At 41.7% G+C, this 57,671-nt stretch carries 38 protein-coding genes; 14 read left to right on the forward strand and 24 right to left on the reverse strand.

What is annotated here, in order from left to right:
• A partial coding sequence (locus DBR43_RS31260) for a type I polyketide synthase (RefSeq protein WP_158622647.1) occupies window positions 1–5,485 on the reverse strand: 5,485 nt, incomplete at its 3' end.
• A 290-nt stretch (window positions 5,486–5,775) separates the two neighbouring features.
• Here DBR43_RS31260 and DBR43_RS31265 point away from each other — a divergent pair.
• The 3 genes from DBR43_RS31265 (at window position 5,776) to DBR43_RS31275 (ending at window position 9,479) form a co-directional block, all read left to right on the forward strand.
• Window positions 5,776–6,564 (forward strand): 1-acyl-sn-glycerol-3-phosphate acyltransferase, encoded by a 789-nt coding sequence (locus tag DBR43_RS31265; protein WP_124587289.1) that lies wholly within the window; start codon window positions 5,776–5,778, stop codon window positions 6,562–6,564.
• Between the two features lie 19 nt (window positions 6,565–6,583).
• On the forward strand, window positions 6,584–7,486 hold the full coding sequence (locus DBR43_RS31270; protein WP_124587290.1) for a class I SAM-dependent methyltransferase: 903 nt from the start codon (window positions 6,584–6,586) through the stop codon (window positions 7,484–7,486).
• Between the two features lie 112 nt (window positions 7,487–7,598).
• Window positions 7,599–9,479 carry a patatin-like phospholipase family protein gene (locus DBR43_RS31275; RefSeq protein ID WP_124587291.1) on the forward strand — a complete coding sequence of 627 codons (1,881 nt, stop codon included), beginning with the start codon at window positions 7,599–7,601 and terminating at the stop codon, window positions 9,477–9,479.
• A gap of 66 nt (window positions 9,480–9,545) precedes the next feature.
• On the opposite strand, the gene DBR43_RS31280 is transcribed toward DBR43_RS31275, so the two are convergent.
• The 3 genes from DBR43_RS31280 to DBR43_RS31290 are packed head-to-tail and all read right to left on the reverse strand — an operon-like array spanning window position 9,546 to window position 14,969.
• Complete coding sequence (locus DBR43_RS31280) at window positions 9,546–12,893, reverse strand: ATP-binding protein (protein ID WP_199757183.1); 3,348 nt, start codon at window positions 12,891–12,893, stop codon at window positions 9,546–9,548.
• A 46-nt stretch (window positions 12,894–12,939) separates the two neighbouring features.
• A complete protein-coding gene (locus tag DBR43_RS31285; RefSeq protein WP_124587293.1) occupies window positions 12,940–13,512 on the reverse strand; it encodes a DUF4194 domain-containing protein in 573 nt (190 codons plus the stop codon).
• Window positions 13,509–14,969: a DUF3375 domain-containing protein gene (locus DBR43_RS31290; RefSeq protein WP_124587294.1), complete on the reverse strand. Its 1,461-nt coding sequence runs from the start codon at window positions 14,967–14,969 to the stop codon at window positions 13,509–13,511. Before DBR43_RS31290 ends, DBR43_RS31285 begins: the two co-directional genes overlap by 4 nt.
• Window positions 14,970–15,681: 712 nt before the next feature.
• On the opposite strand from DBR43_RS31290, the gene DBR43_RS31295 reads away from it, so the two are divergent.
• The gene (locus DBR43_RS31295) at window positions 15,682–16,377 is read left to right on the forward strand and encodes a hypothetical protein (protein ID WP_124587295.1); all 696 of its coding nucleotides are present in this window, start codon (window positions 15,682–15,684) and stop codon (window positions 16,375–16,377) included.
• Window positions 16,378–16,451: 74 nt separating this feature from the next.
• On the opposite strand, the gene DBR43_RS31300 is transcribed toward DBR43_RS31295, so the two are convergent.
• Both DBR43_RS31300 and DBR43_RS31305 read right to left on the reverse strand, forming a co-directional pair.
• The gene (locus tag DBR43_RS31300; RefSeq protein ID WP_158622648.1) at window positions 16,452–17,921 is read right to left on the reverse strand and encodes a serine hydrolase domain-containing protein; all 1,470 of its coding nucleotides are present in this window, start codon (window positions 17,919–17,921) and stop codon (window positions 16,452–16,454) included.
• A gap of 137 nt (window positions 17,922–18,058) precedes the next feature.
• Window positions 18,059–19,213: a helix-turn-helix domain-containing protein gene (locus DBR43_RS31305; RefSeq protein WP_124587297.1), complete on the reverse strand. Its 1,155-nt coding sequence runs from the start codon at window positions 19,211–19,213 to the stop codon at window positions 18,059–18,061.
• Window positions 19,214–19,515: 302 nt separating this feature from the next.
• Between DBR43_RS31305 and DBR43_RS31310 the strand changes: the two genes are divergently transcribed.
• The gene (locus DBR43_RS31310) at window positions 19,516–21,312 is read left to right on the forward strand and encodes a serine hydrolase domain-containing protein (RefSeq protein ID WP_124587298.1); all 1,797 of its coding nucleotides are present in this window, start codon (window positions 19,516–19,518) and stop codon (window positions 21,310–21,312) included.
• A 136-nt stretch (window positions 21,313–21,448) separates the two neighbouring features.
• Here the strand turns inward: DBR43_RS31310 and DBR43_RS31315 are convergent, their stop codons facing one another.
• The gene (locus DBR43_RS31315; RefSeq protein WP_124587299.1) at window positions 21,449–23,182 is read right to left on the reverse strand and encodes a DUF4091 domain-containing protein; all 1,734 of its coding nucleotides are present in this window, start codon (window positions 23,180–23,182) and stop codon (window positions 21,449–21,451) included.
• 266 nt (window positions 23,183–23,448) lie between these two features.
• Between DBR43_RS31315 and DBR43_RS31320 the strand changes: the two genes are divergently transcribed.
• The 3 genes from DBR43_RS31320 to DBR43_RS31330 all read left to right on the forward strand — a co-directional run bounded on the left by DBR43_RS31320 (window position 23,449) and on the right by DBR43_RS31330 (window position 27,810).
• Window positions 23,449–24,147: a DUF1826 domain-containing protein gene (locus tag DBR43_RS31320; RefSeq protein ID WP_124587300.1), complete on the forward strand. Its 699-nt coding sequence runs from the start codon at window positions 23,449–23,451 to the stop codon at window positions 24,145–24,147.
• Window positions 24,148–24,257: 110 nt separating this feature from the next.
• Complete coding sequence (locus DBR43_RS31325; RefSeq protein ID WP_124587301.1) at window positions 24,258–24,848, forward strand: hypothetical protein; 591 nt, start codon at window positions 24,258–24,260, stop codon at window positions 24,846–24,848.
• Window positions 24,849–25,044: 196 nt separating this feature from the next.
• Window positions 25,045–27,810, forward strand: a complete 2,766-nt coding sequence (locus DBR43_RS31330) for an AAA domain-containing protein (protein ID WP_124587302.1) — start codon at window positions 25,045–25,047, stop codon at window positions 27,808–27,810.
• A 205-nt stretch (window positions 27,811–28,015) separates the two neighbouring features.
• Here DBR43_RS31330 and DBR43_RS31335 read toward each other — a convergent pair whose 3' ends face one another.
• Entirely contained in the window at window positions 28,016–29,875 is a 1,860-nt protein-coding gene (locus tag DBR43_RS31335; RefSeq protein WP_124587303.1) for a tetratricopeptide repeat-containing sensor histidine kinase, read from the reverse strand.
• Window positions 29,876–30,063: 188 nt separating this feature from the next.
• Here DBR43_RS31335 and DBR43_RS31340 point away from each other — a divergent pair, with 188 nt between their 5' ends.
• Complete coding sequence (locus DBR43_RS31340) at window positions 30,064–31,035, forward strand: aldo/keto reductase (RefSeq protein ID WP_124587304.1); 972 nt, start codon at window positions 30,064–30,066, stop codon at window positions 31,033–31,035.
• Window positions 31,036–31,842 carry a helix-turn-helix domain-containing protein gene (locus DBR43_RS31345; protein WP_124587305.1) on the forward strand — a complete coding sequence of 269 codons (807 nt, stop codon included), beginning with the start codon at window positions 31,036–31,038 and terminating at the stop codon, window positions 31,840–31,842. It begins immediately after the preceding gene.
• 26 nt (window positions 31,843–31,868) lie between these two features.
• On the opposite strand, the gene DBR43_RS31350 is transcribed toward DBR43_RS31345, so the two are convergent.
• From DBR43_RS31350 to DBR43_RS33110, 13 genes are all read right to left on the reverse strand, one after another.
• Window positions 31,869–32,126, reverse strand: coding sequence for a hypothetical protein (locus DBR43_RS31350; protein ID WP_124587306.1), 258 nt, complete (start codon window positions 32,124–32,126; stop codon window positions 31,869–31,871).
• Window positions 32,127–32,189: 63 nt separating this feature from the next.
• Window positions 32,190–32,513: a hypothetical protein gene (locus tag DBR43_RS31355; RefSeq protein WP_124587307.1), complete on the reverse strand. Its 324-nt coding sequence runs from the start codon at window positions 32,511–32,513 to the stop codon at window positions 32,190–32,192.
• Between the two features lie 24 nt (window positions 32,514–32,537).
• On the reverse strand, window positions 32,538–34,709 hold the full coding sequence (locus DBR43_RS31360) for an IPT/TIG domain-containing protein (RefSeq protein WP_124587308.1): 2,172 nt from the start codon (window positions 34,707–34,709) through the stop codon (window positions 32,538–32,540).
• A 9-nt stretch (window positions 34,710–34,718) separates the two neighbouring features.
• Window positions 34,719–37,961, reverse strand: coding sequence for a carboxypeptidase regulatory-like domain-containing protein (locus DBR43_RS31365; RefSeq protein WP_124587309.1), 3,243 nt, complete (start codon window positions 37,959–37,961; stop codon window positions 34,719–34,721).
• 21 nt (window positions 37,962–37,982) lie between these two features.
• Window positions 37,983–38,993, reverse strand: coding sequence for a fasciclin domain-containing protein (locus DBR43_RS31370; RefSeq protein ID WP_124587310.1), 1,011 nt, complete (start codon window positions 38,991–38,993; stop codon window positions 37,983–37,985).
• A 32-nt stretch (window positions 38,994–39,025) separates the two neighbouring features.
• Window positions 39,026–40,291 carry a fasciclin domain-containing protein gene (locus tag DBR43_RS31375; RefSeq protein WP_124587311.1) on the reverse strand — a complete coding sequence of 422 codons (1,266 nt, stop codon included), beginning with the start codon at window positions 40,289–40,291 and terminating at the stop codon, window positions 39,026–39,028.
• 26 nt (window positions 40,292–40,317) lie between these two features.
• The gene (locus DBR43_RS31380; RefSeq protein ID WP_233603297.1) at window positions 40,318–41,394 is read right to left on the reverse strand and encodes a fasciclin domain-containing protein; all 1,077 of its coding nucleotides are present in this window, start codon (window positions 41,392–41,394) and stop codon (window positions 40,318–40,320) included.
• A 20-nt stretch (window positions 41,395–41,414) separates the two neighbouring features.
• The gene (locus tag DBR43_RS31385; protein WP_124587313.1) at window positions 41,415–42,620 is read right to left on the reverse strand and encodes a hypothetical protein; all 1,206 of its coding nucleotides are present in this window, start codon (window positions 42,618–42,620) and stop codon (window positions 41,415–41,417) included.
• 7 nt (window positions 42,621–42,627) lie between these two features.
• Window positions 42,628–44,316 carry a DUF4397 domain-containing protein gene (locus DBR43_RS31390; protein ID WP_124587314.1) on the reverse strand — a complete coding sequence of 563 codons (1,689 nt, stop codon included), beginning with the start codon at window positions 44,314–44,316 and terminating at the stop codon, window positions 42,628–42,630.
• 2 nt (window positions 44,317–44,318) lie between these two features.
• A complete protein-coding gene (locus tag DBR43_RS31395) occupies window positions 44,319–47,732 on the reverse strand; it encodes a TonB-dependent receptor domain-containing protein (protein ID WP_158622649.1) in 3,414 nt (1,137 codons plus the stop codon).
• Window positions 47,733–47,893: 161 nt separating this feature from the next.
• Entirely contained in the window at window positions 47,894–49,183 is a 1,290-nt protein-coding gene (locus DBR43_RS31400; RefSeq protein WP_124587315.1) for a FecR family protein, read from the reverse strand.
• 171 nt (window positions 49,184–49,354) lie between these two features.
• Complete coding sequence (locus DBR43_RS31405) at window positions 49,355–49,945, reverse strand: RNA polymerase sigma factor (RefSeq protein WP_124587316.1); 591 nt, start codon at window positions 49,943–49,945, stop codon at window positions 49,355–49,357.
• 236 nt (window positions 49,946–50,181) lie between these two features.
• A complete protein-coding gene (locus DBR43_RS33110) occupies window positions 50,182–50,334 on the reverse strand; it encodes a hypothetical protein (protein ID WP_158622650.1) in 153 nt (50 codons plus the stop codon).
• 341 nt (window positions 50,335–50,675) lie between these two features.
• Here DBR43_RS33110 and DBR43_RS31410 point away from each other — a divergent pair, with 341 nt between their 5' ends.
• The 4 genes from DBR43_RS31410 (at window position 50,676) to DBR43_RS31425 (ending at window position 55,187) form a co-directional block, all read left to right on the forward strand.
• The gene (locus DBR43_RS31410) at window positions 50,676–50,888 is read left to right on the forward strand and encodes a TIGR04139 family peptide modification target (RefSeq protein ID WP_124587317.1); all 213 of its coding nucleotides are present in this window, start codon (window positions 50,676–50,678) and stop codon (window positions 50,886–50,888) included.
• Window positions 50,889–51,919: 1,031 nt separating this feature from the next.
• Window positions 51,920–53,632 carry a hypothetical protein gene (locus DBR43_RS31415; RefSeq protein WP_124587318.1) on the forward strand — a complete coding sequence of 571 codons (1,713 nt, stop codon included), beginning with the start codon at window positions 51,920–51,922 and terminating at the stop codon, window positions 53,630–53,632.
• 116 nt (window positions 53,633–53,748) lie between these two features.
• Entirely contained in the window at window positions 53,749–54,405 is a 657-nt protein-coding gene (locus tag DBR43_RS31420) for a hypothetical protein (RefSeq protein ID WP_124587319.1), read from the forward strand.
• Window positions 54,402–55,187, forward strand: a complete 786-nt coding sequence (locus tag DBR43_RS31425) for a hypothetical protein (RefSeq protein WP_124587320.1) — start codon at window positions 54,402–54,404, stop codon at window positions 55,185–55,187. Before DBR43_RS31420 ends, DBR43_RS31425 begins: the two co-directional genes overlap by 4 nt.
• A 7-nt stretch (window positions 55,188–55,194) precedes the next feature.
• Here the strand turns inward: DBR43_RS31425 and DBR43_RS31430 are convergent, their stop codons facing one another.
• The 3 genes from DBR43_RS31430 to DBR43_RS31440 are packed head-to-tail and all read right to left on the reverse strand — an operon-like array spanning window position 55,195 to window position 57,363.
• On the reverse strand, window positions 55,195–55,842 hold the full coding sequence (locus tag DBR43_RS31430) for a hypothetical protein (protein ID WP_124587321.1): 648 nt from the start codon (window positions 55,840–55,842) through the stop codon (window positions 55,195–55,197).
• Complete coding sequence (locus tag DBR43_RS31435) at window positions 55,842–56,513, reverse strand: hypothetical protein (RefSeq protein WP_124587322.1); 672 nt, start codon at window positions 56,511–56,513, stop codon at window positions 55,842–55,844. Before DBR43_RS31435 ends, DBR43_RS31430 begins: the two co-directional genes overlap by 1 nt.
• Window positions 56,506–57,363: a hypothetical protein gene (locus tag DBR43_RS31440; RefSeq protein WP_124587323.1), complete on the reverse strand. Its 858-nt coding sequence runs from the start codon at window positions 57,361–57,363 to the stop codon at window positions 56,506–56,508. Before DBR43_RS31440 ends, DBR43_RS31435 begins: the two co-directional genes overlap by 8 nt.
• Window positions 57,364–57,671 lie beyond the last annotated feature (308 nt).

Raw genomic sequence — 57,671 nt, forward strand, 5'->3', positions numbered from 1 at the left:
CAGTCAGCCATTCATTAAGAACAGCCAGCGGAACCAGGCCTGAAACATCCGCCCCTACCTTGCCCTTTTTATCGGCTCCGCTTTCTTTACCGTCCGTATTTTCCCTTACCTGAATGTTGTGCTTCTGTGGTATAAGAAACAGCTGCCCGGCATCAAAGCTCTTTGCATCACATAACCCCGCGAAAAACTCAGGAGCCTTTATAGCGCCACTCAATACTGCATCCAGTACTTTCAGCCCCTGCAGGTCAGTCAGCGATAAAAAGCCAAGCGAACCATATACCCCTCCGCTGATCTCGCCCATCCCGCTTTCTTTCCAGCTTCCCCACTGGATACTTGTATAATTCCGGCCCTGCAAACGCTGATAAGCAGCAAAGCTGTCCATATAACTGTTTGCCATCGCATAATCACTCTGGCCAGCGCCAAGCACCGGCACAAATGCAGATACCGAGGAAAACAACACCCTAAAATCAGGGGCATGATCTTCCAGCAGCTCATGAAGGTGCTGCAATCCAATCGTTTTCGGTACCTGAAGCTGCGCGATCGCGGCGATATCTTTTCTGATAAATGCAGGATTTTCATCATCCGCATAACCTGCACAATGCAGTAACCCTTTTACAGGGCCCCAGCTTGTTCTGACTTCTTCCAATGCGGAGAACAATCCTGCTTTATCGCTCAGTGGCGTATTCAGCAGGATCAGCGATGCCCCAAGACTTTCCAGATACAGAATGTCCCGGATCTTTTTTCCCCTTGCCGTGGACGCTGTCCTTTCCTGTTCCCAAAGCGCTCTTTCCGGCAAGGCCTCACGTCCCAGCAGGATCAGCTGTCTGATCCCATGATGTTCAACCAGATGCCGGGCACAGGTCATTCCCAGACCACGCATCCCGCCGGTAATCAGGACAGGGCCATGCAACCTCCCTGTTTCAGGTTCTTCTACCTCGATTTCTTCTGCCACCGGTTGCTCCCAGTTCCCCTGATGATAACGTAAGCGGCTGTGCCTGCTTTTAGCCCGGTAGGCTTCGGCGATGACGCGGATGCGTTCCGTTTCATCCAATAAAGGATCTATTTCAACATGCAGACTTTCCACATGGCGGTACTCTGCCTGCAGCATCCGGTACAAGCCAAAACGCTCAGCACCATAAATATTGACACCGTCACCTGAACCATCGCTAACGATCATTAATTTTAACCTGCCACCGGAATGACCGGCGATCAGCTGCTGCAATAATGCCAGCCAGTCTTCATACGCCGGAGCTGATGCAGTCCATCCACTCAGGTCAATCAGTCCGGAAATTTCTTCCCCGGATCCGGCTAACACTTTTCCTTCCGCTAGGTCACAGGTCACAGCTTTACCAATCTGCTGCGCTAAACCGGATGCCGTTTCATTGAATTCTGCGTCGGACAGCAACAATGTATTTCCAGGTAACGTGTCACCATCAGTCAATACTACTGGTTCCCAGCGCCGGCAAAGCAGCATCAACTTTTCTTTCCTTACCAGCATTTCCACACCTGCCGGCGCTTCCGGTCCGGTAATCCAGTAACGCTCCTTTGCAAAAGGGTAAGCAGGTAAATTAAGTCTAACCGGACGTTGTTCCCCATACAAGGCCTCCCAATCAACCTCGACACCTGAAACCCATAAACCTGCAATCCCATTCTTAGACAACACGCTCAGATCAGACCGGCTAAAGGTCAACTGCTGCTGAAAATCATTTATTTTATCTAACCTGACCGTTCCCCTGTAAACAGCTGCAGATCTTCCTATCAGGTATTCATTTAGTTGAAAAACAAGCTCGGAAATCTCCTTAAAAACCACACAAATCCTTTCCTTCATCGCTTCCCGGCATTCCAGGAGCGTATAACAAAGGCTGGCCGGATCTACATCCGCGTTCTTTCCGAGATAGCCCAGTATCTTTTCGACATAAGCATTTAAGCGCCCGGCATCCATCGCCGACAATACAAAAAGAAAAGGACCGTCAATATTGCCTGCCGGACGTTGTTGCTCCCTGAACGATTCCAGGATAACATGCCCATTGGCACCACCAATTCCAAAGCTGCTGATTCCCGCACGAAGTCTTTCTTCAGCTTCAACGCCCCAGGAACGCAGTTCATGATGGATATAAAACGGTGTATTTTCTAATTCTATTTTTTGGTTCAGTTTTTTAAAATTTATAGTTGCGGGCAATTGACGATGCTGCATCGATACCAGCACTTTCAACATACCTGCTATTCCGGCTGCTGCCTCCAGATGTCCTACATTTGTTTTTATAGAACCCAGACCACACCAGGGAGTTATCTGAGCGGCAAGTTCCGGTTCCTTTTGGAGCATGGAATTAAATGCCCTGATCAGTCCCGATACCTCTATCGGATCACCCAGACCCGTTCCCGTGCCATGGGCTTCAATATAACTGATCGTTCTGGCAGAGACCCCGGATCGTCTGCAAGCATCTTCAAGAAGTTTGGCTTGTTTTTCAGGATTTGGAACGGTCAGACCACCCGACTGTCCTCCATGGTTCACCGCAGTCCCCTTAATCAGACCTGCGATATGGTCCCCATCAATCAGGGCTTTCGACAAGGGTTTTAACATCATTACAACCGCTCCTTCTGCTCTGACATAGCCATTCGCCCTGTCGTCAAAAGTATGACAGATGCCATCTTTACTCAACATATTTGCCTGCTGATAAGACAAACTTCTGGAAGGGTGACAAATCAAATGAATCCCGCCTACTATTGCCTGATCACATCTGCCGGACTTAATGGAATTAACCGCTTCATCTACCGCAACAAGAGAAGACGAACATGCAGTATCTATGGTCATACTTGGCCCTTCAAATCCATAAAAATAGGATAGCCTGTTTGCCAGCATAGCTGTTGAAGTTCCTGTGCCGGTTAAAGCGCTTTGAACATTTTGCTCCCGCAGCAGCAATTCATAATCGCTTCCACTTGCTCCAATGAACACACCGGTATTACTTCCTTTGAATGTCGCAGCTTTATATCCTGCATTTTCCAGCAACTCCCAGGTCAGCTCCAGAAGAAACCGCTGCTGAGGATCAATCAATTCGGCTTCTTTCGGGGAAATTCTGAAAAACAAAGTATCAAATTCTTCGATATTTTCCAGATAGCCACCTTTATCCATTCCTTTATGGGCAGCATTTAAATCCACCCAGGAAGGCCATTTCAGCCTGCCTTCCGGCGTGCTGCTAATGGCAGATGATCCGGTCGACAGCATTTCCCAAAGCGCTTCAACCGTATCTGCCCCCGGAAGCCTGAAACTGAATCCAACTATAGCAATATCTTCAGTTTCTTCTGTCTGCAGCTGTTCCTGCCCGGCTTGTCCCCACACCTGTTCTTTATTTTCAACTGCTGTTTCCTGTAAAAAAGATTCTTCTCCGGTTTCCGCTCTTTCATTTAAACGAAGGCCTAATTCTTCAGCCACCTTTTCCAGCACCAGCGTTAGTGTATTTTGCTCAAAAAAGAAGGAGCTCGGCAGCTTTAAAAGATATTTATCTTTTAAAAACAAGCCAAAGCCCATCAGGTCACCGGAATCAAGTCCCATTTCCATTAATGGACGGTTTGCATCGATCTGCTCCTCCTCCGGTATCAATTTTTGAACGAAGGCACTCAGCGAACCTGCAAGTTCAGCAAAGCTGATGTTCAATCTTGCCTCAGCAGCTGAAACACCAGCCGACCCTTTAAAAGGGGTTCTGGTTTTCAGGTCATATGCTACCAAAATCCCGTTTCCTAAATTTTCAGTATCTCCACTGCGATACCCCTTCACCAGGGCTATAATCTTTGCACCATGTACCTGATGAAAGCGCAGCACTGCATCTGTATAATAGCCGAACTGATCGGTTTGCTTTATATAATCCGCATAACTTTCAGCAGTATTTCCTGCGAAGTCTCTTGTTCTTGTAATTGCATAGACCTTTTCTATGTCGGTCATGAGTGTTGCACGCTGCAGCATAAACTCCAGCAACTGATCTCCCAGGGACCGGCTTTGTTCTTTCGGGAATATGTTAATGGAAAGCAGCTGTACAAATTTTCCTTTTGCCTGGTGTAGTTCGCCAACCTGATCAACAGTAATTTCCAGCAGTGCTTTCTCATCTCCGGTACGCTGGGAGTATATGACACCCTTTACCCCTTCCTGATCTGCGATCACAAACTGTCCTTCAGGAAAAACAGTTAACCTTCTTTTGATCTCCTTTTTGGTTAAACACATTTTTTTTGCCCAGCATGCCTTTTCCAGTTGCATTAAAACCGCGATATCCGTTATTGCCGCATGACGGATCTGATAATCCCTTACCTGATAATGCAGGGCAGTAACTTCATTCATAAATGCATGTTTTTCACCTTGTTTCGGAGCCGAAACCGGAAACAAGCTTGATTTTGCTGCATTAAACATAAATGATGCCGCATCCAGAGGATAAAATCCTGCAATTTTGTACATCAGTTCCAGTGCTGCTGAATTCTTATCCTGTATGAACTTCCGGTCAGCATCCGGTTGACTCAACTGGTTCTCCGAAAGGATTAAACCATGCGGGCCAATGATCTTTACCCATTGTTCGAAATGAGGAGAAAAATCGCGATGAATTCCGGTATACAAACCTTGTCTTTCAAATTGCACCTGATGTTGAGATAGTCTGATATGGAGAATTCCCGATACATCGACCGCCTTTTTCTCCAGAATCTGCAACAAATCGTCCTGCGGACCGAGATTGATCAGCAGATGAGGAAAATCCCCCAGCGTTTGTGCAGCCGTGTCTGTTTCCCCCTGGCTCCCTGTTATTCCAATGAGTTGTAAGGGGTAACGCTCCAGCTCAGCTCCTCTTTTGGTTTTGGCAAGGATCAGCTGAAAAATATGCTTCAACGCTTTACCATCCCCCGCATCCCATACTGCAACGGAACGGGGTTGATCTTTCAACACCTCTGTATTAAACAGCTCTGTAATCAGGTCATCAATTTGGAGAAGTTCCTCTTTTTGATAAAAACCTTTCGCATTTTCGCTGAACAGACATTCTTTTTCATTTTCTCTGATCCAGCCAAGTTGCAGGAGTAGTCCTGTTAACGGTTCCCGTAGCTGCGGATGAAACCATTCCGGCTCAAAGCCTATAGCCGCGCCGCTTTTATGCTGCATTGAAGCCATGCGTTGCATTACCGGAAATAAAATAATTCCTTCAAACAAGACCCTGCAAAGCAGGTCTCCGGCATCCCAGCCCGATTTAAGTGCGTTAAAACTTGTTATGAACAACCCAATTCTGGCCGGATCAGCGTCAGGACTTACAAAATCAGGCAAAACCAGGTCTTTGGCAGCACAGGGAATTGCTCCGTCATTTGTATCGATGGTAAATTGATATTTTCCGTTCCGCTTTTTCAGCAGCCATCCCAAGGTCAGGAGGATATGAATAAAAACATCCGGAGATGCAGTTTTCCGGTTCGTTTTCTGAAGAAGTTCTTCAAACGACCAGTCGTTTTTTTTTCGAGAATTAAACATACCGCAACCTTCTATCTGGAAAAGGAATTGCACCAATATCCGATAGCTAGTGGAGGTATATAACCATTGATTCATGTTTTGAGAGTTACGTTAATCAATAAACAATAAGGGGAAGAAACGTCAGCAACCATCTGGTTACTACTGCAATATAGCCAACTTTTTTCTCAATTAAAATACTTGATAAATTAATAGCAATATGCCGACCTTTACTTTCAACGTTTCATTTTTGTTCAATTTTGAAACGCAGGTATCTTTAATTTTTTATTAGATTAACAGAATAAACGCTCTCTATGCCTGATATTGAAAAAGTATACGACGGATTGACGTCAAAAAACAAATTCCTGAATGCGCTGTACGGAATGGTTAACCGGATCATAAAAGTGAATGAAATGAATGACATTTGCTGGCGTTACCGGGATAAAAAACGGATTGATTTTGTAGACAAAGTCTTTGAAGAACGCGGAATAAAATTGGTTTATGACCAGGACAGGTTAAACCAACTTCAGCTCACAGAACCTTTTGTGATCGTCTCCAATCATCCTCACGGGATTGTGGATGGATTACTACTTGTAAAATTATTTGACCGCAGCAGAAAGCAATTCAAAATTGTCGTCAACAGTTACCTTTCACCGATAAAAACCCTCGCAGAAAATTTCTTACTCGTAGACATTTTTGACGATTCTACAGATTACGCTTTCAAGTTCAGGGCCTGTAAAAGCATACTGGAAAATATCAGTCAGGGAAATACCGTTGCCTTTTTTCCGGCTGCCGACATTTCCAGGTTTTCCTTCAGAAAATTCAGGATTGAAGACACTCCCTGGAGCAGTACCTTCAGCAAAATTATATCCAAACAAAAACCGCCCATATTACCCATATACATTTCCGGAAGAAACAGCTATCTGTTCTACCTTCTGATCAGATTATATCCCCCATTGGGCAAAGCGACCCTTATACGTGAGTTCTTTTTGAAACGTAATTTTAGTGTGCATGTCAAATTCGGAGAACTGATTCCAAAAGAGGAACTCCATCAGAAAGACCTGGGTCAATACCTCAGAAATAAAGTTTATAGTTTACGCTAATCACCATAATCTCCCCATTATGAACCAAAACACCTTAAATTCACTGGCTGCCAAATTAGACAGTCAATACCAGCAAATTCTGGAAACAGAAGATGAAAATCTGAGGATACAGATCGTGCAAAAGATCTACGATGAAGAGTTAAGCCTTGCCGATCAGCATACGGCAAATAACCTCAGCCTCATTAAAGACCAGTTTATGGAAATTAATGATACGGCAACGGCCATTCAATACCTGATTCAATGGGCCAATGCAAAAGAACTGGCACATGAAAATTCAAAAAGAAGAGAAAATGAAGATCAGTTTGATCAGCAATACGGAACGCTGACCAGCACGATTATAGAGCAGTATGAATTACCGGAAAACATCAACCTCGACCGGTTTGTCAATGCTTACCGTTATTCACCAAGTCCGGTAAACATTGTAAAGGCAGCCATGCAGCTTTTGAAGGAACACAACATCGACTACAACAAATACTCCTTTTTCGATATCGGTTCCGGACTTGGCAGAAATCTGCTGATCGCTTCCGAATATCCTTTTCAAACGATCACAGGAATAGAAATATCTTCCTATTTAACAGAAATCGCTAAAGACAACCTGGACAAATACCATTCGACAACCCAAAAATGTAAAGATATCCGGCTGGAATGCACAGATATCCTGGCGTATTCCTTTCCAAAAGAAAACATGATCCTTTATTTATGGGAACCCTTTACTACGGATGTATCCGACCCTTTTATAGAAAACCTATCCCGGTTTATCAGGGAAACCGGGATAACCGTACACCTGATTTTTCTGGGTGCTGTTTTTCCTGCCGTTGAAACATCGGACCTGTTCAAAATTACAGAGGCCAAGAAAACCGCCGATTCTGTGGGCATAGAATGGCCTGTCACCCTCTATTCAACAAACCACAACACGCTGTAAATCAAATTAATCTAATTTTTTATCGATAATTATTTATATTAGTTCAAGTAAACATTTAAACAAAACAAGTTTATTGAATACTGCATTAACGCTTACTCAAACTTCTTAAAAAATGACGAACGACGCGCTCATTACATTAAAGCCTTTCCAAAATATTGGAATGGCTTTCTCAGGTGGCGGCTTCCGTGCCGCAGCTTATGCACTAGGTACATTAAGCTACCTGGATTACCTGAAAACCGACGGTAAACCACTGACAGACAGGATCAGTTTCCTATCTTCAGCCTCCGGAGGAACAATTACCTCCACGCTCTTCGCCGCAGGACTGCATCAGAACCTGCCATTCACCGATTTCTATCGCAAACTGTACCATAACCTGAATGGAGAGGCAGTCGTAGAGCTGGCATTGGCCACCCTCAACGACGAAAGCAAATGGCAGGAAGGTCCTGATGCAAAACAGCGCAACCTGATCAATTCTTTTGCAAAGGCATACGATCAGATCTTTTTCAAACAACAAACCATGGCGGTGTTTTTTGAAAAAACTTACAGAAAAAAGATGGAGGTCTGCTTCAACAGTACCGAGTTTTACCGTGGGCTCAGTTTCCGTTTCCAGACAGATGGCACCGACAACCAGCACCAGGTGATCGGCAATAATTACCTCTGGTTTGACAACAAACAGATGGAAACTTTTAAACAAATCAAACTTGGGGATGTCCTGGCTGCTTCTTCCTGTTTTCCGATGGGATTTGAACCTATTGTTTACCCTTCAGATTTCAGTTATTCGGACTCACCGGAAAAGACTCTTAGCATTGATGCATTAAAAACAGCGCTTTACTACGAAAATTACAATGAAAAAAGCTTTCCACTCTCCTTTGTACCAGAGGGAGGCCTCACAGCAAAAGAGGAGAAGGACAGCCATATCGGCTCCTTCGCACTGATGGATGGGGGAATCACAGACAACCAGGGGCTCTACAGCCTCATGCTGGCAGATAAAAAACGACAACGAAGGGTAAAGCCGGATCCATTTGACATGATGATCGTTACAGATGTAAGTAGCTACTTTATGGATGCATTTGAAAGTCCGCTGGTAGAACAAGGGAAGGGCTGGCGCGAAAACAACCTGAATTACTACTTCACAAAATTTAAAAAAATGGCCAAAGAGGTTAAACGCGCCCCATTGTTGTTTGGACTTGCTTTTGTTGTATTTGCAGCACTGGGATGGATTTTCAGACATTCCGGTTTCAGCACGGCAGCGGTGATTTTAGCCAGCATATCCGCCACATTGGCCGCCCTGACCGGCATTGTGGTCTACTCCTCTGCGGGCAAAAGCCTCCTCAGCGACCTGATTACTTTTGATGTAAAAGAATTCCTCTACATAAAGCTAGGCCTCCGGAATTTTTTCTCGAAGATCATTACAGATAAACTGGCGAATTACCTGCAGTTCACCAGATTGAACATACTCGAACAGATGATCAAAGCAAGGATCAGTTCTGCGATGACGATGGTCTCAGAAGTGAACCTGAAACAGGTGAGACGATTGATTTACCAGATGTTTTATGATGACACTCAATGGGACAACAGACGGGTTCCTAATTTTAGTTATGAACTGAGTACTTATAATATGGCGGCGAGGAACAATCGGTTTAACAACAAAAACCGTTTAAAATGGATTCCCAGCCCTGCCGACAAGCAGCTCCTGCTGGAAGGCCTGGAAAAGATCCATAAAGTGGCCGACGTTACCCGTGCAGCCAATACCACACTCTGGTATGATGCCATTCAGCAAAAAGACGAAGTCCTTAAACAGACGGTGACCACGGGACAGTTCAGCATCTGCGTCAATCTGCTGGAATATGTTATTTCTCTGGAAAGGAAAAATGTTTCCTTCGACCCTACGTATAGCACTGAACTTGCCAGTTTAAAAAACAGGCTGGAACATGATTTTCTACAATTTAAAGAAAATCCTTATTTCCTTTTCGATCAACTTGCAGGGGATTAATACTCCCTGCAAGTTATCTTTAATGACTGGAGTACCTAAGTAACGCTTCTAACCGGCACTTAGGTACTAGTTTGCTTCAAATTGCTCTCGTTCTTCCAAAAACTGTTCTATAGGCATGTCATATAGCCAGGAGCTCCGCTCATTTCGTCGTTCCGTAAAGTGAACATAGGAAATGTCGTTTTCTACGATATGTATATTGTCACTTGGTGTTACCACCAGAAGCTGAAGGTGCAACTGTTTACATAGCGTAATCAGGTACCTTGCTTTATCCTCATCCTGTGCCTTAAATGCCTCGTCAATAGCGATAAAACGGAAAGAATTGGTTTGCAACCCTCCTTTGGTCAAGCCAAACTGATAGGCGATGGCTGATCCCAGAATGGTATAGGTCAATTGCGCTTTTTCACCTCCAGACAGCTGCCCCATATTTTCATAGGTCTTAAACTTGGTTCCCGTTTCCTTATAGAACTCTTCTGCTTTATATGAAAACCAGCCCCTTACATCCATCACCTTTTTACGCCACTCCTCTTTTTCAAGTCTGCGGATCAAAGGCTCAATATGCTGGTCAAAATGCATGCGTTTTCCATCTGCCGCCCCTTCGCCTGCTTTAACATTCGGGATCGCCTTTTGTAAGAGGTTCCTGAACTCTTTAACATCTTCACTCAGTTTTGAGGGGACTACCAGTTGTATATAAGTATTAGGATTGGTCTTAAAGTCGATGCCGCTCAAAGCTTCGTTTAACACATTTATATTTTCTTTAATGGCATCAGACCAGTTTTCAAAAAACATTCTGAAATCTGCAATCTTATTGGTAATTGTTTCCTGTAAATACTCGTCAAATTTTTTCTCATGCCGCGGAAGGTTATCCTCCTGAAGCCGCCTTAAAAAAGTATTGTATTCGGTAATGAACTCCAGGTTTGAAGCATCAGGCAGCATGCTTACATCGGCACGCCAGTCTTTAAATTTCTGTGTAATTTCCTCTGATGGTTGTTTAAAAGCGTTGATTTTGATGACAATGACATGTTCTTTGCTGTTTCTTTCCTTTTCCAGACGACTGGTTTCATTTCTGATATGCTCTCTGAAAGTCGCATTTGCAGTGGTAAAGTTTGCGTAATCAATCTCTTTAAGCTGGGGGTGCGCAGTTTCAAATGTGGCCACATCAATTTGTTTATCGCGAAACATATCCAATGTGGTCTTATGCCCGTCCAATTCAAGTTGTAAGTCTTCCAGCTTATCTTCCTGCTTATACTTTTGTTTGTTTTTAACTTCCAGCCCCTGTGCATTTGCAGCAAGTAATCCCTTCACCACGGTAAGCTGGTCTTTTAAAACACGGTTTTTATCATTCGCCTTCTCCAGGCTTTGTTTCATCTCTGCCTTCTGCTGGATTTCTGTTGCAAACACCGCCCAGTTGATGTCATCAAAAGTCTGATACAAAGACAAAAAGGACGATAATTTCTCTTTCTTTAAATCAATATCAGAAAGCCCATTTGCTAGTTTTTTGATCAGTTCCAGATTCTTTTGCTGCTGCGCCTGAAGTAGTTCAAGCTCCTTTTTAAGCAATCCGATCTTTTCCTTATTGTCCCATCCCAAAACAAAATTTTCCCGTTTGGATACATGGGCCCTGTCGTCCTTTTCGTGTTTTCCTTTAACACCTTTTATCAAACCTTCCCTGGTCAGCGCTTTTTCTGAAAAATGGTTAAACTCTTCCAGACTTTCCGCACAGGCATAATCAAATTGTCCGGTAACCATCTCTTCCAGCCATTCGGCGTAATTCCCTGAAGTTTTAAATTCCAGCTTATTTACCAGCAGGTTTTCCTCCTGTATCCGATGACGCATGCTGCCGATTGAGGTATGACCTTGAAAACGCTGATAGGTAATGCGTCCACGAAGATTGGTACTATTGACATAGGCATTCACCTGTTTATAATATTTTTCAGGCACCACAATCCGCAATGCAAAATTATGAAGCACCTTTTCGATGGCCAGCTCCCACTGACTGTCCTCATCACGGACCCTGATCAGCTCACCAATAAAAGGCAACTCATCAGCCGTAGCGCCAATATGTGCCAGGATATCCTCACGGATGTCTGCTTCACGCCCCGAAATGTTATTCTTACTCTTCTGAAGCGATTGCACCCTCGCCACCAGTCCTTCAACCTCGGTCTTCAGTTCATCTTCTTCATTGCGGGCGATACGCATCGAATCATCTTCTGCCAGTCGCTGAGTATCGCAATCTTTCTTCTTTTGTTCGGCCAGCAGCCTTGATTCTTCAAAAGCGGAACGGTCAGGATCCCTGGGTAAATCAAGACCCAATGCCAGGCTATTATAACTATCCGCACGAAATTTACTGCGGTCACGGTCGCGCTCTAACCTGGTAATCTCTTCAACAAGTTTTTCAAGTTGTATTTCTACCTCGTCATTTGCAATCGCAATGGCCAGATCCCGTTCCTGAATCTTTAAATCTTCCTCCTTAACTTTCAGTGCAGCAATTTCATCATTCAATACTGCCATCTTTAATTTGAGTGCTTCCAGTTCAATGGCAGTAAGCTCGGCTCCTTTTGCGGTAAACCAATACACTGCAATTTCACGATCAGATTCAAGAACTTTTAATCTTTTACCCGTTTCTTCAAGCTGAACGGCCAGTTCATGAATAGGAATCAACTGAGCAATCTGCTCTTTAGCCTTTTCAATATTTACTTTGGCATCCATCAGGGTCATGAAGTTGTCCTTCAAGTGTAGAAATTCGTATTCGGCATCCAGTTGCTCCAGCATATTTACCCGGATAAAATCGTCCAGATCGTCTAACACCTTAACGCCTACCACCTGGTTAAATAAGCTTGATGCTTTTACAGAGCGCATGCCCAGCAATTGCGCCATGCGTTCACCATACTTAACCGGCCCATCCTGAAACTCAATCCGCTTTTTCTGAATTCCGGTATTGTATAATTTTTCAAGACGTTTTTTCCAATTTCCTTTTCCATCAAAAGGCGTAAAGTTCTTTTCAATTTCAAGTGGCACCCTGGCGATTCCAAAAGAACGTTTCAACTCGTTATTGCTAAACCAGCGCAATTGGAATAGGGTAACGACCTGTCCATCGGTATTTTCAAAGCAAGCGAGCAAAACCGAATATGCAGTATGATCCCGCAATTTCTGGGTGGTGGTACTGTGCTCCCCTTCTCTTTGTATATTGCCATAATGACCATATACATAACTTTCTTCATTCCGGTCGCCCTTCTTTTCTGCTCCTGACGACTGATTGTAAAAGCGGTCATTTTTAACAGGAACAAGCAAAGTCAGCAAAGCATCGATAAAAGTACTTTTTCCGGATGCGTTTGCACCGGTAAGCAGGGAATTGTTTCCTTTCGGTGAAATCCGGAAGATCTGGTCATCAAAAGTCCCCCAGTTGTATACTTCCATATATTGGAGCCTGAACCCTGCTTTGTCAGAACTAGTGCTAAACAAACTATACATACTCCTCCAGCTTCAATTTAAAATCTTTTAATATATCTATGGTCACTTTATCCTTTATTACACGTTGAATCTGATACAGGGGATTCGCTTCCTGTTTTACGACTTTCAGGTATCCAAATTCAGTAAGCTTTTTAATGCTGCTGTCCATTTCCTGCAACAGCTTAACACGGTTGTATTTTTCGGGTAAAAACAATTCAACCTCCTCCAGGATCCCGCTATGGGTGATCAATTTTTCGGTAGTCTGTATCTGGACCGGATTGTTGTCAAACTCTTCCAGCAACTGCCTCAATACCACCAATACGATAGAGGTTTCAAAACCTATTTGCCTGCGACTCACCAGTCCCAGCGTATTTCCTTCCTCGTCTTCAAACTGAGTGACAAAGGCTAATCCCTCGTCTTTTCTCATGATCAGCTCCAGCCCTATTACATTTACATACTCCTGAATTTCTTCCTGGTAGTACAACAACTCTTCCCATACAGATGCACTGCTGTACACTGTACCATGTTTCAGCAATTTCACAACTGCCTTTGAATATGGTTTCAAGTGATTGTTCAAATTACTCATTTCGTTAATATTACTTCTGGTATATGAATGGACTTAAGGCCTTTACGGTCAAAAACGACCCGTTGCACCTTGTCCTTGTTAATGGTATGTTTAAAATCTTTACTCACCGATAAATAGCCAAATAATTGCGGTAAGCCGTCGTCAATTCCACCACTTAGCTCAATCACTTCGGCCAGACTTACCTGTGATTTATCTGCCAGTACCTGCTTTATCCGACTTCTGATTGCCTCCTTGTCCACGCGCTTTTTTCCAAAAAGCCGGACCAGATTTTCGGCCTGAAGAAAATCTGTATCTGCCCTTTTGGGTTTATTTTTATACGTCACTTCCTCTGCCTGATCAAAAGTCAGTTTGCGTTCAAATGGCAGGTTGATCGTTGGTTCTGTCTCCAGCATAAAACCCACATCCGGTTTCTTCCTTTTCTTTCCGATTTCAATCAACATTGTCTTGATCTCGTGAATCAGGTTACGGGTAACATGAACTTTGGAATGTTCGCTTTCCCGGATAATGCGACCCAGCTTTTCAGCCATCTTATCGTTGGCTTTATACACCTTCTGCCCGGAAGAATGCAGAAACTTTTTCATGTCTTTCAGAAAGAAATCCCTTACCGGAATATCTTTATCCTCCATTCTGTTAAACAGCGACTTACTCAGGCTTCCCCATTCTTCCTGTAAATCGGGGTTAAGCAAAAAAGACCAAAAGGCATAAAAGCTTTTCCCTTGCTGACTTTCCTTTAGCTCATCGAGTGCATCGAAGGTAAATTCAAGGATATGGTCTTTGGTGAGGTTTCCTTCGGAATGTTTTAAGTAAATATGGCGGGTAATCTCCCTGAAATTGTCTTCTACCTCCTTAAAGTCGGAAAGCAGTTCTTTTGCAGATTGGGTCAGCTGATTAAAGCGTGGTATAATTTCAAAATTCTCATATACCTTTACACTGTCTCCATTCCGTAGTGCATTGATCTGCTGATCAATTTCCGCTTTCTTTTGTTCGAGCAGTTCCACCCGCTTTTGCAGGTCGTCATCAGTAAATTCGACTAAATCACGTAGCTGGCTAAAAAGGTCCTTAAATCTGGATTCAGCCCCCACAAACTCTTTCTTTTCTAAACTCGTCAGCCAATCGATGGTCTTACTGGCATGGGCAGACATCTCGTAAAACACCTCTCCCTTATCGTCCTGATAATTGGTAAGGAAACCACTATCGGTCCACTTTCTGATGTATTTTTTGGCCTTTACCTCATAGGTATCAAAGGCCTCCAGTTCCAGATCCTCATCCTGTTCGATTTGTTTAAAATCAAGATAGTCCGTCAATTTATTGTGGATCTGATCAGATGACACCACAGTTTGCCCCTTTATAAAAGTTTCAATTAAAAAGACAATGAGCATATCCCTGTTGCGAAGTCTCAGCATATCCACACTGGGTGAGGTATTTAAAACTTCTAATATTTTGTCACTATTTATCATTAACCCCTTACGTTCATAAAAAAATAAATCCCTCTTTTCAGCATTCCCCGAAAACTTCAGAAAAATGCAGTACTATAGCGCTCCGCGCTGAAATATCCTGACCAGGTCAGGCATTCAAGACATTAACTTTTAGTTTCTATGCCTAATGTTAAAATACCACCAAAATGAACCCTAAGGAACGCGAACAGTGTAAGCCACTGTGTCTTTGATTTACAGCGGTTTAATCCCTTTAATCCTCTATACTTTGTGGTAATCTTGTGCGTTTACATTCTGACACAGAATAGCAATACCTGAAAAAACAGTCAGTTACAAGACCTGGAGGCCATATTTTGGCCAAAAGTAACTAAACTCGGATCAACTATCCATAACTAAATTGAAATATTTTTTTACGGAAAATAATGATCGGAAAATGGCTTATTTCCGTCTATTTAACATCGCATGAAATTTGATGGGATTTCAGCTGACAACAAGTGTATACTTACCTTGAAATCAACAGGAATTTTCTATACATGAAATTATTTAAAATATTCATTAGTTTCCCATGCTTACCAACATTCTGATTATCTGACTTTGGGGCTATAAATTCAGGTTCAATAAAAATGTACATTCACCAGGAAAAATTACATAATTTCAGAAGATCTAAGAATCTAATTACATTAAAGCGGGCTAATTAAACCATACGTATCCTATGAATCTCCTTAATCAACAACGGATGAAGAAAACGCTTCAAATTATTCTATTGCTGAACTTCTTCTTTTTTGGACTCTTTGCACAGAACACCAAACTAACAAAGAAAAAAAAGACGCAAAAAACCAACACCCTGGCTTATTGGGAAAGAAATTACAAAGCAGAATTCAGTGACTGTAGTTTCACAAATAAATATACGCCGCAACAGCGACTTGCGATGTATCCTTTTTCAAAAGCGACCAAAGTATGGGCTGTTTCTTATAAATATAGAGGTATAGATACAGACGAGCACAATGATTTAAACAACTTTCCAGGAAGAGGCCTGTATGTCAGGGACGGAGTATTAGACACAACCACTCTGATTGAAATAAAAAAGCTGAAGACTCAGCAAATCGCTGAACTTACCGACTTAATTTTCAATACTGGCTACAAAACCAAGTGGAAGGTTCATATTGAAGAATTCGGAAAATGTTTCGAACCTAGAAATGCTTTGATTTTTCTCAATTCTGAAGACAAAGTGATCGATTATCTGGAAATCTGCTTCGAATGCAAACAAAATCATTCAAAGTCTGAGCTATTTGATATTGGTATCTTATGTAACCAAAAATATGAACTGTTTAGTAGTTACTTTAAAAGTATAGGCGTCAGTTACGGTACTATAGGAAGAAATTATCGCGAGGAGGACAATAAAGAATGGGAGGAACTTAGAAAGTTAAGATAGGTCAGTCATTTGCCCGGCATCTGCAAGCACTGAGAAATGGCATTGCAGACCCTCTGGGCAAGTCTTTTAAGCAGCTATTTTTCTGTATTGGTCAGCGGTATTTCAACATTCAAACGATCTCTTGTTAAGGTAACAGAATTTACTTTTCCATTGTTAAAATCGAATTTCAGTAAGTTGGGATAATCTACAATTTTAAATTGTCCATTTTTCAGATACAGCAGCTCATTGCTGTTCTTTCCTTTAAAATGTTCCAAAAAGGCAGATTCAACATAGAGACGGTTATTCTTTTCTACAATTTTGGTTTCCATTCCCTGCCCATACAAGAAATCGTTATAAGTTCCGATGAGTTGCTTTTTCATACCTGAAGGTATTTCCTGAATGTCGTCTTTAGGCGTATTTTTGTTCCAGTCCATCAATGTCAGCAGCTTGATCCGGGCCTGATTGATCACAGGAATACGATTAGGTTTTTCGCCATTTGCAAGAATGACAAAGCCATTTCCATCTGTCATAGTTGCGAAAATACTTCCTCCAACTCCTGTATTGGAACCACTACACATAAACCAATCATAGTTGTTATAACTAACAGATCTTTGCCATCCAGAACTCCAGCCACCAACCGCATTTTTTAAAGCGGTGACTTCCATTACTTTTTGCGCAACACTTTGAGAAATCACGTTGTTATTTTTATTTCGCAAGGCATTTTGTATTGCAATAGAAAGTTTAGCTAAATCTGTTGGTGTAGACCATACCCCTGATGCTCCGACTTGTGGTGTGATTGGCAAGCCTTTTTTAATCACTTTTCCATCTTTATCATGAACAAGGGCAACATTAGCCGGAAATCCAGTTTCATTAGGCTGTATCATTGTGGTGTTCTTCAAGCCAAGAGGTGAAAAAATATACTCTGCTGCAAGTTCTGCAATAGGTTTATTTAAAGTGTCCTCTAATGCCATTTGGACAATTACATAACCACCACCGCTGTATTCAAAATTAGTCCCTGGTTTGAACAGGAATTCAATTTCCTTATTATATCTCGGAATCTGTCCTAAAAGACTCTGTTTTATTGTTGGAATGGTATCTCCTTCATAGTAGTCTGAAAATCCACCTTGATTGGTACCAGAGGTATGATTAAAAAACTGTCTCCAGGTCGGGCTATTGTTTTCAGTAAACTTACTTTTTGGCAAATGCCAGCGTTTTAAATACTTATCGATGGGATCATCTAAATTAATAAGCCCTTTCTCTTCAAGTATATGGCAAAGAAGTGCGGTGATTGGTTTTGTAATTGATGCGGTAGAAAAAGCAGTATTCTCATCTATTTTTTCTTTAGAATTCATTGATTTTAATCCATCCTGGCCTGAATATATAATCTTATAATTTTCAAAAACAACAATGCTGAATCCCGGAAGCTTATATTTTTCTAATTGTTGCTCAATATTTAAGCTGTCCTTTAGAAAGCTATAATCTCTTTTTGTCAACAAAGCTTTATTGCGTGTCTGACAGCCCGAAATTGTTAGTAGAAGAATTAGTAAATAAAGTGTGCTTCTCATCGTATCGTTTTTTATGTTAAAAATCATTTCGATACAAACATGAAGAAGAAAACAGTGCTATTCGACCGAGTAAAAGTATTCGAACACATTTCTTTCAAAAAACAAGTACGAATAAGTGAAAAGAAAAGTACGAGTAATTACAAAGATCTGGATTGCAAACCCTTGCGATAAGAAGTAGGCGTATTACCGGTGTGTTTTTTAAAAGCCGTATTAAAAGAAGATTTTGAATTAAAACCTACTTCATATAGAATTTCTAAAATAGTGACCTTACTTTTTGTAACATCTTTTAAAATATCCATCGCCCGCTCTATGCGATAGGCATTAACGAAATCATAAAAATGCTGTTCTAATTTATGGTTAATCAAAAGAGATAAGTCCCGAACAGGAACTTTAATATCCTTAGAGACATCCTGAATCGTTAAAGAAGGATTAAGAAATGGCTTTTCTTCAGCCATATATTGCTTTAATTTCAATAATTCCTGATGGTATTCTTTTTCGGTTACAGTTGGCTGCTCTCCATTTTTTTCCTCTAAAACAAGGTCTGAAACAAGCTTTAATTTTGAATCAATATTTCTAAACAAACCAGGATTATTTAATGCTTTATATAAATACCAGCAAATGATAAACAATTCAAACACCAGAATTCCAACTTTTATCCACTCAGAGATATATGGGTAATCAGAAAATTTAAAAACATTTTTTAGAATGACTATCAAATAAAAGACAGCCAGAACGCTTGTAAACTGAAACAACCAATTATAGGAATTGATACTGGTACCTGCATGATTTTCAAGATATAGCCTTTTTGCTTTTCTTAACAGCATAAAAACGGCAGCGAAATAAACAACGATTTGAATATGGACAAGGATATGAATGAGCTGCAATTCAATCATACTATTGCGATTTACAATAAAATCAATTTTAGAAGCGAGGTCTACGGTATAAAAACGAGGTAATAAGATTAGATTGACAATTAGAAATGGAAGCAGATGAAGGATATACTTCGCTTTGAGCCTAAAATCAGCGTAACAAACAGATAAAACATATAGATAAAAAACAGGAACCTGTAAGAAAGCAAATGTATTTTTTAGCATTCCCAGATTTGAGGGACCACTAACTGCCAGATTAAATAGTGGCTCACTAATGTCTATTGCGGTTATTAACAGAAAAAGAGCAAATAGCACATTGCTTATCTTATGTCTTGTTTTAACTGTAAACAGAAAGAATGCAAGAAATAGTGAAATGAATAAGGAGATTATCGTCACAACCACTAATAATTTGATTTTATCCATTCATTAACCTTTTATGTTCATCATTTACTGCGGAAAGATTACCTTTTTATCTTGCGGGTAATTTTTTCCGGGTCTACCGCGCTATACCCTCCTGTTCTTTCGTCTTGTGCGGCGAATTTAGAAAATTTTCTCACAAAATGAAGCGCAAATTTAATAGCCTGTGGCAATCATTGGCTATTCTTTTATAAGCCAGTAGTCTTAACTCAAAATGAGTTCGAATCTATAATATCATACTCCGGTTTTGCAAACCAAGCCCTTACCTGCATAGCTGCCTCTATACATTTGCAATCAAAAAAATAGTTATGTATAAATCGACATTTAAATTTCATCAGGTGATTGTTATGGGCATTTTATTCAGTTCATTATTTACCTCCGCTTATGCGCAAAAAAAACTCCTGTTTGCAACATCCAATCAAGAGTTTTATGGCAACAGTAAAATTACTACCGCTAACACTCCTCAAATACGTAAAGACACAATTAAGAACTTAGACAAGGTGTTTTCAGAGTGGGACAATACTCCGCACAAACCGGGCGTGGCAGCTGGGATCATAAAGAATGGTAAAATTGTCTACTTAAAAGGATTTGGAAGTGCCGACGTTAATCATCAATCCCCCATCACCGTAGACACCAAGTTTCAAATAGGCAATATGTCAAAGCAATTTACGGCTTTTGCAATTTTACTGCTGGAAGAACAGGGAAAATTGTCTCTTTCTGATGATGTTCGTATCTATATTCCACAGTTGCCTGATTTTGGACATCCAATAACCATTAAGCATTTGTTAAGCCAATCCAGTGGATTGGCAGACTTTTTAGCCTTAAAAGAAATTGCAGGCTGGAGATCCAAAGACATTTTCACACAACAGGATGCGTTGGATTTGGTCCTTCAACAAAAGAAATTGGATCATATACCGGGTACAAAATTTTCTCAGACCTCATCGGGACTCATTTTATTGACTGAAGTAGTAAAACAAGTGACCGGGCAAACCCTGGCAGCCTTTTCTCAGCAATATATTTTTCAGCCCCTGGGTATGAGCAATACGCTGTTTTATGATGAAAATCAACTGATAACACCCCATGTGGCTGCCTCCTATCAAGTTGAAAAAAACGGGTTAAAGAATAATCACATTAATTATTCCATTATTGGAACAACCAATCTTTACACTTCGGTAGCAGATCTAAGCCGTTGGTATGTCAATTTTGAGAACCCCAAAATAGGCAGTAAAAAATTAATTAAAAAACTGACTTCAGCAGTTACTTTAAATGATGGCAGCACCACCTATAACCCTACTGCAGGAAGATTGCTATACGGACAACAATATCAGCATGCAGAACGAGGTGTTCCAAAAATCTGGACTTATGGTTTAGAGGGTGGATATGCCAGTAATATTTTCATATTTCCAAATCAAAATGTCACGTCCTTTGTTCTTGGCAACAACAATAGATACAATGGTGGTCTTGCCATGAATATGGCTATTGAAGTGCTTGGGGATATATTTCCTGCGCCAGCGAATATTGATTTCGAAAAGCTCAAAACCATAAAGTTAACAGCTCAGCAATTAGAAACATACAGTGGCCATTATTGGGACAATGAACATGTCTCGGCTCGCAGGCTTTATGTGAAAAATGACACCTTACGCTACCAATCTTTAGATGGCAGGGACGAAAATCTACTAGTGCCAATATCAGAAAACATTTTTCAAATGGTGGTTGATGGGGATGATGTGATCATGGTAAAATTTCGTGAAGAAGCTGGCATTATGAAAATGGTTTACACTTCCGGTGAAAGCGATGAGTATATATACGAAGCCTACAAGCCCATCAAACCTGCTGATATTGTTTTAACTGAGTTTACGGGCACCTTTTATAACGATGCATTAAACACAACCTACATATTGTCTCAAAATGAAAAGGGTTTGTTTACAAGCAATAAAAATCACCCCCTAATTAGTTTCATTCCTATCCAGGCAGACCTGTTTTCAAGTAGCGTCAGGAATTTCAGTGATATTTGGTTTACCCGTGACAAACGAAAAAACATTACAGGGTTTTATATAAATTCTGACAGGATTAAAAATCTATTTTTTGAAAAAATAAAACATTGATTGTTCCTGTCCGCCAGGGCGCTCCCCTAATGCGATTGTGTTAGGAGATTTTAAGACGTTGGCATTCCCGCCAACGTCAGATTCTTCTTGTGTTGGCGGGAATATTAAAAACGATCCATAAGGCGTTCTGAATGATTTATTGATTAAGAAGTGGTTTTACTTTTCCCAGCATTTCTTCAGCAGTGATACCCGACAATGATTTAATGTCGAAAACCTCCAGCGCCTTATTGAGCTCATTTAGCTGTTTGGTTTGCTTATTTCTGGTGTAAAGCGACCTTAAATATCTGATTTTTTCAAAATCCTGTGCTCCTTCAATTAGTTTTTCAAACCTCATAGAACTAAACGGTCCGGGATAAACCTGATAGGTATCTCCTGCTGGCCATGCCGTAAAACGACTATCTGCCAATGGATTTTTTGTCCAGCTATTATAAGCCCAACGTAAATAACCATCCATATTTTTATTCGCCGTGTACCATCCGATCCAGACTCCTTCTGCCGGAGAAGAGAAAGTAAATCCATTTGGATAAGGCTCAGTACAACAGGTATACCAGGTACTAACTTTACCCAATTGTCTCCGCTTTTCTAAAGTGGCGGGTGGGAAATCCCATTTGGAAGCGATGCAATAGGTGTCAATATCTTGTTCTATTTCGGGGTGATACTCCCCTGCCAATGCAATTTTCCAGTTCTTATCTGTTTCTTTTAATAACTTTATGACCGATTTCATAGCGTCCATTGGTCTCTCGTCCATTGCAATATAAGTTTTGCCAAACCAACCTTTTTGCTTCAGATGTCTGGCGAAATCAACAAGCATCGTTTTCCAGAAAGTGTTGTAAGACGCTGTACCAATGGCATCCGTAAAAACAGCTTCTTTTTGAGAATTTTCGTCATAATACGTGAAAGCGATTTTCCAGGGTACCATACTGTAACAGTTGATACGTTCAGAAATGCCACAGTCCATTGCAAAGGCTATATATTTATCAAATAAACTATAATCGTATTTCCAGCTTCCATCCTTTTTCTTCGTCCATTTAATCAGGCTCGGATAATCGTCGTAAGTTTGATGTCCCCATGGCTCATCAACGATACTTGCAGTAATGGTTTTTTGCCCTGCATCAGCAAGCATCCGGTAGTAATCTTTCATCAACGAAAAATGTTCAGTACCCCATAAAGGCGTATTATGCGTGCGCGCTATGGCTGCCGGATGTTGCCAGAGATCCAGATCATATTTCCATTTGTCGGGCCCGGGAAGTGTTTTGTCCAATACCTGAACGGTGACAGGTAATGTATAATCCTTATCCCCCTTTATCTTAATAGTGCCTTTATAATTTCCAGGGACGGTATTTGCCGGAACTTTGATGCTCAACCAAATTGGTTGGGTACTGTTTTTAGCCAGCATGGCAGATGTAGTTTTTGTGTCGATCATATCCGCCACATAGGAAGAATCGAAATCCTGTGCTTTCCGGTAACCACAGCCATTTTTGAACTCATCGGTAATGACATAAGTTAAGAACCCAGCCGTAATGTTTTCTTTTTTAATGAAGTTACCCTTGTTGTCTTTCAGGTCGTAAACTTGTAAACTAATCTCGTTCTGACTTTTACCTGCCCAGGCCAGCAGTTGGGTATGTATTTTTTCACCTTTCCAGGCTTTTGCTTCCCACATCATTTCTAAATCCAGTTTGGGAGGTAATTCTCTTGCAAAACGCACATTGGAAGAAGCAAAACTTACATTTAATCCATCGGGTACTTTGCCCCACTGACTGTCAATAATTTGCGGGTTTAATACAGGCTTCTTTTGCAAAGCCAAACTTGCATCCTGCGCCCTAACATTTAAACATAAAAAGGATAGACCTATAAAAAACAGATGTTTCATAACACTAAGGTAGCCATTTAGGGAAGAAGGCCGAATGGCTATTGCATCAAGTTTGTTACGCAAGCGTTTGCTTTAATGTAACAATTTAGTATCGAATTGCGGGTCTCTCAATTACATGGCTTGTATGTTCATGGCGCAGAAGAAATTTTATAAAAAAAGAGCTTAAATCAGTCATGATTTATAAAAGTAAATTTAATTTTAGCGTGATCTAATCACCTATTCCTTATTCTTGCAAAGAATTAAGACTAAATGATTCATTCTAAAACATGAAAGATAAATTTTCCGACAACAATCAGACCGGAACGGTTTCTACTTTTTCTGAGCTTGTAGAAACGAATTTTCAAGGAGCCATGAATGCAATTTGCTGGTTCAGAGATTTAGCTGGAGATTTTAAGGAAATTGTGTCTAAACTTCAACTCAAAGAGAACATTACAGAAGTTTCCATTGAAGACCTTTTAGCGCTTCAGTTATCAGAAAAAGGTGATATGGCCCGGAAAACTATCTTAAACGATTTAAAGTTGCTGGCAGATTTCGGAGCTTCGCCTTCGCTCAATTTACTTAAAAGTTACGAACGGGATGAGGAGTTAGACTTTATTTCAACAGATGTATATTCTTATCATGTAGACCGTTCGCCCATTGGAACGGATACGTTTTTATGTACCTATTATGGTGCTGCAAGTGATATCTTACCTAATCATCAGGTGGAACAAAAGATATTGATTCCTGAAATCCGGGCAAAGCTCAAAGAATTACATGACGGCCCGGAAACAGAATTTGAAACCTTTTTAAAAGAATATTATTTTGATCTGCATTATCAACCTAAACCCAATGCCCAGCCAATAAATTTAGGATTAGGTCATCTCTGGAAATTAGCAGTAGACCATCCTGAACAAAAAGCATTACCCTGTGTTCATCGGGCACCTACAGAAAATGACGGTGAATATCGGCTGCTGCTGATTTGTTAAATGATGATTTGATAGGTATAGGGTTTTAATTACTTTGTTTTACAATAAAGATCTTGTATTTTGGTTTGACACCTGCCTAAAATAGTTTAATACTTAAAAAGCAGTCATTTATGAACACCTACCAGTTTCGTTTTAATAACAACAAGAAAAACTCAACTATTTTGTTTTGGTTTTTTGCCGCACTGCTGACTATTCCATTAACAACTATCGGTTTCCTAATGCGTTCTCAGCCACTTTACCCGCCATGGCTATTGCTGGTCTTATTGCCTTTAACGTTAGTGTCCATTTACAAGCTGCTTAAATTAGCCTCGGCAAAGAAGTCGATGGAAATTATTTCACTCAATAAAGATGGCTTTACCAGCCTTTGTTTCGGTCCCGCTTTATTTTCGGAAATTCACTCCATTCGGGTGCCTGTAAGGCAAATAGGACTATTGGGGGGACTACCGTCCGACTATTACAAAAACACAGATGCCGATATTCCTTACCTGGAATTTTCGATCATCATCAGGGATGGAAAAACGTTGAATTGGGTGTTGAATGAGTGGGGCGGGCTTTACAACTCAAAAGAAGACTTTTCAATTTTCTTTAACTTTCTCACAGCGCTAACTGATCAGCTGTATCAACTTTATCACACTAATGAGTCATATAACAGCTATTTAAAAATTCTTGACGAAAAAGGTTCCTGGGAAAAGCAAGGTTAAGCTATAAAAGATCTGTCGCAAGAGCTGCTCAGCCTCCTTTCAGCCAGCTGTACCCTAAGTAATAATTATGTTTTCAGTTAAAACAAATCAGGAAATAAACTACTGACTTTTCCCACCAATCATTTTTACATCTTATACTTTTCCTAAGGATTAAATTAGTAGTTTAGAGGTGATATATTTGTAATAAAAGAGATTTATGGATCATCCGTTCATAGTATACTTAAAAAACAAAACATCCCTAAAATTTGAATACAAAAAAGATATTTCCACGGTTGTTCGTATGGACAACGGATATCTGATCACATTTTGTAATGGGAAGAGCTATAATTATGGAGCTGACAAAGTACAATACTATTCGTTTTTATCGAGACGGGAAGATGTACGTATATATGAGAATGGCAAATTAAAAAACGAATATAATACTGTTGACAATTATGGGCGTTATTCGATTTTTCGAGATGGAGACCGTTGTTCTGATCCAACTGAAAACAATGCCAATATTGAAATCTGTGCTATAAAAAGGAATATTGGTCAGACGGAATCAGTAATCAACTATTTTAAAAAGATATTGAAAGAAAGTGGCGGAGTATCATTTGACATTCCATCAGAGGAGACAGATATTGAGAATCCGAATCAAATCAGCGCCGAAATATTACTCAAGGCTATTGATGGCATAGATGTATTAGAATCAAGGTCGGCACTATCCAACTACATTGATGGAACCAATCCTGATCTTGGCATTCCAAAAGAAACACTAATCTATCCTTTCGGCTGCAACGCCAGTCAGCAACTGGCGGTTCAGACTACGTTCAGAAATAGCATAAGCATAGTAGAAGGCCCTCCGGGTACAGGAAAGACCCAAACTATCTTAAATATTATAGCCAATCTTATCGTACAGGACAAAACTGTTGCAATTGTTTCAAACAATAACACTGCAGTATTCAATGTGCGGGAAAAATTAGAGAAATATGGCTATGGAATGTTGGTGGCATCACTTGGAAATAATCAAAACAAAACTTCATTCTTTGACAATATTGAAGTGCAAACGATAAATCCAGATTTTGAGATTTCAGAAGAGCGATTGACAGAAGCAATGAATGAGGTTCGCGATTTGGACTCCGTGCTCCTAAAGTGTTTTGAGTACAGGAATAAATTAGCCACATTAAAAACGGAATTGTCAGATGCTGAATTAGAATTTGACCATATAAAAGCAGAACAACCACTGCAGCAAAATATAAAATCTGTGCTCGACAAGAAATTTTACCGCAAATGGAATTTCAGAAAGGCTTTGAATTTGAAAAAATTGCTGTCAGCTATTGACCTTGAAAACAAATTATCTATCATAAACAAGTTGAAGTTTTTGCTGCAATATGGCTTATTTGACTTCAATAGTATTCATCAGCACAGTGAAGAGATCCCTGTTTATGTTAACCACAAATTCTATGAATTATACATAGCAAAAATAAAAAATGAAATCCTGGATATTGAAAACTGGTTAGCGGCGAACAATGAAGAAGCTCATCTTAACCGTTTTATTGCAACCTCTAAAGAGGTATTCGAGGGTGTTTTATTTAAAAAATATAGCTGTTTAAAGCAAGTTGCCTTTAATGCCAAAGATTACCGGAATCAGTTTGATGATTTTACAAAGCATTATCCTGTGATGCTAAGCTCCACACTCTCGCTACACACGAGCATTCCCAAAAAGCATCTTTTTGATTATCTGATTATAGATGAATCTTCACAGGTAGATATTATAAAGTCAGCCGTCTGTTTTTCGTGTTGCCGGAATGTAGTTGTTGTCGGAGATAGCATGCAGCTTAACCACATTGTTGACCAGCAAAGTAAAGCAGCAGCAGCACACTTTCTGGTTGAGTACAACATCTCTCCCGCATATGACTATGTCAAACAGAATATTTTAAACTCGCTGAAAAGCTTATATCAGGATAAGGTGAAATCGGTATTACTCAAAGAACATTACAGGTGTCATCCTACGATTATTGGATTCTGCAATAAGAAGTACTATAATAATCAGTTGGTTATTATGACTTGCACAGATCATCATCCATTTAGAATCATTGAGACAAATATATCGGGTGGAAAGGGTAATTACAATCAGCGGCAGATAGATGAAACAGATCTCTATATTCGTGAGCGCTATGTTTCGGATTACACAAAAGTTGGAGTGGTTACACCCTATAGAGATCATGCAGTTATGCTGCAAAAACAGTTGCCATCCGGAGCAGAAGCCGACACGATACACAAGTTCCAGGGACGGGAAAAAGAGGTGATTATATTTAATACCGTCAGGAGCAAAATAGGAGCATTTATTGATAATCCAAACCTGATAAATGTTGCCGTATCAAGGGCTGTTAAAGAATTTATTATAGTAAAGCCGGAATCGATGGATCTTCCTCACGGAACTAATATCGGTGATCTGATACGCTACATCTGTTATACCACCGATCCGGCTGAAACGATTATTAAAGGTAAGATCTGCTCTGTTTTTGATCTTCTTTACAAAGAGTACAATAAGGCCTTTATGCAGTTTCTTTTATCGAACAGGAAGGTAAAAGGATCAGCTGCGGAGCTCATTATCCATCAGCTGCTGCGTGAGCATATATTGTTAAACACCCAATTCTCCTCTATTGAAATGGTCAGAGAATATAAGCTTAGAGACCTTATCCGGGATTTTCAACCCTTCTCCGAAAATGAAATCAGGTTCATAAAGAATAATTCAAGAATTGATTTTCTCCTGTACAACAAAATTGATAAAACTCCTGTTATAGCGATTGAGGTGGACGGGGTTTCATTTCATGACAACGAATTGCAACAGGAAAGGGACAGCAGGAAGAATCATATCCTGAAAACTATCGGACTACCATTGCTTAGATTATCGACCGATGGACACAATGAGGAATCAAGAATTATTGAAAGTTTAAGCGTTGCAATGGGGCTATCCTGATTAACCTACCATTGCACCACAGGAAAACAGATCAGCAAATCATTTTTGTTCAAAGAAAAGAACTCCTTAGATTATCTAAGAGGAAGCTTTCCATACTTAAACTCTACAAGAAGCCTGAGTGAAAAAAAAGTTTTTGTTTATTCATCACTGAGAAACTGTTCAAGACCCTAAATCGGATGAATGGATATTGAATGTTTGAAATGGATTATACCGTTGATGAAATGGAGTATGAGAATACAGCTCCATTTGGTGTCCCATTCTTAGCCCAGATTCTCCCACCAAGCTTTTGAATAAAATCCTTACACATAGAAAGTGCGATTCCAGCTCCGTGTTGAGTCGAAGAGCCAAAATTACCGGACACTGTAAATAGCTTACTGATTGTTAGTTCATCCATCCCCTGCCCCTGGTCGGTAACCGACACTGTAATCGAATCACCGTCCTGCATACTGTTAATTACAATCGTACTGCCTACAGGGGAGAATTTAATGGCATTTGACAGTAAATTCCGATTCACAAACTGCAACATTTCCTTGTCAGATGTTACGGTGATGTGCATTGGTATCTGATTAAACAAGGTTATCTTTTTGGCATCCAGTTGTTGCTTCATGATCTCTGCTGATTCGCATAACAGGTCATAAAGCACCAGTATTTCCGGTTTATATTGATAACCGGACAATTGTTGCTTGATCCACTGTAATATGGTGTCAAATGAATCCAGCATATCTGAAGCTTGTCTTTCTATGTCGCCATAGAACTCTTCCATTTCCGACTTTGTGAACTCAGGATTGTCCTTCATTAAGCCGGCAATACTTATCGTAGAGATCAGTGGCGTTCTGAAATCATGCGCCAGAATAGAGAAGAGTTTGTTTTTGAATTCATCATTTACCTGCAAGGTTTTATTTTGTTCCAGCACCGTCAGGTTAAGCTGCTCCAGCTCACGTTGATGTTTACGCGAAATCTGGTACAACCGGTAAATAAAAAGGAGTAAAAATATACCAACTACACAAATGGCAATTAACATCAAGATCTTAGTTTTGCTGTTCTTATTGACAAGACTTAAAAACGTATTATCAGTTTGTATGGCACTGTACTTAATGTAATCCCCTACAAATTTTTTAAGCTGCTCATTCTCTTCAGCCATTACACTTTCCAGCAGCTTTTGAACGCTGATCATTTGATCCTTATTACCTGATAACGCGGTATAGTGTAAGATATCCTTCAATATCGGGATTAGCTCCAGGACATAATCCTTTTTTTTAGCCAATTGATAACTGAGCCAGGCATAATGCAACGCACTATCCGGCTGATTCTTATAAAACCTGGTATAGGAGCTCAGTAAATAAATTTCCTGATCATCAAGCTCATATTTCCGCGCCTCCGATAAGGTAGCTCCAAGAAGTGCCAGTGCTGCTGTATTACGGCCTTTTTTTTGCAGCAGGTCGAATTCCAATTCTTTTACTGCAATCAGTACCCGGTGGTCTTTATAAATACCGGCAATCTCCCGGGTTTTGTCAATATAGTACGCAATACTATCATCTGAAAGATCCGGATTACTCATACAGTAATTGGCATATACAAGGCTCATAATACTGTCTCTCCTTCCTGTTCGCATCACTTGCCGGAAAAGTTCAAGCCCCTTTTTAGCGTCATTCAGACTCAGATATACGTTACCCATGTTCATCGTTACCTGACTCACATTTGGAGTGTCCTTTTGCACTTTGTAAGCAGATAAAGCATGTGTGTAGAGTTGAAGTGATTCCTGGTACATTCCCCTGATATAAAGCACCGAGGCGATAACATTATCTGCATCCGCTTTTCCTTTGGGATACTCCATCCTACTGGCCAGTTGTTTAGCCATCATGCCATAATAGAGGCTGCTATCAATATCCTTCATATGATAAAGCATTCCCAGGCGGTTTATCGAATTGATATAACGAATACTGTCTTTAACATAAAGCAATTTCTGCCGCTCTGCGCGGATCAGATTGGACTGTCCTTTTACCTTGCCATAACACAATGGCAAAATCAGTAAAAAATAACCTAACAGTGTTTTTGATCGGGACATGGCTTAAATGCAAATAACTTAAACTAAGTTATTATTTAATTAGAACAAACACTGTTAAAAGTAAGTCTGAAATCTGTTCATTTCATTTATTTACAAATGTTTTTTTTAATGTAATCATGAGCTACCAGGATAATTAATTTGAGCCGTATAGATAAGCTCAATAATCATCGAACGCTGATCTTTGTATCATGACAACGATCAAAAAAATCCAATTAGGCCAAAACGGTCCGCTCGTGTCCAAACTAGGTTTGGGCTGTATGCGCATGTCTTCCGTATGGGGAGGCTCAACGCCAGATGAAAATGAAAGCATAGCTACCATACAGTCTGCGCTTGACAGGGGCATTAATTTTTTAAATACTGGTGACTTTTATGGTGCAGGACACAATGAATTGTTAGTCGGCAAAGCCATTAAAGGCCGCAGGGACGATGCTTTCATCAGCGTTAAATTTGGTGCTTTCTTTCATAATGGTCAATGGCTGGGCCTGGACCTGCGCCCTGTGGCCATTAAGAATTTTATCAATTATTCGCTTACCCGTTTAGGCATTGAAACCATAGACCTGTACCAGCCCTGCCGGATGGATGGCAGCGTACCTGTAGCAGATATTATAGGTACCGTAGCCGACCTGATCAAAGAAGGCAAAGTACGCTACATCGGTGTTTCTGAGATCACCGCTGATCAACTGCGTGAAGCAAACCAGATTCATCCGATAAGTGCGCTGGAAATTGGTTATTCACTGGCAGACCGACAGGTAGAAAGCGAATTGTTGCCAGCAGCTAAAGAAATGGGCATTGCAGTAGCCGCCTTTGCCAATACTGCCGAAGGTTTGTTAACAGGCGATATGAAAGCACCGCTTGCGGCTGATGATCATCACCTGCACTTCTCTCGTTTTCAAGGCGACAACCTCATCAAAAACCTGGAAAAAGTGGAGATATTGAAAGCCTTAGCGAAAGAGAAACAAGTTACACCTACGCAAATTGCCATTGCCTGGGTAAATGCACAAGGCGACCATATTATGCCATTGGTAAGCATGAGCCGCCGTTCAAGGTTACCGGAAAATATTGCTGCCATGAGCATTGAATTTACGACCTCTGAAATAGAATTATTAAATACTACTTTTGCACCAGGCGCCATCTTAGGCGGCACTTATTTACAGAGATAAATGACCAATCCAACTGAAATACTTCCCGGCATGATCTTCTATTCCTATCTCTCCGCAGAACGGAAAGATAAAGTATGCTTCTGGAACCATCATACGCTGGTATTGATGGTTTCGGGGCAACTTCAGTTGGAAACGGCTGACCAGCGCCTGGAGCTTAAAGCAGGCGAAACGATGCTGGTAGGTAAAAACCAGCTAGGTACACTGACTAAAACACCTCTTCCCGGTCAGGGTTATGAAAGTATCGTTATTTGTCTTCAGGAAGATCTGTTGCGCAAAATAGCGCTGGAAGAACAGATCGACACCGGTTCTAAATATGTCGGGCCATCAAACGTGCCCGTTCCCTCCGATCCATTTCTTCTCGGCTATTTTCAATCCATTATTCCTTACGCACAGGCTGCAGCAGGAACACTCACAGAAGATATGGGCATCCTCAAAGTCAAAGAAGGCGTTAAACTATTATTACATAGCCTGCCGCAATTGAGGTCATACTTATTCGATTTTGCAGAACCCCATAAAATTGATTTGGAGCGCTTTATGATGACCAATTTTCATTTTAATGTCCCGGTGGAAAGATTTGCACGGCTCACCGGACGTAGCCTGGCGGGTTTTAAACGCGACTTTGCAAAAACGTTTGGCCTACCACCGCGTCAATGGCTGTTAGATAAACGCCTTCAGGCAGCAAAGCATTTGATCGAACAGAAACATCAAAAGCCATCGGCCATTTATTTAGATCTCGGCTTCGAAAGTCTGCCCCATTTTTCGCGTTCGTTCAAACAAAAATTCGGTAAAGCACCTTCAATGATTTGATCATGCAACCTACTCAGCCATGCAGATCATATCCATAACCAGGTGATTAGTAAAAATGTTGCTAATAAAAGCATACCTGTACAACCGATAACCAGTAATAGCACACCGCACTTACTCAACATAAAACGATTAACCGGTTCGTCATACATCGCATTCCAGAAAAAATACAGCGATGCCGGTTTACGGACACGTCTGTACATGCGTTTGTCCAGCAGCGGGATGAACGCCAATAGCGCCACGTCCAGTACCGATAATATCCAGATAGCGATGTTCGCAGTTTTCATATTCATTAAAAAAACAGGCAGGCTTTCGCGCTACCTGTTTACCGTTGTTAATTGTGATAAGGATTAGGTATTGTAAGTCAAACGAATATTTTTGATAAGTACTTTAAAAGCAGGTTTCTCCACCGGGATCTCCTTTTTCAGTGCTTTCAGCTTCTTACCCAGATACTGCACCTTTACCTGGCTAAATAACGCTTCATAAGCCCTGATCTGCCCGGACAATTCTTCCAACAAACGTTCATAGTTCCCATGCATATCTTCCAGTTCCTGGCGGTATTGCGCCGTTTGCTGTACACAGGCACATGCTCCTTGTTCGCTGCTTAACAGCCTTTCCATATGAAGCAGGGCATCTATCAAATGCACATGCTTTGCTTTATTGATGCCCTGCATAATTATGTTAAAAAAATGAAATCATTACTTGAGAAAGATCTTCCTTACTGAATTATTCGTCATGTCTATTACATAGAGATTACCTTGTTTGTCGATGGTGATATCACCCAATCCACCAAACCTGGCTTCAGAAAGCGCGCCATCAACAATACTTCCGGAAGCAAAAGTTGCAATGATCGTCACCTCTTTTGTCGCAAGATTAATTTTTCTTAGCGTATAGCCCCATCTGTCAACCACATAAAGGCTACCTGCACCGTCTGCAACCATTCCCGAAATCGTGGAGAAACCATTGGCCAGGAAGCCTGACGCACCAGTTTCAAGGTTGTAAGTTTGAACTGCAGCACTTTCATAATCCGAAGTATAGAACATGTCCCCAACAATAACAGGAGTCACGTCTTCTCCAAAACCTGATCCACTGACTTTCGACATTGTCTTCAGTCCCATTTTATTGATTTTCCATGCCCCATCAAAAGAACCGATCTGAACATATAAGTTGCCATTTTTATCAAATGCCGATTTCTGCTTGTTACCTTCAATAGCGGAGAAAGTACTGACCAATCCCTGAGGCGTAACTTTACGAACTCCTTTACCGTCCGTAATAAAGAGATTATCTTGATCGTCTATCGACATCCCTCCAGTGCGACCCAGACTAAAAGAGGCCTTATTTCCTTGTCCATCTGCATTTCCACTATCGCCCGAAGCACTACCTGCAAGCAGACTGACCTTTCCGTCTGGTGTAATTTTCATCACCCGGTGGTTTTCTGTTTCGAGAACAAACACGTTCCCTTTACTGTCAACAACCAGACTACCATTTTGATCTCTTGATAGATTCAGTTCTGTACTTCCTGGTCCGCCAGCTAAAGTTGCTACACCAGCGCGGTTAAAATTACCCGGAGCAAGAGCAGTTTGACCATTTACAACCAGCTTTAATGGGCCTGAAGTAAATCCTTGCGGCGCGATCACCACCATACTACTTTCCGTTGCACTCAGCACCGTAGCAGCTGTTCCATTAAAGGTAACCTGGTTCTGGCTGGCTGTGGCACTGAACCCTGTACCTGTGATGTTCACCCTTGTACCTGCCAGACCGTTTTCCGGGCTCAACCTGGAAATACCGAGCGTCTGATCTTTAAAATCAGGCCCCATGGCCCGTTGGTCGTTCACCGATAGTACAATCTTTCCGCTACCTGTGCCCCCTGGGATTTCTAAGGTAATCTCTGTATCAGTTGCTGTTGCAACCGGAACATTTACACCATTGATGCTCACTTTATTTTCTTCAATGACGGTACTAAATGTAGTCCCTTTGATGGTCATCAATGTACCCGCCGGTCCACTAAGCGGAGTAACATTCAAGATAACCGGTAAAGGGACAACCGTAAATACCGGGCCTGTAATTTTTTGTCCGAGCATCGTCACTGACACTGGTCCCGTAGTTATTCCATCCGGAGCCACTACCATCAAATGATCATCAGCAGCTTCTTCAACCAAGGCCGCTTTACCGTTAAAATCAACATAATTGCCAGTAACAACAGCCTCAAAACCGGAACCATTAATGCGCACCCTTGTCCCTTTTCCACCTGTTAAAGGATGAATATCGGCTATAGCCTGAAACCTGAAACTTTGGCCCGATGCTTCTTTACCATTTACGACCACCTTAACCGGCCCTGAAGTTGCGCCGGCAGGCACCTGTATTACCAGTAGCGTATCCTTTGCACTGACAACATTTGCCGCCTTTCCATTAATAAAAACCTGTGCCGGGCCGGATAAACTGCTGAATCCTGCACCGGAGATGCGGATTAACGTTCCTTCACCACCATTGGCAGGAGTGATTTTCTGTACGCTCAGTTCCTGGTAGGTATACTTACCAATCTGAAATGAGGTTTCTCCGATTTTCATCACAATCTCCCCATCTTTTGCTGCCGAGGGTGCCCTCATTACCACAGCGGTTGGCGTAACACTAACCAGCTCTGCATTTACACCGCCTATGCTTGCCGACACTTCGCCCATACTGTTACCAAAACCGGTTCCCAATATAGTAATCAGGGTTCCCTTATTACCACTGTTTGGATAATATTCTGAAACTGTAACGGCTTCTTTAACCGGCTCAATTTTATCTTTTTTACAACCCGCAACTAGTAACAGCGCAATGGCGAGCCCATATAGGCAATTCTTACTATTTTTTATGATCGCTAAATTCATCTTCGTCTTTTAAAAAGTATACCTTAAACCCAACTGTGCCTGTACCCTTGATCCGTAATAATCAATACTGTAAGGCTTACCAGGATTATTAAATGTATATACCGGGTAATTGCCGGTATTTTGCTGTGGTGGAAACAAGGTTGGCGTTAACCCAACACTTGAAGTAGCGTTGAATGTATTGGGCGAGAAATACTGAATGCCCCAATTCTTACTGATCAGGTTTGTGAGGTTGACTACATCCGCTGTAAGCGTAATAAATTGTTTATTGCTCCTGGTCACAAACACATCGTGGGACAAGTGTAAATCTGCCTGTACATTCCATGGCGTACGCCCCTTGTTCCGTTCCGTAAAATTCCCTCTTCTGCTGCTTAGGTATTCATTTCCAGCGATAAGCTCATTAAATGCGGCAGCCTGCTGTGTAGCAGTTCCCTGTGCGTTATCTTTAAAAAAACGAACCGCTTCTTCCTGCTGAGGAATATAAGCCAGACTCACCTGTTGTGGTAGCCCCTGCACGCTGTTGTTCACAATACCATAAGTAAAAGGACTGCCGGATTGTGCACTCACAAATAGTGAAACGTTGGTTCTCCCCGCATTGTTCCATACCTTATTGTAACTAATTGTACCCACAATCCGGTTGCGGAGGTCAAAATTACTATTTGCAAGACCGGGATTGTTTGGAACCAAAGATTGGTTCAGCTGCCAGTTCGACTCCATAGAGTTCCTTACCCCGTTGCTCAAATCTTTAGACTGTCCGTAGGTATAAGAAACAGAGGCTTGTAAAACGTCCGCAATGTTTTTACTGATACTTCCTGTAAGACTATATCTGTAGCCTTTGCTCGTATTGCTCAAAAGATAAGTATTAGAAAAGCGACTGTCTACTGTACCACTATATATGGGCTGCTGGTGTAATTTATCATATCCATAATACGTAGGATTGTCCTGCACGTTCAACTGCTGAAAAAGCACATCCTTAATGTTTTTCGTGTAAATCCCTTCCAACGTGAATTTCCAGTCGTTTGTGGTACTATAGTCAACCCCTAAACTCGCACGCATCACTTGCGGCATCACAAAATCATTGTCAATTAAGTCGACCTGCGTTTTACCACTGTTGGGGTTATTGATGATGGCTCCATTTTGCCGGATAAAGTCTCCAATGCCATTTGGACCTCCCTGAAGCGGGTTGCTACCTGGCACAAAAGGTTTCTGATCTGCTTTTTGATCAAAACCACCATAGTTCTCCCCATTGTTATAAAAGGCATAAGCCAGCCATGCCATCGGGATTCTTCCGGTAAATAAACCGGCTCCACCCCTTAAAATCAGGCTTTGGTCACCATACCAATCGTAACGGAAGCCTACCCTTGGTGAAATCTGTGGTTTGTTCAGGTAACTATTCGTAATCCTGCTCAATCGTGTATACGTGTAGGTATTACCGAAATATGGATCCGCCATCGCATTGCTTATTTTGTCGCTCAGGGTCGGGCTTTTAGCCAGGTGAGCCATATCAACCCTTAAACCCGGGATTACCTTTAACTTATCAGACACCCTGATTTCGTCCTGCAAATAAACACTATACATATTCATGTTGAATTCCGCACCCGGATGATCCTGCAGGTAATCACGGTTGTTGTTCTGATTGTTGTAAGCGCCGCGCACACGATACGGGATGTTACTCAGGTAATCCTCAATACTCAGGTAATCAACACGTCCGTTCCATGCATTTACAAAGCCATAACTGATGTCATAAAGTTCGTTGTGTGTACCCAGGGTCAGCGTATGCATACCAATATTCCAGTTCAGGTTCGCCGTAATTTCGAGTGTGCGCTGTTTCATATCAAAGATGCTCGCTTCCCTGTCTGTACCCAGATAAATGGTTGTACCAGGTGTACGACCCGCAATTTGAACCTGCGCTGCACTTGGATCACCCAGGGGATCCCTGGAATCATTTACACGGGTATACCCAACCAATAAATTTCCCGAGAAACCATTGTTAAACCGGCTCTTCAGTTCTGCAACGGTCGCTGTCTGGTTATTTTTTTGCAGGAACCCCATACTACTGAACCTGAAATCCTGCTGATCACGGTCCATATGAGCGGCCTCAGAAATGATGGTATTGTTACGAACAACCAGCTGGTGTTGATCATTGATGTTCCAGTCCAGGCGGTTAAAAAACTTACGGGATTTTGAATAGGTATTGAAATCACCTGCCGTACCAGCATCAAGATCTCCGGCATTGCTGATGGCACTGGCATCAGCAATGCTAAAGATGTGGCTGGTTTCCTGTTGTCCGGCCTTAAGCTGGCTGGGGTCACGACGCTGCGTGATCTCCTCGTTGCTAAAGAAAAACAGTTTGTCTTTGATCAATGGAAAACCGATACGAAAGCCGCTCTGGTAATCATAAAAATCGCTACTCATTTTACCCAGGCTACCCAAGCGATCTTTACCAGTAAGACCAGCACTGCGACCAAACCCATATACGGAGCCGCTAATCGTATTGGTTCCACTCCGGGTAACGGCATTAACCGACCCTCCGGTAAAGTTACCGATCTTTACATCATAGGGTGCCAGGTAAACCTGCATGTCCTCAATCGCATCTAAGGAAATCGGATTGGTACGGGTTGAACTACCCGCCATTCCTGAAGTACCGGATTGACCGCCTAGCGAGGGGCTAAAGCCAATCGCATCGTTGTTAGCCGCGCCATCAATGGTCACGTTGTTGTATCTGAAATTGGCACCTCCAAAGCTGTTGTCTTTGCTCGCTTGCGGCACCAGACGTGTCACATCAGTAATACTCCGGGATATCGTTGCCATATTGCGCACCTGAGCTCCGCTGATATTTTTTCCGGAGCCATAAGTACTGGCCTGAGCTCCACGCTTTGTTGCTTTAATGGCCACCTCAGTCAATTGTTGAGATTGATCGCTAAGCACAAAATTTAACTGTATTGCTGCGCCAAGGCGGATAGAAATGCCTTCTTTTTCATCCGTATTCATACTGATCATGGCTGCTTGTATACGGTAAGGCCCTCCCACACGCAGGTTGGGCAGGTAATAACGGCCCTTACCATCTGCGGAGGTCGCATAACGGGTACCTGAGGGTTGGTGAATGGCAGTAACTGATGCACCTGGCAAGGTTTGTCCACTTCCATCATATACAGTTCCGCTCAGCGTACCGCTGGTTTCCTGTGCCCTACCTGCCAAAGTAAGCAGCAGTAAAAACAACAGCATTGTTGTTTTAAATATTTTATATTTAATCATCTGTAAAATCTTAATTGGTGTTTACTGGGTGATTTTCAATACACTTTCGATGGTATGTACTACTCCATTTCCGGCAAGTACATCACGCTTTGTATTTGAGAGTTGCACCTCATCTGTGTTTCCTGTTCCCTGAAGCGAAATTCCGTTGAAAGCATTTGGAATTGATGGGTCAGGCTGTAGTATAACAGAAATGGCATTACCATCCAGCATGGTTTGTTGTACCTGAGTATCTGTGCCAGAACTTAAAATGTAATCGTACACAAAACGTCGGTCTGCCAGGATGTGATAGAGAAGCATCCTGCGCAATTCCGCGGGATCGGCCGTTTCTATCGCCTGCAAACCAGAGAGACCATAAGCCCTCATGGCTGCATTATCAGGTGCAAAAACCGTATAGGTCTCAGACTTGCTCAATACTTCTGTAAGGCCCGCACGTTGCAGGGCCTGATAAAATAAGGTCAGGTTACGTTCGTTAGCAATCGCTTCCAATACATTTGCAAACGTATAAGGCTGTAATACGCGATCTACTACCTGGATCAAACCATTCGATGTTTTTATGTTCTTTGCCAGCAGCACCGCTCCATTTATCGTCAATACCGTATCCGTCCCTTTTACCCAATGGGTTACAAAGAGTTTCCCGCCATTGTAAGAGCGGATCTCCTGGTTAAATAAAAAGGGCAGCCGGTTAAAGTCGTAGTTACCATCTAACACGTGGTACTTCATCATTGCAGAAATTCTGGTCGGCTCAGCAGCGATAAGATCGGCCACAGTGTTATAACCGGCTGCAACGAAGGCGTCATCGCTCGGTGCAATGACCGTAAACGGGCCTGTTTCGAGTAGCTTCGCTTTTAAACCAGATCGGGTTAAACCCGTATTTAAAATGGAAAGATTAAAATTATCGCCTATTACCCTGCCAATACTATTGGCATCGGGCTGTTCAATATTTTTATCCTTTTTGCAAGCGCCCAGTCCTGCAAGCATGGCAAACGCTAAGATAAAAAGCGAGACTTGTTGTTTAATTATGTTGTTGTTCATTTGTCGTTGATCTTGTTAAGGGAGAAATCCGTTTAGAACTTGAAATCGGCTATAGGTATAAGATGATCTACGGCATGGATCGGCCCCATGATGGTGTTTATATCACCATCTACCACTACTGCAGGTGCATGTGTTGATCCCTTAGACTTAATAGTAATGGCCCCGTTTGTAGTTTTGCCAAACTCTAGTGGCATCAATTGTATCGGTAACGTAGCATTATTTGCGCCATCCCGCAGGATATAATTTGCCAGCAAATCATTATTAAGGTCATTACTATAGAAGGTCGTTGAATTCTTGCGTCCTACAACTCGTTGCGCATTGGTCGGATAAATCAGGTCTGACCAGCGATGTAAAGTTAACATGTCATCCGAAGCCAGTAAGCCCACGGCGACACTACCGTCTCTGTATGGCAAAGGACGCTGATTGTTCATGGCAATAACCGCATCAGCACTTGCGAAACCAGCGGCATGAAAGGCTGCGTCCGTAGGCGCCAATATAGAGGAAAATGTAAGGTTTACCTGAGGAGCAGGCCGCGTACCAGCAATAAGGTCGGTTGTCCATAAACGTGTCAGTCCAGTGGCTTTAAGCCATTGTTGGGCACTCTTTTCCATTACCCCCAGATAAATACCAAACCGGCCATCTTCCTTTAAAGCTTCCAGCATCGTTTTTGTTGGTTTATGCAACAGCCGTTGTATCGGCCACAATATGCCGTTTGTAGCTGCTATAGGCTGAATATTTCCTGCATCTTTTCCATTAATATACAAATGTCCCTGCTGGACTTTTAAATATTGCCTGTAAAAATATGGATCAGAACCTCCGCTATTAAACGGTGATATTGGCCTGACCCGCAGCGCAGGATTGCCCAGGATAGATTGCTCCATGGTATTGTCCAGTCGCTCTGCCAGGTCTCTGGGATTAACAGGACTTGCAATGGTATGGTACATCAACAACTCGTCCAGCGCTTCCGCGGGGGTATTGTTAATCACTTCCAGTGTCATTCCTTCTGCTACGAGCGCCGCATCGGTGGGCACCAAAAGGGTGAATTTGGTCCGCTCTCCGTAGGTTTTAAGTCTTGCATCCATGGTACTGCGTGTCCATGCTGCCTTGAACAAGGAGTACGGAGTGGCATTCAACGCTTCCGTTAAGTTGACTATAGCCTCTTCAGGAGGAACAATCTGCCCCTCCGGAACAGGCATAAACTCGTCTTTTCTACAGGATGCCATCAAGAGCATCACCGCACAAAAAACAAGGAAGCTAAATGCCCGGAATATATGATATGATTTTTTACTGTTCATCATTTCTATTTTTAATATTCTTTTAATTTTTATTTACGCGCATCGGTAAGCCTTGCAATGACTCCCGGACTGGAATGTACCAGACCATTATCTGTTAAATAATCCATAGTAGCCATATCCTTATTACGGGCAATAGAGGTCGTAAACGAAGATCCTGTTCGCGATTTCTTCAGACGCAGCCCGTAATTAAGTGTTTTATCATTTTCGCGATTTACGGTCAACTGTGTACACCAGATATCATTTTCCAATTCTTTGAGGTAGATTGTCGGGTTTCCGAAATAGTATAAGATATCTATATCTGAGATGAAAAAATGTCTTTCATCCAGTATGTATCCTCCAAAAAGACGGTTGCCATTGTATGCTTCCGGCTTTAGGGCTTCAATAATTTCGGCAGTAATACCTGCAGTTGTGAACGCCGCATTGGTTGGAGCAAAAACAGTGTAAGGCCCCTTTGTTGCCAATTTATCCCAAAGACCAAACTTTTTTAAGCCACTTACAAAAATGCTGTATTCGGCCCGGCTGTTTAACCAATCCTGCACCGTACCCCGGCTATATTTCATCACCTTGTTGAGCAACTGTAGTGTTCCATTCGTCAGCTGTACATCTTTACGTGTAACCAATGCCCCATTGTAATAAAGTGTGTTGATAGGCCGGCTGACGTCTCCACCGAAATTACTGGCCAGACTGGCATAAACTTGCGTGCCCGCCAATGTTGCATACCGCACATCTATTCCATTTACCGGAATATCCTGCAACAGCACCCGCTGACGAAGCACATGACCCTGCACCAACATCTTTAAACTGTCGGGATTCATTTTATCGAAATCCGAAGCCCTGAAAATACCATAGGCATTAAAGGCCGCATCAGATGGCGCCAGAAAAGTGAATGGTCCTGCTGCATTAAGTTGCTCATACAGACCCGCCTTTTCAATGGCTGCTGAAAAAAGGCTTAGCTGGTAATTATTTTTTATAAAATCTGCCCCCGAACTGATGTTCTCGTTTTCTTTAACCAGTTCCAGTTCATCGTTTTTACATGCGCTGAAGAAAAGTAACAGCAAGACTGGCAAATGGCAGAATAGTGTTTTTAATGATAGTTTTGCGCTCATGGTATAATATCTTCTAGTGATCATTTATAAATTGGTGCTGCGTACTTCCGTTGAATAGTGGTGAGGTAAGCCTTGCCATTTACAATTTCAATGGTATTTACCGTCGCAAAAGAGCGTGGATTGTATATGCCAGAATGGATGTTCACGATCATATTTGGCAGCAAAACATAGTTCTCATCACCCCTGATGTAATCAAGTGGTACAGTTCCATTAGAAAAGCAGGATATAGGCGCCCAGTTGTTGTCTGTTGTCTTGTCAATCCCGCTATATGGTTTGCTATACGGATCCATTCCTGGTGCAAGTAAGTCGAGGCGCTGCCAGATATTTGTGTGGATGCCATTTGAAAGCGGATCTGCAAATAGCGGAAAACTGTAGTAAGGGCTTACATCCGGCTCGCCCGTATTGCGTTTGATCTCCCCCAGGTACTTTCCGGAATAATTGCTTAACATAGATTCTGTGCTTGTCTTTCTATAAAGCGAATAAAATACATTCATCCGGTCGCGGATCCCATCACCCAATGCGCCTTTACTTCCGATGTTGCCACCCTTTTCAATATAATCGGCCTCCCAGTACCCTTTGGCACTCAGGTTATAAAAGTTAACATAGACCAGCGAATCAGAAAGCGGCAGTTTGTAGAAATTCTCATGCCGCAACAGGACTCCATTTTTTTTACTTTGATAATCTTTTTGTAATACGTTAAGCGTATACACTTCCTTCTCCTGTAAAACAATTATCGTATCAATCAGCACTTTGGTTTTCAGCCTGGGCTCCAGGTTAAAGAAAGGGACGGTATTCTTTGGTCTGAACATAAAAACGATCCGGTGTTTACCGGACGGAACCTGTGCCCAACTGCTCAGATCGAACCCGTTCAGGACCGGAGCGACCAATACATCCTCCTTACCAGGATATTCCGGGTTGTTTACCGAGGTACTGTTTCCGACATGTGAAGGATAAGGCGGCGCATAAGGCGCGCGCTGATCCAGGAAATCGCCCAGGATTGCGGTAGAAACCGGCATCCCCTTTTCGTCCATTACCGGATCGATCAGCATGGCCAGGAAAGGCACTTCCTGGTCTTTACCATCCAGTGTTTTCTCATAGTTCAGGTTATTAAATACCCTCAGGTAGGCCGGACTGTCGACTTTCAGGTATTCTACCTTGCTGCAGCCTGTAATCAACAACAGGGCAATGAGGCAAAATCCAAGCTGTTGTATTCTTAATCGTGACATAAAAATTTTATTTATTGTGTTTCAGAATAATCATTTTTGCTTTTTGTGCAGCCGGAGCATTTGCTTTTGTACTTCCAACGAGGGCTATCGTGTAAATACCAGGTTCATGGTTAGGTAAACCTGTTCTTACATACAATTCTGGTCTTGCAATGAGATTTTGCCCGTCAAGTACAGGAATATCTTTGGCCCAGACCCCTGGAATGATTGCTGGTGTAGAACGGAAAGCCATAAACTGATAAGCGTCACTTTCCTGGCGCACACTAAGGTAAGGTGCATTAATTGGCGAAACACCCGGCATCAGGTTGTTTACTGCAGCAGGATTTACAGGAAAAAATCCATTGAAATCTGCTCCGTCATTTCCTGTTACAGTTAAGTAAGGAAAATCCGGGCAAAAATTAAGGAAACGAATGTTAAAAGGAAATGCCTTTTTAAGGTAACCTGATGAGGCATCATCTGTTCCGCCAGAAAAATAAGTACCACTTAAATCATTGGCAACAGGCTGAATAACAGGATTACCATTTACATCTGGAAACAACCAAAGACTAAAGTTTTTATTGGCTTCGAGTTTCAGTTCGGTTTCTGCCAGCTTTGCACCCGATGCATTTAAGGCTTCGACCTTATACGTTCCGGTAATGAAAGCCTGATAGTTGGTATGCCCGGTATAAGACATTGGCGTACCAAGCACCTGACCGTTTACCGTCATTTTAACCCCTTCCATACCTGGCATTGCATTTACCGCCTGCAACCTGCTGTACGTTAAGTTGGCTGGATCGGAAATGTCATTGATGATCCGGAAACCATTTTGGTTAACTTTAATTGTTTCTCCTGTAGTTGTACCAGGGTATGGAATGGTGGTCATCTGCGCGGAAATAACGATGGTATAAATACCACCAGGAAAATAGGTTTTTATGGGTGCATAAGTTAAATTAGCCGCATACTCCAGCGTAGAATTATCCGCTTTTATAACCTCGGATGTAAGCGCAGAGACCTGGAAACCCTGTGCAGTAAGCACTTTGAACTGTGCAGCACCGTATGGCAATTCGATGTAATCAGAATACTGACCAGGCTGGATGTTGCTCGTGGCTGTACTCACTGCTGTTCCATCTGCCCAGGTCAGGCTTAAAGGCCCTCTTAGATCTTCTACTCCATCAGAAGGATTTACATTTGACGAAAGATTAAGTATTCTTATTTTAAATTTAGAAGGATCTGAAGCAGCGGAGACTGCTCTTGGCACCTGCAAATAGGCGGGCTGACCAGTTAACAATGTAGTCAGCATATAATAATCTACCGGCTGCTGCTCTTCTTTTACGATAAACTCGCTTGAAGGACCGCTCCCGTTAAAGTTGATTTCCTGCGATTTGAGTCTTAGCGCGCCATTGACAAATAAATCCTGAGGGATGGTCCAGGTAGTACCCAGTCTTCCATTGTCTCTAAAATAAAGTGTTCCAGGATAGCTGTCGTACATTCCTCCATTCGGATCTCTTACCACATAATTGGTCAGGGTATCCCCATTTACTATGGCCTGGTTATAGCCCGCCAGGTTAACCACCCTTACCGTAGAATTTCTGCGGGCATCGGTGACCTTCCTGTTGTCGTAATCCATATCCAGCTTATCTTTTTTACAGGCGCTAAAAGACAGCAAAACAAGCAGATATAAAGCTAAAGGGCGTTTGATATATTTATTTAATACTTTCATGTTTAAAACAAGTTATAAGTGAATCCCATCATAATTTCTGCGCCACGCTTATAACCACGGTTCAGGTATTCATTGCCATACCATTTTCCGCCAGTGCCGGGATTGGCATAAACAGTTTTGACGGCTGGATTAAGGATGTTTTTTGCATAGCCTTTAAAAGTGACCCTTTTAACAAGGCGCTGACTGAATACAAAATCAAGTACAGGTACCGGACGGGTATATAAATCAGGTTCTCCGGTGAGGTTAATCTGTACCAATCGCTCCCCGATCATATTGAATGTTCCTGTTAAACTGGTGCCGGAACGTTTGTTATTATAGTTTAACCATCCATTAATAGCGTAAGGTGCCTGCTCAAACAGCGGACTGTTAACAGGTGCATGACGATCTAAAGAGCGGTTCGCCTTTAGTCGTGCTACCGATTTTTTAATCTCACTTTGCGCCAGCAGAAGGTTTGCGCCGAAGAAGAAATTTTCGAGGGGTGCCCAAATCCTGCCAAGGTCTTTAACCAACTCCAGCTCTAATCCCCATACCTTACCAATGTTAGGGTCGTTTTCAAACCTGATGGTTGGGTATTCAGGGTAAGTAGCTGCCAGTCCGCTGGTTTGCAGGTTAAACACTTTATAGAGTTGGTTTTTAATGCGCTTTCCAAATAATGAGACCGCAATAACCTCCCCATTGTTAGGGAACCATTCCCAGCGAAAATCCAGGTTTTGGGTAGATTGATTGATCAGATGTGGATTACCAACCACCAATCCCATCTGGAAAGCATCAAATTCAAATACGTTGGTGATTTCTCTTAATTCCGGTCTGGCCAGCGTGGTATTGTACCCGGCACGGAAATTCATATTCTCCTTGTAATTGTAGGTTGCGTTTAAAGAGTAATATGGTTTATAACCTACTTTATAAACAGAATTTGGATTGGTTAATGAGAGCGGTACCCTGCTGCCATCCGGACCTGGGGTAGTTAACGACGGATCTAAAAATACACCGGCAGTATCTACGCCTGACTGTATATTGGTAGATTCGAAACGAAGTCCTCCGGTAAGCCTTAAATCCTCCGCAAGCTTAAGGTCAAGCATCGCATAAGCAGCCTTGGTTTCAAAGAAACCTTTATAATTATTAGGTGATTTCTGACTATTGTATAAAAAACCACCTACCGCACCGGCACCTTCTCCGTTACCTGTTGTTAGCGGACGGATGCCGATCACCTCATTACTCACCAATCGGTCTAAGTTTCCTTCCGACATATATAAAGGCAAGGAGGTCATGGAAGAAAAGTTGGAGCCTGGAAGGAAAAGCACGTTTTCTGTAAACACACGCTTACGATTCAGGTAATTGATACCGGTTTTAAACTCCTGTTTCTTTCCAAGGAACTGGAATGGTAAAGTCACATCCGCCTTATAATTATAATTTTTCTCGTCCAGATTCCTGTAGCGGCGACCGTTAGGCTCGGCCTGGATGATACCGTAGGCTCCAAATCCATTTACATAACCCGAAGAAAGGGCATACAAATGATCGGTATAAACAGATCCGGGTGTAACGTTTCCTGCCGTTGAAGAAGGTATACTGATATAAGCTCCGCCTTTAGGGGTATAATCAATGAGGTTTACAAAACGATAATCCGGGTCATTTTGACTCGCCCTTGAACTGGCCAGGTTATAGCTCAATCGGGGAGCATATTCTCCCTTCAAAAACTTATGTTCTCCCTGTAAATTGAAGGTATTGAGTTTCCGGTAAGATTGTCTTAATGAATAAATGGTACTGTTTACATCACCTGGCAAATCGGTATATTCATAGCTGCCGCGAATGTTGGATGCTGCGGATTCTCCACCCCAACTACCCAGATATTGCATACTGATTTCGTGCTGCGGGTTAAAACGGTAGGTTAACCCCAGTAGCGTTCCATAATTCAGGGTTTCTGTACCTGTATTTTCTTTATAGGTCTGGTACTTACCCATAAACAAACTATTAGGTGTGATGTAATTCGGAATGTTCCTGGGGCTCCTGATCTGCGGATTTCCTGTTACAATACCCTGATAAATACTGTACTGCTGAATATCACCACCAGAAATATCCGTTGTTCTGCGGTAATAATTCGCACCCGCAATTACGCCAAGTTTGTGTTTCTTAAAAAGCGTATAGCTATTGCCAAAACTGGCAGAATAAAGCTGGTTTAAAGGCGCTTGTTTATAGCTTGTGGTTAATACAGGGTCAAAACTTTGCATAATACCATTGATGCGGTTTACTTCCTGTTTTACTGCGGGACTGTAATCGCTGTTGGCAATCATTTGCTGAATCTGCCCGGGGCCTCCTTTATATTGTTGTGCCAGATTTAAGAATTCGGGCGAGAGGTTCTTTTTATTGATATTTTTACCCAGAAACCCCATGTCGCTGTTGTAAAAACTATTGTGCTGTCCTCCAATCCCAATATTGGAATTAAAGCCCGACTGAAACACAAAATCTACCACCATGCTGTCTGGTACTGATTTTGTTTTCAGTTCTACGATACCTGCGGCAGCATCGGCCGGCTTATCCGGTGTAACCGTTTTATAGATGGTGATGTTGTCCAACAACGATGAAGGTACGAGATCTAAAGGTATAGAGCTGCGATCCGGATCTGAAGAGGCCAAACGGATCCCGTTCAACTGCCCCACCACACTCCTGTCGCCTAAACCCCTAATGGCCACATACTTATCATCGGTAATAGTTACGCCTGATACTTTTTGCAAAGCCTGGGTGGTGGTGATGCTACCCGTCCGTTCAATTTGAGCGGAAGAAATCGCATCCTGTACGATGGCCGATTTTTTACGTTCATCCAGAACAGCTGTCTCTGTGTTGGTTTTCCGGCGGGCCTGCACAGTCACCTCGCTCAGGGAGGTTGAGGAGACTTCCAAAAACACTGCCAGACTGGTATTCCCTTCAGCAGCCTTCAGCTCCTTCGTCTGATAGCCCAGGATACTAAAAACAAGTATAGCCCCTTCTTGTGGTACATTAATGGTAAAGTTGCCGTCAGCATCTGTAGCGGTGCCTCTGTTGCTGCCTTTTATGCGAACGGAAACACCTGGAAGTGGCAATTTATCTTTCGCATCCGCCACTTTTCCGGATATCCGGATCGCTTGTTGCTTTTTGGGGGAGGAAAGAACTGTTATTACAACCATTCTGTTCTTAATGACATAGCTATAGGGCTGCTGGTTGAAACAGGCATCAAGTGCCTGCTGGATAGTCGCCTCAGAAATATTGATGTTAACGGGTCTGGCGTTTTTAAAAAGATCCGTATCATAAAAAAAATCATATTGGCTTTGTTTCCTGATTTCTTCCAATACCGAGTAGATGTTGCTGTTCTGCTTATTCAAGGTAATACGCTGGGCAAAACCTGCAGCGCTAACCTGAACAAGCAAACAGGTTATAAGTATCATGGTGATTTTCATAACACGCATGCATAAATTAAAACTCATATATTTGTTATCGTTAATATTATAGATGATCTTGTACTCACAAATTATCGGTAAGCTTAGCAATCTTGCCAAAGGTGTTTCCAGCACCTTTGGCTTTTACCAGGCTCCGTTCAGCATAGGTATTAATTCCTCACAGTTAGCCTCCTTTCTGTTAATGTTACCTTTACTTTTTTAGTAGTTTCCAGCATATCGATGATGGTTGATAGCGGTTGCGAACGGGATATCATGCCGCTGAAATGTAGCTTTCCAAGTTCAGGCGGGCATTCGATCTCGATATCGTACCAGCGCGCTACTTTGCGTAAAACACTTTGCAGGGGTTCCCCTTTAAATACAAAGTCGCCGGTTATCCAGGCCAGATAGGTTGATGCATCTACTTGTCTCACTGATATATCATCGGCTACCAATGCCTGTTCTCCCGGCATCAATACTACCGACTTACCCCTGTCTGACTTTACACGTACCCTACCCTCTGTAAGCGTAGTCACGATATAGGGTTCTTCAGGATAAGCGTTGACATTAAAATGCGTACCCAACACCTGTATCTCCTGTCTGTTGGTTTCTACGTAAAACGGTACCCGACCATGCTGACCTGAACCATTGGGAAAGGAAAGTTTAGCGATTTCAAAATAAACTTCGCCTGTCATTTTCACCCTGCGTTCTTTGCTTGCGAAACGCAGGGGATAGTTTAAAGACGAACCGGCATTCAGCCAGGCTTTGGATCCATCGGGCAAAGTAACACGGTATTGTCCGCCATTCGGGGTGGTCACCGTATTATATTCCTTCTCTGATGCAGTCCGTCCGTTACTGGCATGGTAGACAATATCACCATCACTTTTTTTCTCCACCTGAACACCATTTTGAAGTTTAAGGGTCGTTCCGACAGTGATGTCTGAAAGTTTTATCACCTTACCGTCGGCCAGCGCCAATAGCGCGTTATCAGCACCCGGCTCTATTTTAACTGTGTGTTTCGCCAACTGTTCTTTTTCACTGTGTAAGCCGAGTGTCTTCCAGAGTAATACGGAGGATCCGACCAGGAGGATTATTGCCGCAGCAAACTTCATCAACCAGGGAAGGCTTCTTACAGGGGCAGTCCCCGTATCAGCGCTTGGGTATTCGTTTACATCCTGTTGTGTCGCCCCGACATTTTGATAGCGTTCTTCAGCCGGCTTACCAAATGGTGTGCCTGAAGCTGTTTTTTGAATATGAAACCTCTGTTTGAAATTCTCCAGGTCGGCATTATCCACTGACATTTGGGTATCTGATTGAATGTCGGGCCATGCTTCCCGAAGACAGTCCTCCACATATTCGGCATCGCTGTTCATCGCCAAATACATTTGGATCAGTTCACGCTCGCTGGATGAACATTCTCCTCTAAAATATCTGATCAGTATTATTCTTGATGGTCGTTCCATTGTTTCTTCATTGCCGGGACTAAGGCGTTCTGCAATAAAGAATCCGAAAAGGAGCTTGTATAACTAATCAAAAATTGGATTTAATGGTTTAATAACAAACCGCTATCGGTTGTTCATAATTTATTAACATGAAGAAGCGAGTTGTTCAACAGAGATTTTGAAGAATCGTTACTAAAAAATGGGCAGGATTAAAGCATTGGTTAGTAAAAGCACGACCAATGAACCAGGACACTCTTTTAGTTCCTGACGCAACACCTTCAACGCCGAAGTAATATGGTTATTTACCGTGTATACAGACAGTCCCATCTTATCAGCAATTTCCTGCTGACTCATATCATAGTCCCGGCTATAGACGAAGGCTTCACGTTGTCTGGGGTGGAGTTTGGTTAGTGCTGCCTGATACCTTGTCTTCAAATCCTGAAGATCAAGTTCCGGATGATCTATGGTGCCCAGTTCATTTAATATCTGATCCTCGATTTGCACCGTTATAAAAACACTTTTGCGGGCATGTCTGACAATTTGCTGGCGTAGAATTCCGAAAAGATAATCGTCAAATTTGAGCACATGGGATAGTTGATCTTTGTGCTGCCATATTTTTAAGAAAACATTCATTACCAATTCTTCGGCATCTTCTTTATTGGACAACATTTTTTGGCAGGCCGCCATAAGACGCGGATAGTAATGATTTATAATGATGTTAAAAGCAAGGTCATTACCTGTCAACCAATCTGCAAGATAATTCTCAACGTGCTTTTTCTCCATTTCATTTAATAAGGGCGGTGCAAAGGTAATGTGTGGAGGACCAGAGAATGATTATTTCTATATTAACTTATTATTAATAGTGTTGCTCGCAAGAACCGTGGCGGGTAGGCGTACTGGGGTCAGGTTAGGATTATAAAACATATTACATGGGCGCTAAGTGGGTGCTTTTCAACCCAAATTATAGCCTCCAGAATTAATGTCTGGAGGTATTTGCTTTTTTAGGCATCGTTTTCCAGTTATATGCAAAAGTATTGTGTTTTAATGATAGGCGGATAATAGTCCAGAATCAGGGGCTGCCTCCCGGTAGCAAGTAATTTCTTTCTAAGTTTGTCGTATTGATCATAAGCAAAACCGTCGATAAACCAGTAATCTGTAATCTGTATTGGCATATTCAGTTAAAAATGCGAAAATCCAATTTCTAATATTGGTCAAATCTAAAGACTGAGCAATCAAATTAGTTTGTGCAATTACATTTGTTGGAAGCGTTACGAATATTTATTGAAACCTAACGAATATCAAACGAGCCTTGCATTCCCAAGTGTTTAGGCTCAACTTTAAAATAAACTATGGCGATAGTGCTAGCAAATTAAATTTATACCGCAGTAGTTAGCAATTTATATTAATATTTTTTGTAGACGTATAACTGATTTTCTATAAATAGCAATTTAACCAAAACCCAAACGCCAGGGTAAGTTGGCGCTTATTAGTCAAATATTAAATTTCAACAAAAATGACAGATTTAAAAGAAATGCAAAAAAGCTTGTCTTCATTGGAAAACAAGAAGCTAGATTTACAAAGTTATAAAGCTGTATTAGGTGGTTTAGCTGGGGGGCCGAAGTATATCGTGTCTAACCTTACAGACGAAAACGGATGTCAATTGGTCGATTACTATTATGATGGCAAATGGTGTGCTAGATTTAGCGATTGTAAAAATCAATATTGATAATAATCAATTCAATGTAATAAAAATTAAGTGGTATGAAGAGCTTCTCTTTTAAAAAAACGAAAAGCTTTCAGACTTAAATTTTATTAGCGGTGAAGATTGAGCTCATCGAACTATAGTTGATTTAATTTTCCTAAATAACATAGTTTTTTAAATAAAAAAGCCCCCAAAAAGTGTCTAACTTTTTGGGGGCACTTCATTATAGGGCTTTTTAAAATCTATAAAAATTTAAAATCCAAATCAGCAAATGACATTAAATATGCCTAAAAATCGAGAAATAACCACGAATGAACGGTTTTCCGCAGTGTTCACATATTCTTTGGATGTTGATGTTTGAACTCATTGTCTTCTTTTTTGTTCCTTCTCATTATCCCGCAGGCATCATTTTCTCGCTTAAATCATCGGTAGTTATCTCTCCTATTTTTTGTCCTTTCTAGGGTAATTAAAGATAATTAAGAGGAATTAAGGGTAATTAGATGACATTAAGCACAATGTTTTACCCTGTGTTTTTTTGAGGGCAAAATTTTGCACTTGAGGAACAAATGTGTAAAAAACTATGGCAATTATCCAAGAATTTGGACAAAAGAAAAACACACAACTTACTAAAAATAAACCACTTACTGTTAATTATTCAACATGATTATTCGTAATTATACAGGGCTATTTCCCAATACACAAATTACAATCCACTATTAACCAATGGATTGTTAAAAATAAGTAACATTTTAGCTTAAAGGGAAATCATCAGTGGTTATCTATCCGGTTATGTTTATAACTTATGTAAATACACTGTTTTTAAAGCAGTTATCAATATGATGTAACAGAAAAAACTAGATAAATAATCGACTTCAAATTAAGAGCCCAAACAGGTTTTAAATAACAATGTTATATTAGCAAACACATATCATTTTGGTAAATTGATGCTTAACTGTATTAAATTAAAGTTTTTAATCATTCGATTAATCAGAATTTGCATGGTAGCCCGGACCAATCGGATTTAATTTTAGTATATTGAAAAATATCTCATTTTAATGCTAAATATTTCTATTGACCAGCCAATAAAGACGGTAGGCCATCAATACCGAATCCTAGACAAATTACTGAAGAAAATTCCCCAAGCGGTTTTGTTCGGGAATTCCAGACAGGATATCTGCTATCAAGCACTCCGTCATTTCGATTTTAGTCCACCTATCAACAACGATTATCATCAAATTGAAAAGGCCGCTGGCAAGGTATTGGAACTCCTGGGTCTTGATCAGGATTATTTTAATGAGTATGAAAAAGACAATAAGTCTGTTATAGACAGGTTTATGCATCATTTCTTGGAGTTAAAGGACCTTCCTGGAACTCATTTGGCGATATTGAAAAATAAAGTTTCAGCTGACCTTGTTACCATCAATGAAATGATTGACAAGTACGAAGCAATTGCATTCATACAGGAAAATAGGAAAGCGAGAAATCAAACTGAATTAACGCAAAAAGAATTTTACGAGCGCTGCCTCGCTGAGCGGAACAAAATCAGACAACACCTGCGGTATGGCTTGAAAAAGCGGGCACTGTCAAAGGCAGGTACATTTACTACAATTGGAGGTATCGGGTTCCTCTTGGATGCTGAATTTGACCGACCATACAGCCTCCAGTGGTACCAAGCTGAAAAATATTTTGACTACCAACAGATTGATACGGTGACACACCGGCTTTTACCAATACCCATCCGCATCGCCAGAGAATTGATGCGAACCTATAGACGCAGCAAAACCGAATTCTACAGTGAACTTCAAGAACACAGACCAATAAACAACGTGTTGCTGCAATTAAAGGCCTCGGCGGAATTTCTGCCATTTATCCCTCAACAAAGGAATGAGATATTTAAGGAATTAATAGGCTTGTTTAATGACTCAAGGTTCTATGGCTTTTATGCCCTGGGCATGACCCAGATAGAAGGGCTCTTCACAGACATGTGCCAGCTATGTTCGCCAGGGATGGAAAATAAGTCCCTCCCTCTGAAAGTTGCGGCGATCAAACCCTTTGCAGGAGTAGGAATATCTAGGCTAGACTATTTTAATCACCACTTGCCACATCTGCGTAACCGTTTTCTGCATCATGGAACTGATCAGACAGAAGAGATTGAAAACCTATGCAAGGATCTCATCTATGATCTCGAGGAGGTTCTGACTATATTTAATAAATTGGAACTGGATGTTATTAAGTTTTTAAAGACAATTAGACAGCGTGATATTGTATCTTTCAATTCTCTGATGGACCTGACCACCTATTTTAAGTTGTTTTTATCGCTTAAACGTAAAGATCAATTAAAGTATTTCAGTGTTGAAATTCAGAGCTTCCACCACGTATTCATACCCGGACTTCTGGAAGAAATCATTCAGGAAATGGCAGACAATTATCAAAAAGAGATGAATGAAATCGTTCCTGTTATAGATTTTCTGCTGAACCGAAACAAATCCGACTTCAAAAACATTAAGATCTCAGAAATGGGAGCAAAACTTATCAGGATTAAAAAAAGAATGGCTGCAAATCTGGAACGTGGTCTTAGAGATCAGATAATGAATGTTTTTGAACTGTGTTATTTCCTGAGCTTTTGGAAAAAAGTTCTTGACCCGAATGCGATTGAACCTTCGGTTAAGAATGAGATTGAATTACTGAGCTTGAAAGTAAAACCTGAAGCGAAAAAACTACAGATGCTGGTTAGAATTTCTGGTGCGGAACAATCCTATTTCAAATGAGATAAAAACCTCTTATCAGAATATCATCATAGATCAACCTTCTTAAATTGAAGATAGCAAATGGGTAATCAATTTCATTTTATCGAACTTTAGCAAAAATTTACCTCCGACAACATATGTATTTTCAAAAAGCACTTAAGGGCATTAACGGAATCGACCAGGCTACTGCACAGCACATCGTTGACAACGGCCTCATGAGCAACTGGTGGCGCAAAGCAGGAACCATAAAAGTTGCAGATCAAAAGCAACTACTAAACTACGCGAACGCCGATCTTCATCTCAACCATTATAACGAACCCATACCAGCGGGACATCTGCTGTCTCCTTACGGCGGATCCTATGGCAGCGTCAGCCCCTTTATCTCCACCACAGCCGGAGCAATACAGCGCGACAAAGACAAAGGAACGAACATATTCTTCGATCCCTTTCTGACAGCACTACGCTTTGCCACAAAGCAGTACCGATCCACCGGATACATCTTCTACTGTTACCTGCTGACAATAGGCAAAGCCGCGATCGAAATGGAACAGTTTTCAGAGGAAATACGGGAACTGCACATTTACAGAGATTATCTTCCCTATCATTCTCAAGGCGAGATCATGGCTAAGATCATCATCCCCTCTGTTCAGATAGAAATGGCAGTGGAATATAACGGGCCGGAAGCCAAAGCAGCGCTTAAAGCCAAAACCATCCCTGTTCCGACAAATCGCATCATCAATACTACCTACCTTCCACCGGAAAAGTATTCCAACATCAGGGAGGTCCTCTCATGAGCAACTACGCAGAAATGCTCGGGCTTGACCCCGAAGCTGTCTTGACTATGGCAGAAACCTATTCCGGCTACGCTGCAGCCCGGGAAGAAACAGATCAACCCGCCTATAATCGGGAATGGATCGCCAGCTCCTGGCTCATCGGCGCAGTATTCCAGACCCTGATCGAACCCTCAGCCGCAAAACCCATGTTCCAACAGGCCGCATGGAATTATGCGATGCTGGGAATGCCCATATGGCGCATCTGCCAGGTCTGCGCAGGAAAAGAAAGAGACCAGATCAATGAGCAAATCTCAGCCAAAACGTATCCCGATGACGAAGATGCTTTTTATCAAACGCTGCAGAGAGAATTTCGACGCAGCCCCAGCCGTGAAACAAACGGCAGCTATTTCCAGCAGAACAAACTGGAAAACGAACTTTTCGGAACCATTCCGAACCTGCACATCCCCTACGGACTGGTCTTGCAAGCGATCAATGACAGCAACCAGTGGTACAGTGAAAAACAGCCAAAGCTGCAGAATTTCAAACAGGTCGCAAGGCGGATGAACGAGATCACTGACCTGTACCGTTCAGATGAATATTACTGGCAAAACCTCCAGGGACAAATCATTCCATTTGAACCGGCTGCCATTGCCATCAGCATAGTCTTCGTCAAAAAATGGCTGGAAAGTGGCAACAAACTGGAAACACTGATCAAAAATTCCGGTTTGCAGAAACGACAAAGCTTGTTATTGGAGATTGCTGCTGAACTATTAGAGAAACCAGATAAGTTAGATCAATACTGATCAAGTTTTAAAATTGCTGTAAACCTTCCTTTGGCGGCACGAATGAATTTGCCGCCAATTCCTCAAAATTTGTCCCTAATGTTTCTTCCTTTAGTCTCACGAAGCTTTTTTTTAGCCGTTCTGTGACATAGTCATCCACAAAAGCCACCAATAGCCTGAAATTTAGCAGCTGTGAATCCAGATCATTCAAGAATACAATATTTTCATAGATCTGGCGAGTGACCCGCTGATCAAGGTCTAATGCTACCGCAATCACATTCTGTTCCCATCCCTCTCCCCCACCATGCGCCACATATTTATTGCGCTGCTGGATCAGCCTATCATGTTCTTCCCGGACTTCCTTTGGTAGATCTTTGAGCGCCTCAATTTTCAGGCTAGAACCACGCCCTTCTGCCTGCGCGTAACACTTGGCATAAGTGATGATCGCAAAAAATGACAGGCTTTGCTTGATGATCTTATTTTCAACCCCAGCTTCCAGCAATGTCAAAGTCTCCTTAACCAGGTCAAGGTCCTTTTTGATCAGACAAAGGGCCGAGTAATTGCGTGCCAGCTTGGTTTTCAGCAATGCAATCGACCTAATTTCGTTATGCTCATTGGCCAGCACCCTGACATAACCTTCATTTTCGACAAAATGGTAATACGGTCTCATTTCCATCAGCTCGTATATTTATAAAATTCAACCGCCCAAAAGTCGGCAATAGCTATTTTGGATTGAAAACCGATTCCGGATGGATCCATCATCGGATCAGCCGGCAGCAACAACCACTCTTTATCCCAGGATGCTTTCAAGTATTCCTCCGGAAAATCATCCTGCACCCCTGAAAGAAATTCTTCGACATCAATCAGTAGCAGTTTGTGCCTATACCCGGGAAAATTTTCACAAATGTTGCAACGACAAAAACTCCCTACGAAACTGTAAAAGTCAGGATCCGTCGAACCACGACCATAATTACAGGTATACTGAAATGTATAAACCCCATCACCGATTTCCTGTAAACCCGAATCCTCAAAACTGCAGGTGAACAAAAATGCATCAGCCGATTCACGAACCGATGGATCAAACGAACGATTTTTAGTCCCCGCAATAAAATTTAACGCAATACTACGACTCAAACTAAATGAAAGAAATGCGGTCGTATTGTATATAAATTTATCTTGTTCATTACGGAAATGAATATGATTGGAAATCGTACGCATCCACCCATACTTCTTGTGCGGCTCAGGATCGTCTCCGCTCCCAACCTGCTTGGTCCACAGACCATCCTCGCAATATTTTTCAGGCATAGTTTGATTGCCTTTTTTTACTCCTCTATAAAGTTTAAGCATCCAAGAAGTGGTGTTGTTCGGTTGACATCATTATTTTTTCAATATGCGAAAAATCTGCGTACTTACTGAACGTATTTAAAAACCTGGTGAACTCGATATTCCCGGGTGCAACATCAGACCTCGACAGCTCCAACTTAAAATCCATCAATTTATAAATGCAATAGTACGGCTGACCATTCGGCCAGTTCACCTGGAGGTGGGCCAAGTTACCCATTGTACTCAGATCAATATGTACAATAACCACATAACGTTCGGTCAGTTCCTCATTAAAATAGGGAATGCGAATCGTTAAAAACTCACTTGAAAATTGACCCGCTGTGACTTCATCCAATGCCCGTTTAAACTTCTTCAATTTTGATTTAGGTACATCAGGCTGTAAAGACCTCTTAGGAAATAAAGAATGAACGATCATGGTATTACGGTAAAGTACTAACACGAAATCCCTCGCCTCACCACCAGACCTGCTGAAGCGAGAAGAAGTACCCATATACTTTTCAAACAAAGCACCGTCAGCATGCACTTTAAGGTCTTTAGCACCACGCAAAAAAACGTCATCTGCAACCTGCCGCCAGTCATCAATCGGAATACTGACCGACTGAAACCTGCTCGGATCACCTAAAGCACCTTCGCCAAAATACAGGTCATTCGAATAATAATTGTGCCGACTCATGATGTGTTGCCAGCCTGTGTCCCGGTTCCCGTGTATAAAAATCAGCCTGGCTGACGAAACAGAGAAGACGCCATACCACTGCTTACTGAAAGAAGCCAGTACACCCATCTGCCAGATCGGATCCTTGGCCTCCTTCTGTACCCATTCGATCAATTCAGCTGTCAGGTACTGTTTTTGCATACCTGAAGGTAATCAATTACCACTCAATTCTTACTAGAAATAAATTTCGATATAAAGAAAGCAGCAACAGAAAACCGTCCTTCTCCCTAGTTAGGTAAAAGCAACACATAACTTAATCCCCCCTTAAAACTAAAATGCTCGGAAAAGATCGAATTGAATTCCCACAAACAAATTAGCGGCCATACATTCGCTGCCATTATTTTAAATCGCTGTTTAAACTTACTGAGGCTACATTTTACTTAACTCATCTGTACGGAAGTTTTTTTAGTCGCATAGAAACAATCACAATGAATAATCCCTGATCATTT

Source organism: Pedobacter sp. KBW06 (genome assembly GCF_003852525.1).
Lineage (GTDB): Bacteria > Bacteroidota > Bacteroidia > Sphingobacteriales > Sphingobacteriaceae > Pedobacter.

Excerpts from the sequence above, each read along its gene's own strand:
- DBR43_RS31390 (WP_124587314.1), bottom strand. The coding sequence starts at position 44,316 with ATGAAAGTATTAAATAAATATATCAAACGCCCTTTAGCTTTATATCTG.
- DBR43_RS31330 (WP_124587302.1), top strand. The coding sequence starts at position 25,045 with ATGGATCATCCGTTCATAGTATACTTAAAAAACAAAACATCCCTAAAA.
- DBR43_RS31435 (WP_124587322.1), bottom strand. The coding sequence starts at position 56,513 with ATGCTTAAACTTTATAGAGGAGTAAAAAAAGGCAATCAAACTATGCCT.
- DBR43_RS31335 (WP_124587303.1), bottom strand. The coding sequence starts at position 29,875 with ATGTCCCGATCAAAAACACTGTTAGGTTATTTTTTACTGATTTTGCCA.
- DBR43_RS31355 (WP_124587307.1), bottom strand. The coding sequence starts at position 32,513 with ATGCAGGGCATCAATAAAGCAAAGCATGTGCATTTGATAGATGCCCTG.
- DBR43_RS31350 (WP_124587306.1), bottom strand. The coding sequence starts at position 32,126 with ATGAAAACTGCGAACATCGCTATCTGGATATTATCGGTACTGGACGTG.
- DBR43_RS33110 (WP_158622650.1), bottom strand. The coding sequence starts at position 50,334 with ATGCCAATACAGATTACAGATTACTGGTTTATCGACGGTTTTGCTTAT.
- DBR43_RS31300 (WP_158622648.1), bottom strand. The coding sequence starts at position 17,921 with ATGAGAAGCACACTTTATTTACTAATTCTTCTACTAACAATTTCGGGC.
- DBR43_RS31420 (WP_124587319.1), top strand. The coding sequence starts at position 53,749 with ATGTATTTTCAAAAAGCACTTAAGGGCATTAACGGAATCGACCAGGCT.
- DBR43_RS31405 (WP_124587316.1), bottom strand. The coding sequence starts at position 49,945 with ATGGAGAAAAAGCACGTTGAGAATTATCTTGCAGATTGGTTGACAGGT.
- DBR43_RS31360 (WP_124587308.1), bottom strand. The coding sequence starts at position 34,709 with ATGAATTTAGCGATCATAAAAAATAGTAAGAATTGCCTATATGGGCTC.
- DBR43_RS31395 (WP_158622649.1), bottom strand. The coding sequence starts at position 47,732 with ATGATACTTATAACCTGTTTGCTTGTTCAGGTTAGCGCTGCAGGTTTT.
- DBR43_RS31340 (WP_124587304.1), top strand. The coding sequence starts at position 30,064 with ATGACAACGATCAAAAAAATCCAATTAGGCCAAAACGGTCCGCTCGTG.
- DBR43_RS31310 (WP_124587298.1), top strand. The coding sequence starts at position 19,516 with ATGTATAAATCGACATTTAAATTTCATCAGGTGATTGTTATGGGCATT.
- DBR43_RS31325 (WP_124587301.1), top strand. The coding sequence starts at position 24,258 with ATGAACACCTACCAGTTTCGTTTTAATAACAACAAGAAAAACTCAACT.
- DBR43_RS31430 (WP_124587321.1), bottom strand. The coding sequence starts at position 55,842 with ATGGAAATGAGACCGTATTACCATTTTGTCGAAAATGAAGGTTATGTC.
- DBR43_RS31400 (WP_124587315.1), bottom strand. The coding sequence starts at position 49,183 with ATGGAACGACCATCAAGAATAATACTGATCAGATATTTTAGAGGAGAA.
- DBR43_RS31440 (WP_124587323.1), bottom strand. The coding sequence starts at position 57,363 with ATGCAAAAACAGTACCTGACAGCTGAATTGATCGAATGGGTACAGAAG.
- DBR43_RS31285 (WP_124587293.1), bottom strand. The coding sequence starts at position 13,512 with ATGAGTAATTTGAACAATCACTTGAAACCATATTCAAAGGCAGTTGTG.
- DBR43_RS31345 (WP_124587305.1), top strand. The coding sequence starts at position 31,036 with ATGACCAATCCAACTGAAATACTTCCCGGCATGATCTTCTATTCCTAT.
- DBR43_RS31425 (WP_124587320.1), top strand. The coding sequence starts at position 54,402 with ATGAGCAACTACGCAGAAATGCTCGGGCTTGACCCCGAAGCTGTCTTG.
- DBR43_RS31275 (WP_124587291.1), top strand. The coding sequence starts at position 7,599 with ATGACGAACGACGCGCTCATTACATTAAAGCCTTTCCAAAATATTGGA.
- DBR43_RS31380 (WP_233603297.1), bottom strand. The coding sequence starts at position 41,394 with ATGAGCGCAAAACTATCATTAAAAACACTATTCTGCCATTTGCCAGTC.
- DBR43_RS31280 (WP_199757183.1), bottom strand. The coding sequence starts at position 12,893 with ATGGAAGTATACAACTGGGGGACTTTTGATGACCAGATCTTCCGGATT.
- DBR43_RS31375 (WP_124587311.1), bottom strand. The coding sequence starts at position 40,291 with ATGATGAACAGTAAAAAATCATATCATATATTCCGGGCATTTAGCTTC.
- DBR43_RS31410 (WP_124587317.1), top strand. The coding sequence starts at position 50,676 with ATGACAGATTTAAAAGAAATGCAAAAAAGCTTGTCTTCATTGGAAAAC.
- DBR43_RS31290 (WP_124587294.1), bottom strand. The coding sequence starts at position 14,969 with ATGATAAATAGTGACAAAATATTAGAAGTTTTAAATACCTCACCCAGT.
- DBR43_RS31315 (WP_124587299.1), bottom strand. The coding sequence starts at position 23,182 with ATGAAACATCTGTTTTTTATAGGTCTATCCTTTTTATGTTTAAATGTT.
- DBR43_RS31385 (WP_124587313.1), bottom strand. The coding sequence starts at position 42,620 with ATGTCACGATTAAGAATACAACAGCTTGGATTTTGCCTCATTGCCCTG.
- DBR43_RS31365 (WP_124587309.1), bottom strand. The coding sequence starts at position 37,961 with ATGATTAAATATAAAATATTTAAAACAACAATGCTGTTGTTTTTACTG.
- DBR43_RS31265 (WP_124587289.1), top strand. The coding sequence starts at position 5,776 with ATGCCTGATATTGAAAAAGTATACGACGGATTGACGTCAAAAAACAAA.
- DBR43_RS31295 (WP_124587295.1), top strand. The coding sequence starts at position 15,682 with ATGAAGAAAACGCTTCAAATTATTCTATTGCTGAACTTCTTCTTTTTT.
- DBR43_RS31305 (WP_124587297.1), bottom strand. The coding sequence starts at position 19,213 with ATGGATAAAATCAAATTATTAGTGGTTGTGACGATAATCTCCTTATTC.
- DBR43_RS31370 (WP_124587310.1), bottom strand. The coding sequence starts at position 38,993 with ATGAACAACAACATAATTAAACAACAAGTCTCGCTTTTTATCTTAGCG.
- DBR43_RS31320 (WP_124587300.1), top strand. The coding sequence starts at position 23,449 with ATGAAAGATAAATTTTCCGACAACAATCAGACCGGAACGGTTTCTACT.
- DBR43_RS31270 (WP_124587290.1), top strand. The coding sequence starts at position 6,584 with ATGAACCAAAACACCTTAAATTCACTGGCTGCCAAATTAGACAGTCAA.
- DBR43_RS31415 (WP_124587318.1), top strand. The coding sequence starts at position 51,920 with ATGCTAAATATTTCTATTGACCAGCCAATAAAGACGGTAGGCCATCAA.